The following is a 57,671-nucleotide window of genomic DNA, read 5'->3' as shown; positions in this document are numbered from 1 at the left end:
CAGCAGTTCAGCCATGGTGGCGATGGAGTGCGTGACGTAATTGCTCCACGGCCCGCCGGCGAAGGTCAGGCCCCCGGTGACGGTCAGCGGGCGGGCAGGATCGTCGGTGTCCAGGCCGAGTTCGATTGCGGCGACTTGGACAGCGGAGGGAAAGCACGAATACAGGTCGACGTATTCGATGTCATCGAGCCCCAGCCCAGCCAGTTCCAGCGCCCGGGCACCGGCGATCCGAATGGCCGTCGACCGATGCAGTCGGTGGCGGTCGGCGACGGCCGGTGTGTCGTGGGCGTCGGTGCCAGCCTGTGGATAAACCCAGCGTTCGGCCGGTATTCGCAGACGTGTCGCACGTTCGACCGACGTCAGCAGCAGCGCGGCACCCTGGTCAACCATGTTGTTGGAGTTCATAAGCTTGGTGTAGGGCCAGCTGACCATCCGGTTCTGTGGGCCGGGCTGCCAGATCTCGTCAGCCGTAACCGGGTTGCGGATCCACGCGTGCGGGTTGTCAGCAGCTACGGCACTGAACCGCGCCCACAGCTCGCCGATCCGCTTTCGGTGGTTCTCGATCGACTCGCCGTAGGCGATGCGCAGCGCCTGCTCGAATATCGGGTACACGTAGGCCGGCCGGTCCAGGTTGATCCGCAGCTCAGCCGCACCGGCCATCGGAACGTCGTCGCCGGCCATGTCCGGCAGCGGAACGGATTCGTCCTGCACAGTCCACTCCAGTTTGCTGCCCTTGGCGCGCAGGCCCGTTCGGGTGCGCCAGGTTTCGGCGCCAGCCAGCAGCACCACGCCGGCCCGCCCGCGCTGGATGTCCAGGCATGCCCGGTTGACCAGGGATTGCGGCATGTTGCCGCCCACCCCGCTGTAACCGGTGGTGAAGGTCCTCGCCTTGATTCGTTCGCCGAGGAGCTGCCCGGGATTCCGGTAATGCGCCGACAGCATGTGCACCACACGGATCGAATCCACCGCCTCGAGCACCGTCGAATCCGCGGCTTTCCGGGCCGCGGCGGCCATCAGGTCGACGGGTTCGATGGACTGCTTCTCGGCGTCGATGTCGCCTCGGTGGTTGACCTGTCCATAGCCGATCAGCACTGGCGTCCTGGGGTCTACCGGCATGGCTTGAACCTAGCCCGGCGACGATGCGGGTCGTGGAACGGCCCGAGGAGGAGCCGGGCAATTGGGCCTAGCGCGGCGACCCCGAACCGATCGAGCAGACCGGGCAGCGGAACGAGGAGGGGCACCGCCGGCTTGCGGGTCGAAAAGCTTTAGCTGCCCGAATGCGTCACCCCGATGCGCCCAGATCGGGGCTTCGCAGATAAAGCACGAACAGGCGGGCAAAACGTCGATCTCGGAGCCGGAAGGGCAATCAGCCGACCGTCGACGAACGACACCGGCGAGACCACTTAGGCAGTGACGGCCGGCCCGAACATTACGCGCTCGTTGATTAGGCGTTCGGTCTCGTCCGCGGTCATGCCGAGCAGCTTGCGGCAGATCTGAACGCTGTCCTGTCCGGGCAGCGGCGCCGGGCGTTGGGGTGCCTGCGGAATGTGACGAAACGGAGCCGGACCCGTCTCGGCGGGCAGCGGACGGGCGATCAGCGGATGCACCATGTCGCGGAACAGGTTTCGCTCGATCAGCTGGGGATCCTCGAGGATATCCGACGGGCGATTCATCGGGCCGGCCGCAACTCCGGCCGCCTGCAGCGCGCCGGCCGCTTGCACCGGGGTACGGGTGCTGGTCCAGGCCGACACTGCGGCCACCAACTCCGAACGGTTGGCCACGCGTGACCGGCTTGCCCCGAAGCGTGGGTCGTTCGCCAATTCAGGCTGGCCGAAAACAGATGTCGCGCGACGCCATTCATCGTCGGAGCGGATTGAGATGACGCACCATTCGTCGTCGCCAGCACAAGGGTAGACCGCATGCACACTGGTGTCCGGGTGGATCTCGGCAACGTCGGTCGCTCGGGCGGCCTCGGCAACGAACATGGTGTCTAGCTGATTGACGACGACTTCGGCCTGGGAGATGTGGACGTGGGCTCCGCCGCCAGTTCGATCGCGGTGGATCAGGGCCGCCAGCGCGAGCAGGGCACCGACCCGCCCGACAACGTGGTCGGGGAAGATCGTCGTCGCGTCGTAGAAGGGATGCCGAGAGTTGTCCGGCTGCGCCTCATCGGATGTCCAAACACGGGTGACCCCGGTGGCGGCGCGCACCAGTGGCCCGTAGCCCATCCGGGTGCTCCACGGCCCTCGGTTCCCGAATGCACTACTCCCGGCGAGCACGATCCGGGGGTTGAAGGCGTGCAGTACATCGTAGGAAAACCCAAGTGAGGTAAGGGTTCCCGGTTTGAAGTTGGCGAACACCGCGTCGGATTCAGCGACCAGGCGACCGAAGATCGCTTTGCCCTCGCTGTTGCGCAGGTCCAGGCCCAGCGCGAGGTGATTGCGATGGGTCCACGCGAATGATTCACTCATCGCATCCCCGACTCGGGTCTGCCGCAACCCGTCGGGGTGGTCGGCACTTTCGACCTTGATGACCTCGGCGCCCAAGTCGCCGAACAGCCGGCTGAGCTCGCCGCCGGCCACGATGATGCCCAGATCAAGAATCCGCAGACCTTCGAATGGATAGCCGCCGACCCGGCCTGAGGGTGGGGGCACCGGCGCTGGATCCGCGAGCCAGCGCGGTTCGTCCTGCCCCGCGGCGGGGGCCGGAGTACGGAAACCGGCGCGCTTCCCGTCGACAACGAAGTATCCGGTAGGCACCCCGGTGCGCACCCCCGGAACGAGCTCGGCATCGGTGATCGCACCCACCGCCTGGAAGTGTTCGGAGGCCAGGATTCTCGACGGTGTCAGCACCGCGGTAATGGGAACCCCGAGCGCTTGGCCGGCTGCCACCAACTCCTTCATGGTCTTCTCGGCGCACAACTTCGCGACCAACACGCTGATCTGCGGCCATGCGGCCAAACGTGCGCCGATCACGTCGTACTTGGGGTCCTGAAAATCTTCGGGCTCCCCCAACCAGCGGCGCAGCCCGCGCCACTGCCGCGGCGCCATCACGCAGAACCGTACGTAGCCGTCCCGGCACGGATAAATCGGGTAAGCGTCCTGGTTCTTGGGCCGTCCCCGCCATCGCCCGGTGCTGCGGATGCCGGCTGCGACCTGCCCGTGCGCCCCGAAGGGGGGATCCAACGCCATAACGACGGCGTCAAACCGGGAGAAGTCGATGTAATCCCCAGTACCACAACGTAATCGGTTGAAATAGGCGACCAGTACGGCCCAGGCTGCCTGCACCGCTGCGGTTGCCGAAGCGATACCGTCCGGCGGCAGTACCGGCGTGCCGGCGGTAGGGCCCGACCGCGAGAGAGCACCACTCATCGCGTACAGCACCGGATCGGTCGCGCGCCATGACGACCGCGGACCGGCAGCGCCAAAGTCGGTGATCGACAGCGCCACCAGGTGTCGGTAGCGATCGGCCAACTCGGCACACGATGCCCCGTACGCGGCGGCCTGTCCCGGAAGACCACAGTCGACGACGATGTCGGCGCTGGCGGCGAGGTCCAAGAACCGCCGACGGTCGCTCTCGTCGAGCGGGTTGAGCACTGCGCTGCGTTTGTTCGCGTTGTGCATGGCGAACCCGATGCTGGTGCCGGCCAGCGTGGGCCGCACGTGGCGTCCTGGGCTGCCGCCGGGGGGTTCCACCTTGAGAACGTCTGCGCCCAGGTCGGCGAGCAGTCGTGTCACCATATCGGTGCCTCCAGCAGAACAGCCGTCGGACAAGTCGAGCACACGCACGGCATCGAGCAATCGTTCGGGCACGTGCACACCGTAGCTGTTTCATCGGCGTTCGCGGCTACCGTGACTACACGGGCGCGACCGCATTGGACGGCGGCTAAGGCCCGCCGAGCGAAGGGACGACAGTGCCAGGCAGGACATCCATCGGCGTCAAGATCCGGGACAAGGTCCAGGACAAAGTAATCGCCATCACCGGCGGCGCCCGGGGGATCGGATTGGCCACAGCGGCCGCGCTGCACAACTTGGGAGCCAAGGTCGCTATCGGCGACATCGATGAGGCGATGGCGAAAGAGTCGGGTGCCGATCTCGACCTCGACATGTACGGCAAACTCGATGTCACCGACCCGGATTCGTTTTCGGGATTCCTCGACGCCGTCGAGCGCCAACTCGGCCCGATCGACGTGCTGGTCAACAACGCCGGCATCATGCCCGTGGGGCGGATTGTCGACGAACCAGACCCGGTAACCCGCCGAATCCTGGACATCAACGTCTACGGGGTGATCTTGGGTAGCAAGCTGGCGGCGCAGCGGATGGTCCCGCGCGGGCGGGGACACGTTATCAATGTCGCCTCGCTTGCCGGGGAAATCTACGCCGTAGGCGTGGCCACTTACTGTGCCAGCAAGCACGCGGTGGTCGCGTTCACCGATTCGGCCAGGCTTGAATACCGTTCGGCCGGCGTGAAGTTCTCGATGGTGTTGCCGTCGTTTGTCAACACCGAGCTCATTGCGGGCACCGGTGGGATCAAAGGATTCAAGAACGCCGAGCCGGCCGATATCGCCGACGCGATCGTCGGGCTGATTGTTCATCCCAAACCGCGGGTGCGGGTCACGAAAGCGGCTGGCTCGATGATCGTGGCACAGCGGTTCATGCCGCGCCAGGTTTCCGAGGGCTTGAACCGACTCCTCGGCGGCGAGCATGTCTTCACCGACGATGTCGACATGGAGAAGCGCAGGACCTACGAGGCTCGGGCTCGCGGCGAGGAGTGACCGTTGCGCCGCGCCGGCTGGCGTGGACCAACGCGCGTCAGAGCTACCCTGTGCGGGTGGCGCATGTGTTGTCGGTCAACCTGGCTCGTGTTCGGGCGAACCCTGATCCGCGCGCGCAGTCGAAGTTGACCGGAATCGACAAAGTGGCGGCATCTGAGGCGGTCATGGTGCGGGCACCCGGGTCGATGCATGCGGGTGTCGGCAGCGGCCTGGTTGGCGACACCGTCGGCAACCCGAAGCTCCATGGCGGTGATGATCAGGCCGTCTATGCGTATGCGCGAGAAGACCTCGACGCGTGGGAAACCCAGCTTCACCGCACCCTTCACAACGGAATGTTCGGCGAGAATCTGACCACCTCGGGCGTCGACGTGACGTACGCGCGGATTGGTGAACGCTGGCGCATCGGCTCCGACGGATTGGTGTTGGAAGTCTCGGCGCCCCGGATCCCGTGCCGGACCTTCGCGGCCTTCCTGGATTTGCGTTATTGGATCAAGACCTTCACCCGGGCCGCCAAACCAGGCGCCTACCTACGGGTGATCGCTCCCGGAACAGTGCGCGCCGGCGACACAATCACCGTCGATTACCGCCCTGAGCACAACGTGACCGTCGGGCTCGTGTTTCGCGCCCGAACCTCTGAATCGGAGCTGCTTCCCCAGCTGTTGGCGGCAGACGCGCTCGCAGCCGAGCTCAAGGCCTACGCGCGAGAGCGGACACCGAGCCCTCCGCCGGTAGACTCTGCTGACGATGTCTGACCACTTGACTGCTTGCGCAGCCGTTCATCCAGGTCCACTGGTGTCGCACCTCTCGGTGATGCACCGGTTCCGGATATATGTCGACATCGCCGTCGTCGTCCTGGTGCTGGTACTGACGAACCTGATCGCGCATTTCACCACACCGTGGGCGAGCATCGCCACCGTCCCGGCCGCCGCGGTCGGACTGGTGATCTTGGTGCGGAGTAGAGGCCTGGGCTGGGCTGAACTCGGACTGAGCCGCCAACACTGGAAATCCGGGCTCGTCTATGCGCTAGCGGCCGTTGCCCTGGTGGTGGCGGTGATCTCGGTAGGTGTCCTGCTGCCGATAACCCGGCCGATGTTCATGAACCATCACTACGCGACGATCTCCGGCGCGGTGATCGCCTCGATGGTCATGATCCCGCTGCAAACCGTCATCCCCGAAGAGCTGGCCTTCCGCGGTGTGTTGCATGGGGCGCTGAATCGGGCTTGGGGATTCCGGGGTGTCGCGGTGGCGGGTTCGGTGCTGTTCGGTCTGTGGCATATTGCGACGTCGCTGGGGATCACGAGCAGCAATGTCGGCTTCACTCGACTGTTCGGTGGCGGGATCATCGGGCTGGTGGCCGGTGTCATGCTGGCGGTGTTGGCCACCGGAGTGGCCGGATTCGTGTTCAGCTGGCTGCGACGGCGCAGCGGCAGCCTGATCGCACCGATCGCACTGCATTGGTCGCTGAACGGGATGGGTGCCCTGGCCGCTGCCCTGGTCTGGCACCTGTCGACCTGAGCTCGGTCAGATCAGCAGCACGGCGGCACCGGCGATGCGGCCGGCGCTCAGGTCGCCCAGCGCACGATCGGCTTGGCCAAGCGGGTACTCCGGCGTGGTGACCTCGATGTGATGCTGGGCGGCGAAGTCGAAGAACGCGCGCGCATCGGCGCGGGTGTTCGACGTGACCGACCGGATCTGACGCTCCTGGAACAAGTGCTGCTGGTAGTTCAGGTCCGGAATATCGGTCAGGTGGATCCCGGCGATCGCCAAGATGCCGCCACGGTCCAGCGCTTCCAGCGCGGGCAGCACCAGATCCCCGACCGGGGCGAATAAGATCGCGGCGTCCAGCGGCACGGGTGGCCGGTCGGCGGCGTCCTGAGCCGATGCAGCGCCAAGTTGCAGCGCCAGCTTGCGCGCGCGGGCCCCGCGTGTCATCACATGTATTTCGGCGCCTTGCGCCAACGCGACCTGGGCGGTGATGTGGGCACTGCCGCCGAATCCGTAGAGACCCAGCCGGCCACCGGGTGGTAGCTCGGTGCGCAGCAGCGATCGATATCCGATGATGCCGGCGCACAACAACGGCGCCAGCTCGCTGTCGCTATAGCCGCTCGGCAGATGGTGCGCGAAAGCCGCAGGAACCGTCGTGAATTCGGCGTATCCCCCGTCGGCGTCCCAGCCGGTGTAGCGGGATTGCGGGCAGAGGTTCTCGCTGCCGCGCCGGCAGTACTTGCAGACCCCGCAAGTGTGACGCAGCCAGGCGATACCCACCCGGTCTCCTCGGTCGAATTCGCCACCGGCAGCCGCGCCCACCGCTGAGCCCACCTCAATGACCTCTCCCACTACCTCGTGGCCGGGAATCACCCGTTCGCGGTGCACGGGCAGGTCACCTTCGGTCACGTGGAGATCGGTGCGGCACACCCCGCATGCGTGCACGGCCACCAGCAACTCCGATGGCGCCGGGCGCGGCACCCGGGTGGTCACTCGTTCGAGCGGGCCGGTGTCCATCGGGCCGGGCCGACGCACCTGCCACGCACTCATCGTCGCCGTGGTCGCCGGTGAGACCATCACTCCATCATGCCGCTACCCGTCGCCGGCCGCCGCAGTCACACTCAATTTGCATGGCCGACAACAGTTTGGCGCTAGGTCTTGCGCACCATGCCGACGATCCACAGCAGGACGACAGCCCCGCCCAGGGCGACGAAGAAGGTGAACCAGTACCCGCCATGGTTGACGTCGACGCCCAGCGCGTTAAGGACCAAGCCGGCGCCGAATGCCCCGACGACGCCGATCACAACGTTCATCAGGATGCCCGAGCCGCCCCCCTTAACGATCTTGCTGGCGAGCCAGCCGGCGATACCGCCGATGACGATGTAGCCGAGCCAACCTATACCCGTCTTGCCGTCGAGGTTCATGGCGGAAAATTCGGTTGTTGCCGTGATGTCCATGCGGTTCTCCTTGCAGACGCTGGCTTAGCCCAGCACAGGGCCGTGATATCGGTATACCGCTTCTGCGTAACGATTTGAGGGTAGTGACGGTGTCGGTGGGTTGTGGCGTGATCAAACGTGTGTGGCGCCCCACGGTGTTTTCGTGGGCGCTTTTCTGCTGTTCAGCGGTGCTTTCAGGTGGAGTTCAACGGTGTCGGCGTTTCGCACGGTGCACTGAAAGACGCGCACACGACCCGCTGCCCGTCCCCGGCGCGACCTATGGAGAACCGGAAGCGGTACAAGTCGCCAACCACGACCCACCACCGGTTGGCACCTGAACAACGTTCGCGCCGGCGCCAAGAACGCCGCGTTGGCCGGCGGCGCTCCATGGACGCCGCTGCGCCGGCTCAAGAGCGCCCGGCCGCGCTGACACCCCGCCCAGGGGTATCACTTGGGGTGCGGCCGGATCCGGTCAGGCCGGTAAGGTCCGCTGCGGTGTCGGTGTCGTCGGGGTAGGAGCGACTTCCCCGGCCGGCGCCGGCGCCGGAGCGGGCTCTGCAGGAGCCGGTGCCGGCGCCGGCGGCGGGGCGACCAAAGGCCGGATCGATTCGGCCAGCGCCTTGGCCGCGCCCTTGTCCACCGGGTTGTTGGCGGTCCCGAGCCATACCACAAACCAGCGCTGAGGGGGCCCGGCGTCCGGTGCGTTCGCCGCGGGCGAGCCGATTACGCCCGTCCAGATCTGGCCGTTCGGCTTACTCGGATCGCTGAACTTGACTTCGTAATACGACGCGCTTCCAGACACCCCGTTGGCGTCGAGCGAGACGGTTTCCTGGTTGATCCGGGTGCCCGGGTAGGGCATATAGAACTCACCCATGTCCGAGCCCAACCGGGCCGCGGCCTTGGAGTCGGTGGCTTCGGCGCTGGCGTAAAGCTTTTGGTCTAGCCGGCCGAGCACGATACGGGTGTCATTGGCCACCGGCGGCGGCTGTCCGGGAAATGGCGGGTCCCCGGTGGTTTTGCTGAGGAGTGCTGAACCGTAGTCGAGGTGGGCGGCGTCAGACTCCACCCAGCCAGCAGGCAGCGCGAAGCTGAATCCTCCAACCGGGTTGTCGATCCGGACAGGTTGGGGTGCGTTTGGGGCAATGACAGGTGGCGGCGGTGCGTTCGGGTCGGCCGGCGGAGGTGCTGCGTTGGGATCGCCCGGCTGGGCATTCGGCGTGTTGGCGGCGGCCGGTGGTGGGGGGGCAACAGGTGTCGCCGGTGCGGGTGGCGCTGCAGCGGTCGACGGCGGCGAGGCGGCCGTTGTGGGTACCGGGGGCGCTGGCTCCGGATCGGCGTTGGCGGTCGCGGGCACCGCAACGGTCACCAGGCTGGCGCTGGCCATCGCCGCGATAGCCAGTGCCGCCAATCGTCCCTTGCGACGTGTCAAGTTGGGGTCCACCTGATGCATGGCGAAGAACCTACCGTGTTAACGGCGCGACGCAAGGACGGCGCGGGTCGGCTCATGAACTGGCGTGTTGGTGGGGTGCCGGGTGCAGGGCCACTTCCTGCGCCTTGACGCTGAACCACACGCGCGATCCGGGCGCCACACGCAGTTCGGTGGCGGCATCGACGGTGATGCATGCGGCAAGGCCAGGCGCGCCACCAGGCTGATCATGCCCGCGCACCAGGACCGTGGGTCCGCGGGTATCCACCTCCGCCACCGTCAGCCCGACGATATTGCGCGGGCTTCCGTGCGGCGGTTCCGGATACACCGCCACCGCCGTCGGCGGGAACACCGCGATTGCCTCATGCCCAGTAGGCAAATCCTGGACCGGGGTGCCGTACCAGTGGGCGCCGGACTGGGTGCGCAGCGAGCCGTCCGGACCAATGGTCCCATTGACCAGGTTGACTCCGGCGATACGGGCTCCGAAACGACTGCGAGGTGCGGTAAGCACATCGGCAACCGGGCCGATCTCGGCGATCGTGCCGGACTCGAGCACCAATACCCGGTCGGCCAGCGTGAACACGTCCAGCAGGTCATGGGTCGTCAGGACTACCGCGCAACCGCTCCTCGCGACGACACTACGCAACACCGAACGGATACCCGCGGCCGCGGCCACATCGAGTCCGGTCAGCGGCTCGTCGAGCAGCAACACATCCGGTTCGGCCGCCAACGCTCGCGCGATGGCGACGCGCTGGGCTTGGCCCCCGGATAGCTGACGAGGCTTACGGTCGGCGAACTGCTCGGCGTTCACCTCGCGCAGCCATCGCAGTGCCGACGCCCTTGTCCTAGCGCGCCCGGACCCAAACATCCCGCGACGGCATTGTGGTCCGAAGGCCACGTTTTTGGCCACGCTCAGGTGTGGAAACAACAACGGGTCTTGCAACAGCAGCCCGACTCGACGGTCGTGGGTCGCCACATTCACCCCGGCCTCGGTGTCGGTCAACACCCGGTCCCCCAAACGTACCAAGCCCGCGTCGGGGCGAAGCAGCCCCGCGATAACATGCAGGGCGGTGGACTTGCCCGCACCGTTGGGCCCGAGCACTGCAAGCACCTCGCCCGCGGACACCGAGAATTCGACGTCCAAACGCCGGTCGGCGACGACCGCGCGCAGCTGCAGCTTGCTCATGACCGGCTACCTGGTATCGGTCCCGATCGGCGTACGAGCACCCACACCCAGCACCACCAGTGCCGCTACCACAACGAGCAGCAGTGACAATGCCACCGCCGCGTCCGGATCGGTCACCCGCTGCAGGTAAATCTCCAGCGGAAGGGTACGGGTGACCCCTTGCCGGGAACCGGCAAAGGTTAGGGTCGCGCCAAACTCTCCGAGCGAGCGGGCAAACGCCAGTACTGATCCGGACACCACGCCCGGGAGCAGCAACGGCAGGGTCACGCGCCACCAGACAGTGCCGGGCCGCGCCCCAAGTGTCGCCGCCACCACCTCGTAGTCGGCTCCGGCGGTGCGGGCTGCACCCTCTAGGGAAATCACCAGATACGGCAGCGAGACAAAGGTCTGCGCCAGCACCACAGCCGCGGTACTGAATGCGATGCTGATGCCGGCCGCCTCCAGGTAGCGCCCGATCAGGCCGAGCCGGCCGAACGCGTAGAGCAACGCGATACCCCCGACTACCGGCGGCAGCACCAGCGGTAACAGGATCAGCGGTCGTAACGACCGCACCAGTCGTCCGCGGCTGCGGGCCAGCACCAGCGCCATCGGGACGCCCAGCAGTACGCACAGCACCGTGCTGGCCGCGGCGGTCTTCACGCTCAACAGCAGGGCCGTTTGAGAAGACGGAGTAGTGATCAGCGCCCAGAAACGCGGCCAATCGACCCGGATGGCGATCGCGACCAGCGGCATTGCCACGAACACGATCCCCGCGATCGCCGGGAGATATACCCAACGAGGCAGATCCGTAGGCGGGTGCATCGTCAGGGCTTGGCGAAACCCGACTGATCCAGGATCCGCCGACCTGCCGCAGCGGTCACCATGGCCACGAACTGCCGGGCCAGAGCGGGCTGGGAGGTCCGCTTTAGCACCGCGATGGCGTAGACATTGACCACACCCGCGGCTTCGGGAAATCTGACACACGTCACTTTGGTGGCAACGCTGAGCGCGTCACTGACATAGACCAGCCCGGCATCGGCTTGCCCGGTGATGACCTTGTTCAGAACGTCGGTCACGCTAAGTTCCTCACTGACCGGGTTGAGATGAATCCCGGTTGCATCTTCGATGCGCCGGGTCGCCGATCCGCATGGCACCGACGGCTGGCAGACCACCACGTTGAGCCCCGGCCGCGTGAGGTCGGCAAAAGATCGGATCTTCTTGGGATTGCCTGCGGCGGCAACGATGACCATCGTGTTGGTGGCGAAGTTTGTCGGATGACCGGCCAGCAACCCCGCCTTGGCCACACTGTCCATTTGCGCGGTGTCCGCAGATGCAAAGACGTCGGCGGTCGCGCCCTGGGTCAGCTGGGTGGCCAACTCAGAAGAACCAGCGAAAGCGAAGTTGACGTTAACCCCTGGGTTGCCGGCTTTGAACTGCTCACCGATCTGAGTGAACGCAGACTGCAGCGAGGCAGCCGCGAACACCACGATCGACCGGGCACCCTGCGTCGGCCCGGCTGGCGACGATGCGGGTGAATTCGATCCACATGCCACCAGGCCCGCGACCAGCATCGATGACACTAGGCCAGTTGACAGTCCGATCCAACGCACTGGCCAAACCTAATGGTTACCAAGATCGTCTGCGCGTCGTGGCGGTGCGGAGTTTCCCCGAATAGCTACTGTCCAGTAACATCTACCGGAGCTTACGCCATCACGATGCGATTCCAGGCAACGGTCCAGGGTCTGGGTTCAGCGTTGAACACGAGGAGGTCATGGCAGTGGAGGTGCTGGTCACCGGCGGGGATACCGATCTCGGACGCACAATGGCTGAAGGCTTTCGCAACGACGGCCACAAGGTCACCCTGGTGGGTGCCCGCCGCGGCGACCTCGAGGTCGCCGCGAAGGAACTCGACGTGGACGCCGTTGTGTGCGACACCACCGACCCGACCAGCCTCACCGAGGCACGGGGACTGTTCCCCCGTCACCTGGACACCATCGTCAACGTGCCAGCGCCGTCCTGGGATGCCGGTGACCCGCGCGCCTACTCGGTGTCCGACACGGCCAACGCCTGGCGCAATGCGCTCGACGCGACGGTGCTCTCGGTGGTGCTGACGGTGCAATCCGTGGGCGATCACCTGCGCTCCGGCGGCTCGATTGTCAGCGTGGTGGCGGAGAACCCGCCTGCCGGTGGCGCCGAGTCCGCGATCAAAGCGGCCCTCTCGAATTGGATCGCGGGCCAGGCCGCCGTTTTCGGCACGCGCGGGATCACCATCAATACAGTCGCTTGCGGCCGCAGCGTGCAGACCGGTTACGAAGGGCTTTCGCGCACACCCGCGCCCGTCGCGGCCGAGATTGCGCGGCTGGCGCTGTTCCTTACCACCCCTGCGGCTCGCCACATCACCGGCCAGACGCTGCACGTCAGCCACGGCGCGCTGGCTCACTTCGGCTGAACCTTTCGCTTCACCGGCCGATCGCTACGGTAGGTAGTGTGACTATTCGGCTGGGTCTACAGATCCCCAACTTCTCCTACGGCACAGGGGTGGAGAAGCTTTTCCCGTCCGTCATCGCTCAAGCGCGTGAGGCCGAAGCGGCTGGTTACGACTCCCTGTTTGTGATGGACCACTTCTACCAACTGCCCATGTTGGGGACGCCCGACCAGCCGATGCTGGAGGCCTACACGGCCCTTGGTGCGCTGGCCACGGCGACCGAGCGGCTGCAACTGGGCGCGTTGGTGACCGGCAATACCTACCGCAGCCCGACCCTGCTGGCAAAGATCATCACCACGCTCGACGTGGTTAGCGCCGGTCGAGCGATCCTCGGCATTGGAGCCGGTTGGTTTGAGCTGGAACACCGCCAGCTCGGCTTCGAGTTCGGCACTTTCAGTGACCGGTTCAACCGGCTCGAAGAGGCGCTACAGATCCTCGAGCCAATGGTCAAGGGTGAGCGCCCAACGTTTTTCGGCGATTGGTACACCACCGAATCGGCGATGGCCGAGCCGCGGTATCGCGACCGCATCCCAATCTTGATCGGCGGCGGTGGTGAGAAAAAGACATTCGCGATCGCCGCCCGCTTTGCCGACCATCTCAACATCGTGGCGGCGGTCGACGAGCTGCCGCGCAAGATGCGGGCGCTGGCCGCGCGGTGCGACGAGGCCGGCCGGGACCGGTCGACGCTTCAGACCAGCCTGCTGTTGACGGTGATGATCGACGAGACACTCTCGCCAGATGCGATTCCCGCGGAGATGAGCGGTCGCGTGGTGGTGGGCAGCCCGGCACAGATCGCCGACCAAATTCAGGCCAAGGTGCTCGATGCCGGTGTCGACGGATTAATCATCAACTTGGCTCCGCACGGCTATCTGCCCGGGGTCATCACCACCGCCGCTGAAGCGCTGCGCCCGCTGCTGGGTGTGTAGCCACCGGGGGCCGGTGACGCAGGCACGCTGTGGTGTGGCTGATGACACATGTCCTCAACTGGGCCTGCAGCGGTCGGGTTGACTACCGTAGTAGCTAACTGAACTCGCTCATCGAGGTGACCCCGTCAGGAGCAGCGGAACATGAGTCCCCAGCAAGAACCCACAGCGCAACCACCTCGTAGGCATCGAGTTGTGATCATCGGATCTGGGTTCGGCGGGCTAAACGCGGCAAAGAAGCTCAAGCGGGCCGACGTTGACATCAAGCTGATCGCGCGCACCACCCATCACCTGTTCCAGCCGCTGCTGTACCAAGTGGCCACCGGGATTATCTCCGAGGGAGAAATCGCTCCGCCGACCCGGGTCGTGCTGCGTAAGCAGCGCAATGTCCAGGTACTGTTGGGCAACGTCACCCACATCGACCTGGCCGGGCAGTGCGTCGTCTCGGAATTGCTCGGTCACACCTACCAAACCCCCTACGACAGCCTGATCGTCGCCGCGGGTGCTGGCCAGTCTTATTTCGGCAACGACCATTTCGCCGAATTCGCACCCGGCATGAAGTCCATCGACGACGCGTTGGAGTTGCGTGGCCGCATATTGAGCGCTTTCGAGCAAGCCGAACGGTCCAGCGATCCGGAACGGCGGGCCAAGCTACTGACATTCACCGTTGTCGGGGCTGGCCCCACCGGTGTTGAAATGGCCGGACAGATCGCCGAGCTGGCCGAGCACACGTTGAAGGGCGCATTCCGGCACATCGACTCGACCAAGGCGCGGGTGATTCTGCTTGACGCCGCCCCGGCGGTGCTGCCACCGATGGGCGCAAAGCTCGGTCAGCGGGCGGCTGCCCGGTTGCAGAAGCTGGGCGTGGAAATCCAGCTGGGTGCGATGGTCACCGACGTCGACCGCAACGGCATCACCGTCAAGGACTCCGACGGCACCGTCCGGCGCATCGAGTCGGCCTGCAAGGTCTGGTCGGCCGGGGTTTCGGCCAGTCGGTTGGGCAGGGACCTTGCCGAGCAATCACGGGTTGAGCTCGACCGGGCCGGCCGGGTCCAAGTGCTGCCCGACCTGTCCATTCCCGGGTACCCGAACGTGTTCGTGGTGGGCGATATGGCCGCTGTGGAGGGTGTGCCGGGTGTGGCGCAGGGCGCCATCCAGGGGGCGAAATACGTCGCCAGCACGATCAAGGCCGAACTGGCCGGCGCCAACCCGGCGGAGCGTGAGCCATTCCAGTACTTCGACAAGGGATCGATGGCCACGGTTTCGAGGTTTTCGGCGGTGGCCAAGATCGGTCCCGTTGAGTTCAGCGGCTTTATCGCCTGGCTGATTTGGCTGGTGCTGCACCTGGCGTACCTGATCGGGTTCAAGACCAAGATCACCACTCTGCTGTCGTGGACGGTGACTTTCCTCAGTACTCGCCGCGGCCAGCTGACCATCACCGACCAGCAGGCATTTGCGCGAACGCGGCTCGAACAGCTGGCCGAGCTGGCCGCCGAGGCGCAGGGCTCAGCGGCAAGCGCTAAGGTGGCCAGCTAGCGTTAGCCAGGCAACCGGTCAGCCTGCCAGGTACTCAGTGTTCCGCCACCCGCCAACGCCAAAACGGTCGACCGTGCGTCGATGGCGTCGGTGAATGCCGTCGCCGGATAGCGCAGCTCGCTGATAGTGGCGCGCGGCGCCGCAATGACGTCGTCGGCCAAAGACCCGGCACCCAGTTCCACCCGGTGCCGCAGCAGGGGACGACCATGCCGATCGGCCTGCAGCGATGACGACCAAAATCCTTCGCGCTCATTGCATCTGCCAATCTGCACGCGCTCGCGCAAGCGGACCCGACCGTCGTCGTGCAGGCGCAAGGTGGCATGCGACAGATGCCGGGCTGAGGCGGCGACGACCGTCGGCTCCAGGTCCACATCCAGGGTGCCGGTCACGTCGATCTCCCAGTGAGCATGCGACGTCAGGGTATCCACGCCGGGCAAGGCCACCGTCGCGGCGGCACTACGCAGCCGTAGCTGGGCACCCCGTTCCACGATCACCCGGATTCTCATGGTGTCACCGCCCAGCGGGGTCGCGGCCGCCGACACCAGGTGCACCGTGTCGGGCGCGGTTCGGCGTGCCTGGACACCGCCCCGACAGTCGATGCGCGGCAACCGATTCGGCGACGCGACCACCAGAACACTAGACTCCATCGGCGGCCAGTTGACTACGAACCCAGGCCACGACATCGCTGGCAGCTGGGTCCTCGGTCAACGATTGCAGCACCGTCGGGCGGCCGTCGCGCACCGCGTCCGCATCGCGGGCCATCACCGCCAGGTCGGCGCCCACCAATGCAGCCAGGTCAGTCTTGTTGACTACCAACAAATCCGAATAGGTCACCCCCGGCCCGCCCTTGCGCGGCACCTTGTCGCCGCCGGCAACGTCAATGACGAAGATCTGCGCATCCACCAGCCCCGAAGAGAAGGTGGCCGTGAGGTTATCGCCGCCGGATTCGACCAGGATCAGGTCCAACGCGTCGTGGGCGGCCATCAACTCGTCGATCGCATCCAGGTTGGCGGTGATGTCGTCGCGGATCGCGGTGTGCGGGCAGCCGCCGGTCTGCACGGCCGCGATCCGGTCGTCTGGCAGCACCGCATGTGTGCGCAAGAAGTCGGCGTCTTCGGTGGTGTAGATGTCGTTGGTCAGCACCGCCAGCGACAGCTCTCCCCGCAATTGCCGGCACAGCGCCGCCACCAGTGCGGTCTTGCCGGAGCCGACCGGGCCGCCGACGCCGATGCGCAGTGGCTCGCCCGGTTTGCGGACCCGCCTTGGCCGAGCGGGCACGGTGTGCGAGTGGGGATGGGAATGCGTTGCCATGCCTTACCTTTCAGGAAACGAACAGGGGACGCACGCGCTCGTCATGCCGCTGGGCGAGCGTGTCCAGCAGCGGATCAGACAAGTCTGCCAGTCCGGCTGTGGCCTCCTGCGCGATCTGCTCGCACAGTTCGGACAGCTGGAAGGTCACCACGGTCACTTCGGCGGGATCTAGCGCCAGCAGTCGCTGGGCGGCGATGGCCGAGCCGGTCATTGTGATGTAGACGAGGTGCAAGGCGTTGTGCTCGGGCGCCAGCCCGCTCAGCGCGCCGACCCGTCCGGCCACAACCGCCAGATGCGGCCTCGGGCCCAGTTCCTCCCAGCCGGAATCGGGCCACACCCGCCGTGCCAGCCTGATCAGCCCGCGGCCCTGGCTGCGTGAGGCGTGTCTGGCCGCGGGAGCCGGTGTGCGCGCGTCGGTTTCCCGGTCGGCGTCGTCGACGGCCAGCTCGCCCCGGTGCACCGCGGCCGCGATGGACGCCGTCAGCAGGCCGTGGGTGCGGACCCGCCGTTTCAGGAACGCTTCCAGGGTGGCCAGGCCGGTCACCATGCCGGCGGCGATGGCTTCTTCGATGCCGCCCGAGTGCACGTGCGCACCCGTGGGCAGCCGCGAGTCGGCGAGGGTGAGCAGCACGGCCAGCGAGGTCATTAGAACAGGAAATACCGTTGTGTCATAGGTAGTTCGGCGGCCGGCTGCGGTTGCCACACCTGGCCGTCGATTCGCACGGTGAAGGTGTCGGGATCGACCTCGATGCTCGGTAGGGCATCATTGAGCGGCAGGTCGGTCTTGCCCACTGCGCGCACGTCGGCCACCGGCGCTAGTCCCCGATTGACCGCGAGCCGGTCCGCCAGGCGCGCGTCGATGGATTGCGGCGCGACGAAGTGCACCGAGGTCGCCGCCGCGGTTGCCGCGGCCGCGCCGAACATCGGTCGCGGGAGCACCGGTTGCGGGGTCGGGATTGACGCGTTCGCATCGCCCATCGCTGCCCAGGCGATCGCCCCACCTTTGAGCACGACGTGCGGGCGAACCCCGAAAAACGCCGGCTCCCACAACACCAGGTCGGCCAACTTTCCCACCTCCACCGAACCGATCAGGTGATCCATGCCGTGTGCGATGGCCGGGCAGATGGTGTATTTGGCGATGTAGCGGCGGACCCGGTTGTTGTCGGCGGCTTGGCTACCAGACGGGTCACCTTCCAGTGCCCCGCGGCGGGCTTTCATCACGTGCGCGGTCTGCCAGGTGCGCAGCACCACCTCGCCGACACGGCCCATCGCCTGGGAATCGCTGCCAATCATCGAGATTGCCCCCATATCGTGCAACACATCTTCTGCCGCAATGGTGGACGGTCGGATCCGGCTTTCGGCAAACGCGAGGTCCTCCGGGATCCGGGGGTTGAGGTGGTGGCACACCATCAGCATGTCGAGATGCTCGTCAAGGGTGTTCACCGTATGCGGGCGGGTCGGATTGGTCGAGCTGGGCAGTACATTCGGTTGCGCCGCGACGGTAATGATGTCCGGTGCGTGCCCGCCGCCGGCGCCCTCGGTGTGGTAGGCGTGAATCGAACGTCCGGCGATCGCGCCGATGGTGTCCTCGACGAATCCGGTCTCATTGAGAGTGTCGGAGTGCAGCGCAACCTGCACCCCGGCCACGTCGGCGACCGCCAAGCAGGTGTCGATGGCCGCCGGGGTCGATCCCCAGTCTTCGTGGAGTTTGAAACCCGATGCGCCACCGCGCAACTGTTCCCACAGTGCGTCGGGATTCACGGTGTTTCCCTTGCCGAGCAGCGCGAAGTTCACCGGCCAACCGTCCAGTGACTCCAGCATCCGGGCCAGGTGCCACTCGCCGGGAGTGACTGTGGTGGCCTTGGTGCCCTCGGCGGGTCCGGTGCCACCGCCGATGATCGTGGTGGTGCCCGCGGCCAAGGCTTCGACGATGATCTGCGGACAGATCAAGTGCACGTGACAGTCGACGGTGCCTGCGGTGACGATTCGACGGTTGCCGCTGATGATTTCGGTGGACGGCCCGACGACGAGATCCCGATGCACACCTGTCATGATGTCGGGATTGCCGGCCTTTCCGATCCCGACGATGCGGCCATCGCGAATCCCGATGTCGGCCTTGATGATTCCCCAGTAGTCGATGATCACCGCACCGGTGATCACGGTGTCGGGGGCACCGTCGGCCCGGCTCGCACGGCCCTGGCCCATGGACTCGCGCAGCACCTTGCCGCCGCCGAACACCGCCTCGTCACCGGCCAGTCCCGGTCCCCCACACCGGTCTTCGGTGACCTCAACCAGCAGGTTGGTGTCGGCCAGCCGTATCCGGTCGCCGGTGGTAGGTCCGTACAGCTGTGCGTAGCGCTCCCTTGACAGTCGCGCCATCAGCGGTCCAACCGTCCGGGCGGATTTAGCGTCAGACCGGGTACCTCGCGCCGTCCGCCCAACGGAACCAACCCGACGATTTGGGGAATGCCCGGCTCGAAGCGCACCGCTGTCGCCGCCGGGATGTCCAGACGGTAGCCGTGGGCCGTCGCACGGTCGAATGACAGCGCCCGATTGGCCTGCGGGAGATGGACGTGGCTACCGACCTGCACCGGACGATCGCCGGCGTTGATGATCCGCATCTGCAGGCGGGAGAGTGCCGCGGCGTTCATCTCGATATCACCACTGCCGTAAAAGATTTCTCCGGGAATCATGCGATCGGCTGATGCACGGTGACCAACTTGGTGCCGTCCGGAAACGTCGCCTCCACCTGTACCTCGGCGAGCATCTCCGGCACTCCCTCCATCACATCGTCACGGCCGAGCACCTCACGCCCGGATGCCATCAACTCTGCGACGGTGCGGCCGTCACGCGCGCCTTCCAGGATGTGGTCGGCGATCACCGCGATGGCTTCCGGATGATTGAGGCGCAGGCCGCGGGCCCGACGCCGGCGGGCCAACTCGGCGGCGTAGGACAACAGCAAACGCTCCTGTTCGTGCGGCGTCAGGCGCATGCTCTGCGATCCTGCCACGCCGCGGCAGGTTCAACGGTTTCGAGCGGGTTAAGGCCGCGCCTCGAGGTTCTGCAGCCGCACTTGGCCGCGGGCGACCACCCGGTCGGTGTCGTCGGTGATGGTGACCAGCCACAGCTGTTGCCGCCGACCCCGATGCAGCGGTTCGGCGGTGCCATACACCATCCCTGAGCTGATGGAGCGCAGGAAATCCGTATTATTGTTAACGCCGACCACACTCCCGCCTTCGCCGTGCGAATTGAGCCAGGCAAAGGCTGCCATGCTGGCGATGCTCTCGATCATCGCGCAGTAGACACCGCCGTGCACGACGCCCGTCAGCTGCAACAACTTGGGCCGGACGTCGAGCTGCGCTCGGGCCCCGTCGGGACCCAGTTCGGTGAATTGCAAACCCAACTCGCTGTCGAACGGCACGGTGACATTCAGCGGAGCGGGTGAGTCCGGCGATGGCTGCACGTCCTTGTGTCTACACCAACGGGCGAGCCCCGTGCACCAAGGCACGGGGCTCGCCGATCGAGTCGACCGGGGGTCACTGCAGCCCTCAGGACTCGGCCGCGGTCGTTGTGGCTCGACGAAGTAATGATAGGCAAGGCTGCCCTAATTTAGCAAGCGTTAGCGTGTAATGTTTGCGAGCCGGGTGCATAGGCCCGGTACGGCCGCCCGCCGGTTTGGATACGACAGCGAGTAGTAAGCCGGAGTACGCTGGTTTCAACCCGCAGGAGATGAACGAACAATGGCCAAGCTGACACGGTTGGGGGATTTGGAACGCGCGGTCATGGACCATTTGTGGTCCAGGACGGAACCCCAAACCGTTCGCCAAGTCCACGAAGCGTTGTCGGCGCGCCGCGACCTTGCCTACACGACGGTGATGACCGTGCTGCAACGGTTGGCAAAGAAGAACCGCGTGCTGCAGATCCGCGACGATCGAGCCCACCGCTACGCTCCCGTGCACGGCCGCGACGAATTGGTCGCCGGGCTGATGGTCGATGCATTGGCTCAGGCCGAGGACTCCGGCAGCAGGCAAGCCGCGCTGGTGCACTTCGTCGAGCGAGTCGGTGCCGACGAGGCGGATGCGCTACGACGTGCGCTCGCCGAATTGGAAGCCGGTCATGGCAATCGGCCACCGGCTGGCGCGGCAACGGAGACCTGAGGGAGACTAACGGCGTGTCCGCGCTGGCCTTCACCATCCTCGCGGTGCTGCTGGCTGGCCCGACCCCAGCCCTGCTAGCCCGGGCAACATGGCCACTGCGCGCACCGCGCGCCGCCATGGTGCTGTGGCAGGCGATTGCCCTGGCCGCGGTGCTGTCGTCGTTCAGCGCCGGAATCGCGATCGCTAGCAGGCTGCTCATGCCCGGTCCCGACGGACGCCCTACGACCAGCTTCGTCGGCGCGGCCGGCCGCCTCGGCTGGCCGCTGTGGGCGGCCTACATCACCGTCTTTGCGTTGACTGTGCTGGTCGGTGCCCGGCTGGCGGTCGCCGTGGTGCGCGTCGCCACCGCCACGCGACGACGACGGGCACACCACCGCATGGTGGTCGATCTCGTCGGGGTCGGACACAATGGCGCGCTTGCCCAGCCGTGCGCGCGGGCCCGCGACCTTCGGGTCTTGGACGTCGCGCAGCCCCTTGCCTACTGTCTGCCCGGTGTGCGTAGCCGGGTTGTGGTCAGCGAAGGCACACTGACCGCGCTCGCCGACGCCGAGGTCGCGGCGATCCTTACCCATGAGCGGGCTCATCTACGCGCCCGCCACGATCTTGTCCTGGAGGCGTTTACCGCGGTGCACGCGGCTTTCCCGCGGTTGGTCCGCAGCGCCAATGCGCTGGGGGCGGTGCAGCTACTCGTCGAGCTCCTGGCCGATGACGCCGCGGTGCGCGCCGCCGGGCGCACTCCCCTGGCTCGGGCATTGGTCGCCTGTGCGTCCGGGCGGGCGCCGTCGGGTGCGTTGGCCGTCGGAGGTCCCAGCACGGTGCTCCGCGTGCGCCGGCTGTCGGGGCGTGGAAATAGCGCGGTTCTGTCCGCGGCCGCATATCTAGCTGCGGCCGCCGTCCTGGTGGTGCCCACCGTCGCGCTGGCCGTACCGTGGCTCACGCAGCTGCAGCGGCTGTTCATCGCCTAGCGAAGCCGGGCCCAACTGAAAGGCAGGACATGAGTTCGTCGGAATCGCCAGCCGGCATCGCGCAGATCGGCGTCACTGGCCTGGCCGTGATGGGTTCCAACATCGCCCGAAACTTCGCCCGGCACGGCTACACCGTGGCAGTGCACAATCGGTCGGTCGCCAAGACCGACGCGCTGCTTAAGGAGCACAGCTCAGACGGCAAGTTCGTGCGCAGTGAAACGATCCCCGAATTTCTTGCCGCACTGGAAAAACCGCGTCGGGTGCTGATCATGGTCAAGGCCGGAGAGGCCACTGACGCTGTCATCAACGAACTTGCTGACGCCATGGAACCCGGCGACATCATCATCGACGGCGGCAATGCGTTGTACACCGACACCATGCGCCGCGAGAAAGCGATGCGTGAGCGGGGCTTGCACTTCGTCGGGGCCGGGATCTCCGGCGGCGAAGAGGGCGCGTTGAACGGGCCGTCGATCATGCCCGGCGGACCCGCCGAGTCATACCAATCGCTGGGTCCGCTGCTCGAGGAGATCTCCGCGCATGTCGACGGCGTGCCGTGCTGCACCCACATTGGCCCGGACGGCTCCGGGCACTTCGTCAAGATGGTCCACAACGGCATCGAGTACTCCGACATGCAGCTCATCGGTGAGGCCTACCAGCTGATGCGCGACGGGCTAGGTCTGACCGCGCCGGCGATCGCCGATGTGTTCACCGAGTGGAACAATGGCGATCTGGACAGCTACCTGGTCGAGATCACCGCCGAGGTGCTGCGGCAGACCGATGCCAAGACCGGCAAACCGCTCGTCGACGTCATCGTGGACCGGGCCGAGCAGAAAGGCACCGGCCGTTGGACCGTCAAGTCCGCGCTGGACCTGGGTGTGCCGGTGACCGGCATCGCCGAAGCGGTGTTTGCCCGCGCTCTCTCGGGATCCGTGGGGCAACGCTCGGCCGCCAGCGGTCTGGCTTCGGGCAAGCTCGGCGAGCAGCCCGCCGACCCCGCCACGTTCACCGAAGACGTCCGCCAGGCGTTGTACGCCTCCAAGATCGTGGCCTACGCTCAGGGCTTCAACCAGATCCAGGCCGGCAGCGCCGAATTCGGCTGGGACATCACGCCGGGCGACCTGGCCACCATCTGGCGTGGCGGCTGCATCATCCGGGCGAAGTTCCTCAACCACATCAAGGAAGCCTTTGACGCCAGCCCGAACCTGGCCAGTCTGATTGTGGCCCCGTATTTCCGCGGCGCCGTCGAATCGGCGATCGACAGTTGGCGGCGTGTGGTGTCGACGGCGGCCCAACTGGGTATCCCGACCCCGGGATTCTCGTCGGCCCTGTCGTATTACGACGCGCTGCGCACCGCGCGGCTGCCCGCTGCACTCACCCAGGCCCAGCGCGACTTCTTCGGCGCACACACCTACGGCCGGATCGACGAACCAGGCAAGTTCCACACACTATGGAGTTCAGACCGCACCGAAGTACCGGTGTAGCGGGCTAGAACTAAAGGGGGGTAAAGGGGTAAGTGATGAGATTTCTAGACGGGCACCCACCCGGGTACGACCTGACATACAACGACGTGTTCATCGTTCCGAACCGATCCGAGGTCGCGTCGCGCTTCGACGTCGATTTGTCCACCGCCGACGGCTCGGGCACCACCATTCCGGTAGTGGTCGCCAATATGACCGCGGTAGCCGGGCGGCGGATGGCCGAGACGGTCGCCCGCCGCGGTGGCATCGTAATCCTGCCGCAGGATCTGCCGATCCCGGCGGTAAAGCAGACGGTGGCGTTCGTCAAAAGCCGGGACCTGGTGCTCGACACCCCAGTGACGCTGGCACCCGACGATTCGGTGTCCGACGCCATGGCGCTCATCCACAAGCGCGCACATGGCGTCGCGGTGGTCATCCTCGAGGGTCGCCCGATCGGATTGGTGCGCGAATCGTCCTGCCTGGGCGTGGATCGCTTCACCCGGGTGCGCGATATCGCCGTGACGGACTATGTGACCGCTCCAGCGGGAACCGAGCCACGCAAGATCTTCGACCTGCTGGAGCACGCCCCGGTCGACGTTGCGGTGCTGACCGACGCCGACGGCACGTTGGCGGGAGTGCTAAGCCGCACCGGGGCTATCCGCGCCGGTATCTACACCCCGGCCACCGATAGCGCGGGCCGGCTGCGGATCGGCGCGGCCGTCGGCATCAACGGCGACGTGGGCGCTAAGGCCCGAGCGCTCGCCGAAGCCGGCGTCGACGTGCTAGTCATCGACACCGCACACGGACACCAGGTCAAGACCTTGGACGCGATCAAGGCGGTCTCGGCACTGGACTTGGGTTTGCCGCTGGCGGCGGGAAACGTGGTGTCGGCGGAGGGCACCCGGGATCTGCTGAAAGCCGGGGCGAACGTCGTCAAGGTCGGTGTCGGCCCCGGCGCCATGTGCACCACCCGAATGATGACCGGTGTCGGCCGCCCGCAGTTCTCCGCTGTGCTCGAATGCGCTTCTGCGGCAAGGCAGCTCGGTGGTCATATCTGGGCCGACGGCGGGATCCGGCATCCACGCGACGTGGCTCTGGCGCTGGCCGCCGGCGCCTCGAACGTGATGATCGGATCGTGGTTCGCCGGCACCTACGAATCCCCCGGAGACCTGATGCGTGACCGCGACGATCAGCCGTACAAGGAGAGCTACGGCATGGCATCCAAGCGGGCGGTGGTGGCCCGGACCGGCGCGGACAACCCGTTCGACCGAGCTCGTAAGGCGTTGTTCGAGGAAGGCATCTCGACGTCGCGGATGGGCCTTGACCCCGACCGCGGAGGTGTGGAGGACCTAATTGACCACATAACTTCTGGCGTGCGCAGCACCTGCACCTATGTGGGTGCCTCGAACCTGGCGGAGCTGCATGAGCGGGCCGTGGTGGGCGTGCAGTCGGGAGCGGGCTTTGCCGAGGGCCATCCGCTGCCCGCCGGCTGGTGAAGCTGGCGCCACGAGCTATCTCGCTACGATGTGTACTTCAAACCCGCAGTATCGCGCTGCGCGGTTGCGAGCGAAAGGGATGACGTGCCGCGGGCACCCGTCCACACCGTCGGTTTTCCAGGCGAGCGGCCGGTACTGGCTCGGCCCGATATAGCGCGACGACCGAGCCGCCCGTGAACCTCACCGATACCGTCGCCACCATCCTGGCGATCTTGGCGCTCACCGCAGGCACGGGGGTGTTCGTCGCGGCCGAATTCTCGCTGACCGCGCTGGACCGCAGCACCGTGGAGGCCAACGCCCGCGGCGGCACCAGTCGGGACCGCTTCATCCAGCGCGCACACCACCGGCTGTCGTTCCAGCTTTCGGGTGCTCAGTTGGGTATCTCGATCACCACCTTGGCTACCGGCTACCTGACCGAACCGCTGGTGGCCGAGCTACCGCATCCTGGGCTGGTCGCAGTCGGAATGTCTGATCGGGTGGCCGACGGTCTTATCACGTTTTTTGCCCTGGTGATCGTGACATCGCTGTCGATGGTCTTCGGCGAGCTGGTCCCCAAGTATCTCGCGGTGGCGCGCCCGCTGCGCACCGCGCGCTCAGTCGTGGCCGGCCAGGTGCTGTTCTCACTGCTGCTCACCCCGGCCATCCGTCTCACGAACGGAGCGGCGAACTGGATCGTGCGTCGACTTGGCATCGAGCCGGCCGAGGAGCTGCGCTCAGCTCGCACACCGCAGGAGCTGGTGTCGTTGGTGCGTAGTTCCGCGCGCAGCGGCGCACTCGATGACGCCACGGCGTGGCTGATGCGCCGCTCGCTGCAGTTCGGCGCCCTGACGGCCGAGGAGCTGATGACGCCACGGTCGAAGATCGTGGCGCTGCAGACCGATGACACCATCGCCGACCTGGTTGCGGCCGCGGCCGCATCGGGATTCTCGCGCTTCCCGGTGGTCGAGGGAGATCTCGATGCGACCGTCGGCATCGTGCACGTCAAGCAGGTGTTCGAGGTTCCGCCCGGCGATCGCGCGCACACGCTGCTAACGACGGTCGCCGAGCCGGTCGCGGTGGTGCCCTCGACGCTCGACGGCGATGCGGTGATGGCGCAGGTCCGCGCCAGTGCGCTACAGACCGCCATGGTTGTGGACGAGTACGGCGGCACCGCGGGCATGGTAACCCTGGAGGACTTGATCGAAGAGATCGTGGGCGACGTCCGCGACGAACACGACGATGCGACACCGGATGTGGTGGCAGCCGGCAACGGATGGCGGGTCTCGGGTCTGCTACGCATCGACGAGGTGGCCAGCGCCACCGGCTATCGAGCCCCCGACGGTCCGTACGAGACGATCGGCGGGTTGGTGCTTCGAGAGCTCGGCCACATCCCGGTGGCCGGCGAAACGGTCGAGCTGACTGCCTTGGACCAGGACGGACTTCCCGACGACTCGATGCGGTGGTTAGCCACCGTGATCCAGATGGACGGGCGCCGGATCGACTTGTTGGAGTTGATCAAAATGGGCGGCCATGCCGACCCCGGGTCGGGGCGGGGCCGCTGATGGATGTGCTGTCCGCGGTGTTGCTGGCGCTTTTGCTGATCGGCGCCAACGCGTTCTTCGTGGGCGCGGAATTCGCGTTGATCTCGGCGCGTCGTGACCGCCTCGAAGCGCTGGCCGAGCAGGGCAAGGCCACTGCCGTCACCGTGATCCGGGCGGGCGAACAGCTCCCGGCGATGCTGACCGGCGCACAGCTGGGGGTTACGGTGTCCTCGATCCTGCTTGGCCGGGTCGGCGAACCGGCAGTCGTCAAGCTGCTACAGCTGTCGTTCGGGCTGAGCGGTGTACCGCCGGCGCTGCTGCACACCTTGTCGTTGGCGGTGGCGTTGGCGATCGTGGTGGCGCTGCATGTCCTGCTCGGTGAGATGGTGCCGAAGAACATCGCTTTGGCTGGTCCGGAGCGAACAGCGATGTTGCTGGTCCCGCTGTACCTGGTCTACGTGCGCCTCGCCCGGCCGTTCATCGCGTTCTACAACAACTGCGCCAACGCGATACTGCGGCTGGTTGGGGTGCAGCCGAAGGATGAACTCGACATCGCCGTCTCCACTGCGGAACTGTCCGAGATGATCGCCGAATCGCTATCCGAAGGCCTGCTGGATCACGAGGAGCACACGCGGCTAACCCGAGCCCTTCGGATTCGAACTCGCCTGGTTGCCGATGTCGCGGTGCCGCTGGTCAACATTCGGGCAGTGCAGGTGTCGGCGGTAGGGTCCGGGCCCACCATCGGCGGGGTCGAACAGGCCTTGGCGCAAACCGGCTACTCCCGCTTTCCGGTGGTGGATCGCGGTGGAAGGTTCATCGGATATCTGCACATCAAGGACGTGCTGACCCTCGGTGACAATCCGCAAACCGTGATCGATCTGGCCGTTGTGCGCCCGCTGCCGCGGGTTCCCCAATCGTTGCCGCTGGCCGACGCCCTGTCGCGGATGCGGCGCATCAACAGCCATCTGGCCTTGGTAACCGCCGACAACGGTTCTGTCGTGGGGATGGTGGCGCTGGAGGACGTGGTGGAGGACCTGGTTGGCACCATGCGCGACGGGACGCATCGTTGACTGACGCAGGGATCGGTGTCTGACGGGACACCGAGCGTAATCGGGGGCTGCTGCCGCTGACAATCGTTTCGGATCAGTTGGCCCGAACGCCGGACGTGGTGGCGGGACGTCAATACGCTGTAACCGCTGGGACTGCGCACCCGGTCCCGTGAGGAGCGCGTCATGTCGTTTGTGGTGGCGGCCCCAGAAGTGGTGGTGGCGGCGGCGTCGGATTTGGCCGGCATCGGGTCGGCGATCGGCGCGGCGAATGCGGCTGCGGCCGTGCCCACGATGGGGGTGCTGGCCGCGGGCGCCGATGAGGTGTCGGCGGCTGTTGCGGATTTGTTCGGCGCGCACGCCCAGGCCTATCAGGCATTGAGTGCGCAGGCGGCGCTGTTTCACGAGCAGTTTGTGCATGCCATGACCGCCGGCGCGGGGGCCTATGCCGGTGCCGAGGCGGCGGACGCCGCCGCGCTGGACGTGCTCAACGGGCCGTTTCAGGCGTTGTTCGGCCGCCCGTTGATCGGTGATGGCGCCAATGGCGCGCCGGGACAGCCCGGCGGGCCCGGCGGGTTGCTGTACGGCAACGGCGGCAACGGCGGCAACGGCGGGATCGGCCAGCCCGGCGGCGCCGGTGGGGATGCAGGGTTGATCGGCAACGGCGGCAACGGTGGCATCGGCGGGCCCGGGGCGACCGGCCTTGCCGGTGGTGCCGGCGGGGTCGGCGGACTGCTCTTCGGCGACGGCGGCAACGGCGGTGCCGGCGGACTCGGTACCGGACCCGTCGGCGCTACCGGTGGGATCGGCGGGCCCGGTGGAGCCGCCGTCGGGCTGTTCGGCCATGGCGGGGCCGGCGGGGCCGGCGGGCTCGGCAAGGCCGGCTTCGCGGGCGGGGCCGGCGGCACCGGCGGCACCGGCGGACTGCTGTACGGCAACGGCGGCAACGGCGGCAATGTCCCATCGGGAGCCGCCGACGGCGGAGCGGGCGGTGACGCCCGGCTGATCGGCAACGGGGGCGACGGCGGCTCCGTCGGTGCCGCCCCCACCGGCATCGGCAACGGCGGCAACGGCGGCAACGGCGGGTGGCTGTACGGCGACGGCGGTTCCGGAGGCAGCACCCTGCAAGGTTTCAGCGACGGTGGTACCGGCGGTAACGCCGGGATGTTCGGCGACGGCGGTAACGGCGGGTTCAGCTTCTTCGATGGCAACGGCGGCGACGGCGGCACCGGCGGGACGCTGATCGGCAACGGCGGCGACGGCGGCAACAGCGTGCAAACCGACGGCTTTCTCCGAGGCCACGGCGGCGACGGCGGCAACGCCGTCGGGCTGATCGGCAACGGTGGCGCCGGAGGCGCCGGGTCCGCCGGTACCGGCGTCTTCGCCCCCGGCGGTGGCAGTGGCGGGAACGGAGGCAACGGCGCGCTGCTGGTCGGCAACGGTGGCGCCGGCGGCTCCGGTGGGCCAACCCAGATTCCCTCAGTCGCGGTACCCGTCACCGGCGCCGGCGGCACCGGGGGTAACGGCGGCACGGCCGGGTTGATCGGCAACGGTGGCAATGGCGGCGCCGCCGGCGTCAGCGGGGACGGCACCCCCGGCACCGGCGGTAACGGCGGCTACGCCCAGTTGATCGGCGACGGCGGCGACGGTGGGCCCGGCGACTCTGGCGGGCCGGGCGGCAGCGGCGGTACGGGCGGAACGCTGGCCGGCCAGAACGGGTCCCCCGGGGGATAGCTCCCGCGCGCAGGCGAGCTGGATTCATACACCCGTATGAGCTGTATACACTCATGCTATGAGTAAGCGCCTGCAGGTTCTGCTGGACCCCGACGAGTGGGAAGAACTCCGAGAGATTGCACGCCGGCACCGCACGACAGTGTCCGAGTGGGTCCGCCGGACGCTGCGGGAGGCGCGGGAGCGAGAACCGCGCGGCGATCTAGACATGAAGCTGCGATCTGTCCGTGCCGCCGCACGCCATGAGTTCCCGACAGCCGACGTCGAGCAGATGCTCGAGGAAATCGAACGCGGACGCGGTGCGGAGCGCGAAGGATCACGGTGATCCTCGTTGACTCCAACATTCCCATGTATCTGGTGGGTGCCTCGCACCCGCATAAGCTGGACGCGCAACGTCTGCTGGAGTCGGCGCTGTCGGGCGGTGAACGCCTAGTCACCGACGCCGAGGTGCTGCAGGAGATATGCCACCGGTATGTGGCAATCAAACGCCGTGAGGCGATTCAGCCGGCTTTCGATGCAATTATCGGCGTGGTCGACGAAGTGCTGCCGATCGAGCGCACCGATGTCGAACACGCGAGGGATGCCCTGTTGCGCTATCAAACGTTGTCGGCCAGGGATGCACTACACATCGCCGTCATGGCTCACCACGACATTACCCGGCTGATGAGCTTCGACCGTGGGTTCGACTCCTATCCGGGGATCAAGCGTCTGGCCTGATTCGGAATCACACCGCCGCAATGAGCGGCACCGACGTGGCCGGAGCCGCTCCCGGCGGGATGCTGTCCGGCCAGAACGGATCCAACGGGATTGTAGTAGGCAGACCGCCCCACCCGTATGATCGCTGCGGCCACTGCGTCGCGTTGCCAGCCAGCGAGCATGCCGGGTGCCGAGGTGCTGACAGAGCTTGACGTGACCTGCGGTTGCGGGTCGCCGGATGTAGTAGTCGTCTTGTCGGCCGGTAGGCTGAGCAATTGCCAGTAAGGGAGGAAGCAATGACAGATCGCGTGTCGGTGGGCAACTTGCGCATCGCTCGGGTGCTCTACGACTTCGTGAACAATGAAGCCCTGCCTGGCACCGATATCGACCCGGACAGCTTCTGGGCGGGCGTCGACAAGGTCGTCGCCGACCTGACCCCGCAGAACCAAGCTCTGTTGAACGCCCGCGACGAGCTGCAGGCGCAGATCGACAAGTGGCACCGGCGTCGGGTGATCGAGCCCATCGACATGGATGCCTACCGCCAGTTCCTCACCGAGATCGGCTACCTGCTTCCCGAACCTGATGACTTCACCATCACCACGTCCGGTGTCGACGCTGAGATCACCACGACCGCCGGCCCCCAGCTGGTGGTGCCGGTGCTCAACGCGCGGTTTGCTCTGAACGCGGCCAACGCTCGCTGGGGCTCCCTCTACGACGCCTTGTATGGCACCGATGTCATCCCCGAGACCGACGGCGCCGAAAAAGGCCCCACGTACAACAAGGTTCGTGGCGACAAGGTGATCGCGTATGCCCGCAAGTTCCTCGACGACAGTGTTCCGCTGTCGTCGGGTTCCTTTGGCGACGCCACCGGTTTCACAGTGCAGGATGGCCAGCTCGTGGTTGCCTTGCCGGATAAGTCCACCGGCCTGGCCAACCCCGGCCAGTTCGCCGGCTACACCGGCGCAGCCGAGTCGCCGACATCGGTGCTGCTAATCAATCACGGTTTGCACATCGAGATCCTGATCGATCCGGAGTCGCAGGTCGGCACCACCGACCGGGCCGGCGTCAAGGACGTGATCCTGGAATCCGCGATCACCACGATCATGGACTTCGAGGACTCGGTGGCCGCCGTGGACGCCGCCGACAAGGTGCTGGGTTATCGGAACTGGCTCGGCCTGAACAAGGGCGACCTGGCAGCAGCGGTAGACAAGGACGGCACCGCTTTCCTGCGGGTGCTCAATAGGGACCGGAACTACACCGCACCCGGCGGTGGCCAGTTCACGCTGCCTGGACGCAGCCTCATGTTCGTCCGCAACGTCGGTCACTTGATGACGAATGACGCCATCGTCGACACTGACGGCAGCGAGGTGTTCGAAGGCATCATGGATGCCCTATTCACCGGCCTGATCGCCATCCACGGGCTAAAGGCCAGCGACGTCAACGGGCCGCTGATCAACAGCCGCACCGGCTCCATCTACATCGTCAAGCCGAAGATGCACGGTCCGGCCGAGGTGGCGTTTACCTGCGAACTGTTCAGCCGGGTTGAAGATGTGCTGGGGTTGCCGCAAAACACCATGAAGATCGGCATCATGGACGAGGAACGCCGGACCACGGTCAACCTCAAGGCGTGCATCAAAGCTGCCGCGGACCGCGTGGTGTTCATCAACACCGGGTTCCTGGACCGCACCGGCGATGAAATCCACACCTCGATGGAGGCCGGCCCGATGGTGCGCAAGGGCACCATGAAGAGCCAGCCGTGGATCTTGGCCTACGAGGACCACAACGTCGATGCCGGCCTGGCCGCCGGGTTCAGCGGCCGAGCCCAGGTCGGCAAGGGCATGTGGACAATGACCGAGCTGATGGCCGACATGGTCGAGACAAAAATCGCCCAGCCGCGCGCCGGGGCCAGCACCGCCTGGGTTCCCTCTCCCACTGCGGCCACCCTGCATGCGCTGCACTACCACCAGGTCGACGTCGCCGCGGTGCAACAAGGACTGGCGGGGAAGCGTCGCGCCACCATCGAACAATTGCTGACCATTCCGCTGGCCAAGGAATTGGCCTGGGCTCCCGACGAGATCCGCGAAGAGGTCGACAACAACTGTCAATCCATCCTCGGCTACGTGGTTCGCTGGGTTGATCAAGGTGTCGGCTGCTCGAAGGTGCCCGACATCCACGACGTCGCGCTCATGGAGGACCGGGCCACGCTGCGAATCTCCAGCCAATTGTTGGCCAACTGGCTGCGCCACGGTGTGATCACCAGCGCGGATGTGCGGGCCAGCTTGGAGCGGATGGCGCCGTTGGTCGATCGACAAAACGCGGGCGACGTGGCATACCGACCGATGGCACCCAACTTCGACGACAGTATCGCCTTCCTGGCCGCGCAGGAGCTGATCTTGTCCGGGGCCCAGCAGCCCAACGGCTACACCGAGCCGATCCTGCACCGACGTCGTCGGGAGTTTAAGGCCCGGGCCGCTGAGAAGCCGGCCCCATCGGACAGGGCCGGTGACGATGCGGCCCGCTAGCGGGCCGCTGTGGGGGCACCGCCCGCTTGCGGGAGAGAGCCGGCCCCATCGGGCAGAGCCGGTGCGTAGCTCGTGCTTGACAGGCGCCGGCCTTCGACGGAGAGGACGCAGACGCCGGTATGGGTAGGCACAGCAAGCCCGACCCCGAGGATTCCGTTGACGACCTGTCCGACGGGCATGCGGCGGAACAACAGCACTGGGAGGACATATCGGGTAGCTACGACTATCCCGGTGTAGATCAGCCCGATGACGGCCCGTTATCCAGCGAGGGCCACTACTCCGCCGTCGGCGGCTACTCGGCTAGCGGCTCAGAAGACTACCCTGACATTCCACCCCGCCCCGACTGGGAGCCAACGGGTGCCGAGCCCATAGCGGCCGCCCCGCCGCCGCTGTTTCGCTTCGGACATCGGGGGCCCGGCGACTGGCAGGCCGGGCACCGTAGCGCGGACGGGCGGCGGGGAGTCAGTATCGGCGTGATCGTGGCCCTTGTCGCAGTGGTGGTAATGGTGGCCGGGGTGATCTTGTGGCGCTTCTTCGGTGACGCGTTGTCCAACCGCTCGCATACGGCTGCCGCCCGCTGCGTGGGCGGCAAGGACACCGTCGCTGTTATAGCCGACCCATCAATCGCCGATCAGGTAAAGGAGTCAGCCGACAGCTACAACGCGTCGGCGGGCCCGGTCGGCGACCGTTGTGTGGCAGTGGCTGTCACCTCGGCCGGCTCCGATGCCGTCATCAATGGTTTCATCGGCAAATGGCCGACCGAACTGGGCGGCCAGCCGGGATTGTGGATTCCGAGTAGCTCCATCTCGGCGGCGCGGCTTACCGGGGCCGCGGGCAGCCAAGCCATTAGCGATAGCCGCTCACTGGTGATATCGCCGGTGTTGCTCGCCGTGCGGCCCGAATTGCAGCAGGCCCTCGCCAACCAGAACTGGGCGGCGTTGCCCGGCCTGCAAACCAATCCGAACTCGTTGTCCGGCTTGGACTTGCCTGCCTGGGGATCACTGCGGCTGGCAATGCCGAGCAGTGGCAACGGCGATGCCGCGTATTTGGCCGGCGAGGCGGTGGCTGCCGCGTCAGCACCTGCTGGCGCGCCAGCAACAGCGGGTATCGGCGCGGTGCGCACCCTGATGGGCGCACGACCTAAGGTCGCCGACGACTCCTTGACCGCGGCGATGGACACGCTGCTCAAGCCCGGCGATGTCGCCACGGCACCCGTGCACGCGGTGGTCACCACCGAACAACAGTTGTTCCAGCGCGGCCAGTCACTTTCAGATGCCGAGAACACCTTGGGTTCCTGGCTGCCGCCGGGGCCGGCTGCGGTCGCTGACTATCCGACGGTGCTGCTCAGTGGTGCATGGCTATCGCAGGAGCAAACGTCGGCGGCCAGCGCGTTTGCCAGGTATTTGCACAAGCCCGAGCAACTGGCCAAACTGGCCAGAGCTGGTTTCCGAGTCAGCGACGTCAAACCGCCGAGCAGCCCCGTCACCAGTTTCCCAGCGCTGCCTTCGACTTTGTCGGTGGGTGACGACTCCATGCGCGCGACCCTGGCGGACACCATGGTCACCGCGTCGGCCGGAGTGGCCGCGACCATCATGCTCGACCAATCGATGCCCAATGATGAAGGCGGCAATGGCCGGCTTAGCAATGTCGTTGCGGCGCTTGAGAACCGGATCAAGGCGATGCCGCCCAGTTCGGTCGTCGGACTGTGGACATTCGACGGCCGCGAGGGCCGAACAGAGGTGCCGGCCGGGCCATTGGCCGACCCGGTCAACGGCCAGCCCCGCCCCGCGGCCTTGACGGCCGCGTTGGGCAAGCAATACTCCTCGGGCGGTGGCGCGGTGTCGTTCACCACTCTGCGCTTGATCTATCAGGAGATGCTAGCCAATTACCGTGTTGGCCAGGCTAATTCTGTGCTGGTTATTACCGCGGGGCCGCATACGGACCAAACCCTCGACGGGCCGGGCCTGCAGGATTTCATCCGCAAGAGCGCAGACCCGGCCAAGCCGATCGCGGTCAACATCATCGACTTCGGTGCTGATCCCGATCGGGCAACCTGGGAAGCCGTCGCACAGCTCAGCGGCGGCAGCTACCAAAACCTGGAGACATCGGCATCCCCCGACCTGGCAACCGCGGTCAACATCTTCTTGAGCTGATCGCCTGGCTACCCGATGACCAGACGCGGCGGCTCGGATGCGGCCTGGTACTCCGCGCCGGACCAACGATCCGCCTACCCGAGATATCGTGGGATGCGCTACTCCTCGTGCTATGTGACGATGCGCGACGGGGTGCGCATCGCCATCGACCTCTACCTGCCCGCGGGCCTGACGAGTGCCGCAAGGCTGCCCGCGATCCTGCATCAGACCCGCTACTACCGGTCGCTGCAGTTGCGCTGGCCGTTGCGGATGTTGCTCGGGGGCAAGCCCCTCCAGCACATCGCCGCAGATAAGCGTCGTCGGAGACGTTTCGTCGCCAGCGGCTACGCCTGGGTCGATGTGGATGTGCGCGGATCGGGCGCGTCGTTCGGCGCCCGCGTGTGCGAATGGTCCTCCGACGAGATCCGGGACGGCGCCGAGATCGTCGACTGGATCGTGCGCCAGCCTTGGTGCAACGGAACGGTCGCTGCGCTGGGAAATTCGTACGACGGCACGTCGGCCGAGTTACTGCTGGTCAACCAGCATCCCGCGGTGCGGGTGATCGCCCCGTGCTTCTCGCTGTTCGACGTCTACACCGACATCGCGTTCCCCGGCGGCATCCACGCCGCCTGGTTCACCGACACCTGGGGACGCTACAACGAGGCGCTCGACCGCAACGCCCTGCACGAAGTGGTCGGGTGGTGGGCGAAGCTCCCGGTGACCGGCATGCAGCCGGTGCAGGAGGACCGTGATCGCTCGCTGCGGGACGGGGCCATCGCCGCGCATCGCGGCAACTACGACGTTCACCAGATCGCGGGGTCATTGACGTTCCGGGACGACGTATCCGCCTCGGATCCCTATCGTGGCCAACCTGACGCCCGGCTCGAGCCGATCGGTACACCGATCGAGTCGGGCAGCATCAACCTGATCAGCCCGCACAATTATTGGCGTGACGTGCAGGCGTCGGGAGCGGCCATCTACAGCTACAGCGGCTGGTTCGACGGCGGGTATGCGCATGCCGCAATCAAACGTTTTCTGACCGTCTCCACCCCGGGCAGCCACTTGATCCTCGGTCCATGGAACCACACCGGCGGCTGGCGCGTCGACCCACTGCGCGGGCTCAGCAGACCCGACTTCGATCACGACGGCGAGCTGTTGAGGTTCATCGACCATCACGTCAAGGGGGCCGATACGGGCATCGGCTCCGAGCCGCCGGTGCACTACTTCACCATGGTCGAGAACCGCTGGAAGTCGGCCGACACCTGGCCGCCGCCCGCCACCACGCAGAGCTACTACCTGTCCGCAGACCGACAGCTGCGCCCGGACGCACCCGATTGCGACAGCGGTGCAGACGAATACGTGGTGGATCAGACGGCCGGAACGGGCGAGCGCTCACGCTGGCGCTCGCAAGTGGGCATCGGTGGACACGTTTGCTACCCGGACCGCAAGGCCCAGGATGCCAAGCTGCTGACCTATACCTCCGCACCGCTCGACCATCCCCTGGAGGTGACCGGTCATGTGGTGGTCACGCTGTTTATCACGTCGACGTCGAGCGACGGCACCTTCTTCGTCTATCTGGAAGACGTCGATCCGCGCGGCCGTGTCGCCTACATCACCGAGGGCCAGCTACGCGCCATCCACCGCCGGCTCAGCGACGGGCCGCCGCCGTACCGCCAGGTGGTCCCCTACCGAACGTTCGCGAGCGGGGACGCGTGGCCCCTAGTCCCGGGCGAGATTGCCCGGCTGACATTCGACCTGCTGCCGACGTCGTATCTGTTCCAACCGGGGCACCGCATCCGCATCGCCATCGCCGGCGCGGACGCAAGCCACTTCGCCATCCTTCCCGGTTGCGCACCGACCGTGCGCGTCTACCGTAGCCGGATGCATGCCTCTCGCATCGATCTGCCCGTGATACAGCCGTAGCCGGCTAGTCGACGAGCAGCGATAGCGCGGCCTCGGCATATGCTTTGGGAGCCTCGACCTGCGGGTAGTGGCCCAACCCTGGCAGTTCCACGACGGCGGCGCTGGGGCGCAATTCCCGTAGTCCATTGAGCACGTTGGTTGTTGCCACCGGATCGTCGAGTCCCCACACGAACCCAAGCGGTTTGGGCCAATCGCGGACCGCGCCATGCCAGCGCTGCGCGTGCCGTATCCGCTCGTCGAGGTAGCTGATCAGCAGGTGCGGGATCCGGTTGCCGTCGTTGTAGCACAGCAACTCCCACTGGGCTTGGGCCTCCTGCGCCGACAGCGGGTGCGCTGGGGAGAAGATCCGGCCAAACCCTCGTGTGAAGCCACCGCGGCTGACCAGCCGGGCAGCGACCGGACCAAGCGGGCTGCGCAGTACTTTCTGGATCGGACGCAGGCTGGCCCGCTCCAAGATCACACTGCCGTTGCTCAGCACCGCACGTCGGAGATCGAACGGCAACCGGCCGTCCAAATCACGGGCTAGCAGCTCGGTGGTCACCGACGTGCCCATGTCGTGGGCCAGCACGACGACCGCGCCGGTCACGGTGTGGGCGACCACCGTTTCCACCAGGTGGGCCTGCTCCAGCAGGCTGTACCGGTGCGGGCGCGGCTTGTCGGACAAGCCAAAGCCCAGAAAATCCATCGTTACCCAAGCCTGGCCGGTCAGGTGTGGAATCACCGCCCGGAAGTCGAACGAACTGGACGGATAGCCATGCAGCAGGAGCATTGTTGGCGTGTCGCCCGGCCCCGACCGGACGAACACCTTTCCGACAGCCGTCGGCAGCCAGCGGCCACCGTCACGCCACTCCCGGACACTCGGTGATGTCACCCTTCGGGCATACCATCATGAGCGCGATCGGAGGAGGGTAATGAGCATCGATTTCACGCCGGATCCGCAGCTGTACCCGTTCGAGTCGCGCTGGTTCGACAGCTCGCGTGGACGCATCCACTACGTCGACGAGGGCACGGGTCCGCCGATCCTGTTGTGTCACGGCAACCCGACGTGGAGTTTCCTGTATCGGGACATCATCGTCGCACTGCGGGACCGTTTCCGTTGTGTGGCTCCGGATTATCTGGGTTTCGGGTTATCGGAGCGTCCCTCGGGATTCGGGTACCAGATCGACGAGCACGCGCGGGTGATCGGCGAATTCGTCGATCACCTGGGCCTGGACCGCTACCTGAGCATGGGTCAGGACTGGGGTGGCCCGATCAGCATGGCGGTCGCTGTCGAGCGTGCCGACCGGGTCCGCGGCGTCGTGTTGGGCAACACGTGGTTCTGGCCGGCGGACACGCTGGCGATGAAGGCCTTCAGCAGGGTGATGTCCAGCCCGCCAGTGCAGTACGCGATCTTACGGCGCAACTTCTTTGTCGAGCGCTTGATACCCGCGGGAACCGAGCACCGGCCGAGTAGCGCGGTGATGGCGCACTACCGGGCGGTGCAGCCCAACGCCGCGGCACGCCGAGGCGTAGCCGAGATGCCCAAACAGATCCTGGCCGCCCGTCCCCTGCTGGCACGGCTCGCCCGGGAGGTGCCAGCCACGCTGGGCACCAAGCCCACCCTGTTGATTTGGGGGATGAAGGATGTCGCATTCAGGCCGAAAACGATTATCCCCAGACTGAGTGCGACATTTCCCGACCACGTCCTGGTGGAGCTGCCCAACGCCAAACACTTCATCCAGGAGGACGCCCCCGACCGGATCGCCGCCGCGATCATTGAGCGCTTCGGCTGAACCTTTGTCGCTGAGCACCCCGCAACAGCTGGCATTGTTGGAGCGCGGGTGGCGACACCGAATAGCTCCCCACCCCACCTCCGACCACGGTCAACCCCGCACCAACACCTGCCGCCACCCCGAAAAACTCCGCAACCCCGACAACGACCCATAGCAGCCGACACGTCAGCTACCCACCCAGTAGCACCCGGGCCTCGAGCTCGACCGGGGGCCGGTCGACGAGCGTTTAGGCAAAAGCCTCTACCGGCGGGCATGAGCAGACCAGGTTGCGATCCCCGTAGGCGCCGTCGATGCGACGTACCGCGGGCCAAACCTTGGGTCGGAATGCGGTGCCGAGCGGGTAGGCGGCCTGTTCCCGCGTATACGGGTGGTCCCAATCAGACGCCAGCAGGCACTGCGCGGTGTGCGGTGCGCCGCGCAGCGGATTGTCGTCGACAGGCCACTCCCCGGCCCCGACTTTGTCGATCTCGGCGCGGATGCCGATCATGGCCTCGCAGAAGGCGTCCACTTCGGCCAGGCTCTCGCTCTCGGTGGGCTCCACCATGAGCGTACCGGCCACCGGAAAACTCATCGTTGGTGCGTGAAAACCATAGTCTGCCAGCCGTTTTGCGACATCGTCGACGGTGATACCGGTCAACTTAGTGATACCGCGCAAGTCCAGGATGCACTCGTGGGCGACCATGCCGTTCTCGCCGGTGTACAGCACCGGGTAATACTCGTCAAGGCGGCGCGCAATGTAGTTAGCCGACGTGATCGCTGTCAGCGATGCCGCCCGCAGTCCCTCAGCCCCCATCATCCGGATGTATGCCCAGGTGATCGGAAGAATCGAAGCCGACCCATATGGTGCCGACGACACCGGATAGCCCTTGGGCAGCTCGGGGGCGAAGGGGTGACCTGGCAGAAACGGTGCCAGGTGCGCCCGCACCGCCACCGGGCCGACGCCTGGGCCACCGCCGCCGTGCGGAATGCAGAATGTCTTGTGTAGGTTGAGGTGACTGACGTCACCGCCGAACTTGCCCGGCCGGGCCAGGCCGACCAGGGCGTTGAGGTTGGCTCCGTCGACGTATACCTGGCCGCCCGCGTCGTGCACGGCAGCGCAGATCTCGGCGATGTCGTGTTCGTACACGCCGTGAGTGGACGGGTAGGTGATCATTAGCGCCGACAACCGCTCGGCATGCTCCCCGACCTTAGCGCGCAGGTCATCGAGGTCGACGTCGCCGTTGTCGTGGCAGTCCACCACCACCACGCGCATGCCGGCCAAGGCGGCTGACGCGGCATTGGTGCCGTGCGCGCTGGACGGGATCAGGCAGATGTCGCGATGCGGTTCACCCCGGCTGGCGTGGTACTCGTGGATCGCCAATAGGCCCGCATACTCGCCTTGCGAGCCCGCGTTAGGTTGCAGCGACACCGCGTCATAACCGGTGATCAGCACCAGCCAACTCTGTAGGTCGGCAACAAGTTGACGCAGCCCAGCGGTATCAGATGCCGGGGCAAATGGATGCTGACGCCCGAATTCAGGCCAGGTAATCGACTCCATCTCGGCGGCGGCGTTGAGTTTCATCGTGCACGAGCCGAGCGGAATCATGCTGCGGTCGAGGGCAATATCCTTATCCGCCAGCGCACGCAAGTACCGCATCATCGACGTCTCGGTGCGGTATTGCGTGAACGCTGGATGCGTCAGGAACTCCGATGTGCGCGTTGCGATGTCCGTATGGGCGGGTGCGGCGGCCGCTACACCGAACGCGTCCAGAACGACCGCCACGTGGGTGTCAGTGGTGGCTTCGTCGCAGGCTACCGACACATGGTCGGCGTCGACACGCCACAGGTTGATGCCGTTGGCCTTGGCCCTGGCCAGCACCTCGTCGGCACGACCGGGCACCCGGGCCAACACCGTGTCGAAGTACTTGTCGTGCACCAACGCATCGCCCAGTGCACCGGCGATAGCCTCGGCGTGGGCATGCACCCGGCGTGCGATGGCGGTCAGCCCGCCCGCGCCGTGGTAGCTCGCGTACATCGCGGCAAGCACCGCCAACAGCACTTGTGCGGTGCAGATGTTGCTGGTGGCCTTGTCGCGGCGGATGTGTTGCTCGCGAGTCTGCAGCGCCAACCGATAGGCCGGCGTGCCGTCACTGTCGACGGACACACCGACCAGCCGGCCGGGCAGCTGACGCGCATGCTTGGCGTGCACCGCAAGGTACCCGGCATGCGGGCCGCCAAACCCCATCGGCACTCCGAACCGTTGTGTGGTGCCAAAGGCGACGTCAGCGCCGATCTCTCCGGGCGGCGCGATCAGCGTCAGCGCCAACAAGTCGGCGCCGACGGCCACCAGTGCGCCACGGTCGTGGGCCTGTTGCACCAGGGCAGACCAGTCGGTGATCCGGCCGCTGGCCCCGGGCAGCTGGGCGATGACGCCGAAAAATTCGCCGTCGGGCAGACCGGCGCGCAGGTCGGCCGTGACGATCTCGATACCCAGCGGCTTGGCGCGGGTGGCCAGCACCGCCGCGGTCTGGGTGAACACGTCGGCGTCCACGACCACCCTCTTCACCGGCCCGCGGGCCGCGCGGTGCATCAAAGTCATGGCCTCGGCCGCCGCGGTGCCCTCGTCGAGCATCGACGCGTTCGCGATCTCGAGGCCGGTCAGATCGGTGACCAGGGTCTGGAAGTTCAGCAAGGCTTCCAGCCGACCCTGACTAATCTCGGGCTGGTACGGCGTGTAGGCGGTATACCAGGCCGGGTTCTCGATGATGTTGCGCAACAGCACCGGGGGGGTGTGTGTGTCGTAGTAGCCTTGCCCGATCATCGACACGGCGACGGTGTTAGCGTCGGCCAGCGCTCGCAGCTCGGCCAGCGCCTCGGCTTCGCTGGCAGCCGGTGGCAGACTGTCCAAACCCGGTGCGGCTCCGGTGTCGGTGAGTGTGTCTAGGATGCCCGCCGGGACCGCCTTGACTGCCAGGTCATCGAGCGAATCCACCCCGATCACGGCGAGCATGGTCGCGACGGCCTGGCTGTCCAGACCGATGTGCCGGTCTGCGAACGTCGAATGGTCGGACACGGTGAACTCCTGACAAAGCAGAGGACTAGCGGCCCTCTCCCTCTGTCTTCACCTGCACGCCAGGCGCCTGAGAGATTCGGCGACTCTGTCCACCGTCAGGTGAATCGCCTTTCCCCATCGGCGGGTGAGGACCGCCAGGGGTCGCCACCGCTTTCCAGAGGCATCGTAGTCTCGCGCGGTCCGGGTGCCTGAGAGGTTGACGGAGAGGTATTGCTCCTTCGGCGTCCGTAGCTGGCAGCCACAGAACTCTCCCGCACTAGAGCGATGCGTTGTCCAGTCTACTGCCGAGCAGACACACAATCGCATCCGAGGAGCCTGCCGCGTGCGATTCTGTGTCTGTTCGCGGGGGAACTCTCGGCTAGCCGATCTTGCGGTCGCGATGCTTGCGTCGGGAGGCCAGTTCATCTTCGGGGGCAGCAATCGACTCCCCGCCGTCGGCGCGCTCACCGTGGAAGTCGGCGATAACACCCGTCAGCTCCCGCATCGCGCCCGAGACGGCGATGCCGAACACACCCTGGCCGCCCTGCAGGAGGTCGACGACCTCCTCGGCCGACGTGCACTCGTACACGGTGGTCCCATCGGAGAACAAGGTGATGTTGGCCAGATCCTGGACGCCACGCTGGCGCAGATGGTCAACTGCAACCCGGATGTTGTGCAGCGAGATACCGGTGTCGAGCAACCGTTTGACGATCTTGAGAACCAAGATGTCCTTGAACGAGTACAGCCGCTGGCTGCCGGATCCTGCCGCACTACGGATCGACGGCACAACCAACGATGTGCGCGCCCAATAGTCGAGCTGGCGGTAGGTGATCCCAGCGATCTGGCAGGCGCTCGGTCCGCGATAACCTACCAACTCGTCAGGAACGGAATCGTCGGGGAACAGGCCGGGCTGCACGGGTCCGCTGGCCGCAGCGGCGCCGTCGTTACCATCACCAGCAGTGCCCGTGTGGTCAGCAAAGTCGAGCTGGTCTTGACGTGGCTGCTCGCCCAAGGTGCTTCCTCTCGCCGATCGCGCTCTTGTCACTAGCTGCGTCACTGGCTCCCCCGACAGCCATTACTGAGGGCCCGAGTGTTAGAGAGCATACGCTGTTCGATGGGCGCGATGCTCCCGGTTAACTATCAAGTCGTGATCAAAGTATCGCGGTCGCCGGGCGCATTAGGCACTAACCGCTAGGCGTGTCGACAATTGCAGCCAGAGATGAGACGCAGCCGTGACGTTGCTGGCCGGCAAATAATGGATGCTCGCCGTCGCGGCGCGCATCGTCGCCGCGCTCGGCCTTATCGCGCGCCTCCTCAGCCCGCCGTCCCGGCGCGCATCGTCGCCGCGCTCGGCCTTATCGCGCGCCTCCTCAGCCCGCCGTCCCGGCGCGCATCGTCGCCGCGCTAGGTGGCCTTGAAATCGTCAGGTGACACACTGTCGAGAAACTCTTTGAATTTCTCCACCTCGTCCTCGCGAACAGCGGTGGTGGCCTCCTCGTCACTTTCGTCGGGAATCAGCAGACCGGCCTGGGCTAGTACGGCCTCCTCGACGTAGATCGGAACACCCACTCGCAATGCGATTGCCACCGAGTCCGAGGGACGGGCGGACACCTTGATATTGCGGTCGAAGATCAGATCAGCGTAGAAAGTTCCTTCCTGCAGGTCTACAATGCGCACCTCTTTGAGCGAATGCCCCAGCGCAGCAATGAGATCCCTGATCAGATCATGGGTCAGCGGACGTGGCGGCTCGACGCCTTGCTGCTCCAGCGCGATAGCGGCAGCCTCCGACTGGCCGATCCAGATCGGCAGGTATCGATCACCGTTGGCCTCGCGCAATAACAGCACCGGCTGGTTCTGCGGCTGCTCGACGCGAATGCCGACAACACGAACTTCACCCATCTGCGTCTGCCCTCCGCACATGCAACCGGTGTCCGACTCACGCTCGGTGCGACGACGCGGTGGGCGCCACGTCTCTACCGTGACGTCGAACACCAAGCTGTCGAACGAAGTCTAGTCCTCAGCGGTGAAGAACGTCGCGAACCGCAGACTTGATCAGCGACGTGTGCAAAGTTATAGCAAGCGCGGCCACCTCACGGGCCAAGTCGTCGGCCCGGTCGCGGGCACCGGCCTTGCCGGCCTTGACGAGCGGGCCGGCAATCTGGGCAATCAGGTCGGACTGCCGGTCGGCCGCGGAGCGGAAGGCGCGTAGATGCCGCGGCTCGACGCCGTATTCGGCCAGCGCTCGTGCGCATTGCAGGATCACGACGGCGTGTTCGTCGAAGAAGCCGCCCGGCCCGGTGGTGATCACACCGGCTTTGAGCAGGGCCGTCAGTAGCTCGTCGGCCACTTCCGATCGTTCCAGGAGGTCTTCCCGACTGAGCCGGATACCCGTGAGCGACACGGACGCGGTGTCCGACCCGACGCCGCCAGCACTGTCGCCGGCTACGGGCACCAATCGCGGTAGAACGTAAGGAGATCCGAATGGTGGCAACTCACCGTCGGGCTGGGCGTCCAGCTGGGCCCTGATCACCTTCAGCGGCAGGTAATGGTCCCTCTGGGCAGTGAGAATGAATCGCAGCCGTGCGCAGTCGTATGCGGTGAACCGCCGATACCCCGATGAGGCCCGCCGGGGCGTCACCAGACCCTCAGCCTCCAAGAATCGAATCTTGGAGATGGTGACATCAGGAAAATCCGGTCGTAGCAGGTCGAGGACCGCCCCGATCGACATCCCGGCCAGCGCGGGGCTATCGGGTGCGCTCACGGGCCCCCGGTACTCCCGTCATCCTCGCCTTGCTTGGGTCCGGTCAAGAACACCAACCGGAACTTGCCGATCTGGACCTCGTCGCCGTTCGCCAGCACCGCCGAATCCACGGGCTCGCGGTTGACGTAGGTGCCGTTGAGACTCCCGACATCGACGACATTGAATTCGTTGTTTTCCAACCGGAATTCAGCATGGCGACGGCTCACGGTCACGTCGTCGAGAAATATGTCGCTGTCGGGATGCCGACCAGCCGACGTGATGGCTTGGTCGAGTAGGAACCGGGACCCGGCGTTGGGGCCTCGTTTGACTACCAGCAACGCCGAGCCCGGCGGGAGCCCTTCCACCCCGGAGACCGCGCTCTCCGTACCCGCTTGCGCAGGAGCGTCCAGCTCGCTGAGGAAGTCTGCGCGGAAGACGGAGGTCGTCTCTACCGTGACTTCATCGGAGGTCTGGTCCTTCTCAATATCCGGGTTCATGTCCGTCACCCGCTGCTCCTCACTGGCCGCTGTGGCGTTGTCTGACCGAGTCGTTCGGCCGGCTTCCCGCTACTCTTTACCGCCTATTATCGCCCTTACTACTTTCTCGTGCCGCTGTCTCGACCGTACCGCGCACGGGTCCGCGATGTGCGCACCCCAGCGGATCCCAGGCTCGATTGCCCTGCCCGGCCCGGATCCGTGCAGACCCGCGACCTCCCACGTGACGCTGGCAGGGACCTTAGCAATCGTCACTCGGTCAGTGTGCCGCGGTAGGCCTCAGCGTCGAGCAGTGTCGTCAAAGCTGACTCCAGGGCAGCGACATCCGAGCTGTCGACCTGGATGTCCAGCAGCCAGCCGGCTCCGTAGGGGTCGGAATTCACCAATTGCGGAGTGCCGTCCAGATCGCTGTTGACCGCAGACACCTTACCCGAAATGGGCGCATAGAGATCCGACACAGATTTCGTCGATTCCACTTCGCCGAAGGTCTCGCCGGCGGTGACCGCGGTGCCGATAACGGGTAGCTGAACGAAAACGACGTCGCCAAGCGCCGACTGTGCATAGTCGGTGATCCCCACCCGGACGGTGTCGTCGCCACTGCGGCGAATCCACTCGTGTTCGGCGGTGTAGTGCAGATCGGACGGGATATCGCTCACGGTAATCCTATTCTGGTCGGCTCGGAGTTGGGCTAGTTCACTTGACGGGCTGAGCGTATTGGTGCTGTTTTGGTTGCCGCAAGGCGGTCACGTCCACACGGTCGGCCTGCTGCACAACCATCCGCCCGCCGACGCGTTTGACACCGTCCTGTGCACCACCAGGAATGTTCATCGCCGCGGCCAGCGTTGGAGGATCACCAATCGCCAGAATCGAATACGGCGGGGACAGGACCTTGGTGTCGACTGTCAGTGAGCCGGGCACACCGACAACCCAGGTGTCAACCCCGACCCGCACCGACCGGTGTGCATCGTTGATCTGGATCGCCTCGGCTCCAGCGGCACGCAGTTCGTTGATCACGTCGATCATCACCTCAGGCGCTACTCCGGGTCCCGGATCGTCGATCGTTATCATGACGCCCGGCCCGGTGGCACCCACGGCGCCGACCAGGATGGACAACGCGGCCAATCTAGCCTGGGCGCTTTCTAACGCTGCCTGATCGGTGTTGCCGGATGCCTGCAACGCGTTCAGCGTGTTCTGAAGGTCGATCACTTCGGCGTTCAACGTGGCCTCGCGTTGCCGCAACGAATCCAACAACACCAATAGGTCTGCAGGACGGGCTGTTTCCAATGAATCACCGGAGTCGGTCTGACGGACCTGAGTGACTATGGCAACCCCCAGAACCAAGCACAACAAGATCGCAAGCGTCCCGAACACCAGACGCGAGCGACCACCCCGCAGTATTTCGGTCAATCTTGTCCGCCGCAGCGGTCCGACCTTGGAGCGCGGATGGTCGGCTGGTAGTTCGTGACGACCACGTCGCACGGCGTCGTGAGCGCCCGCGTCGGCTTGGGAGTGACGCGCAGTTGTGGCGGCGGAAGTCTCGGCTGCCACGGGTTCTGGGCGATTCTCACTCACGGTGATCTCATCTCCGTCACGCTCCGAACAACCGCCGCCGCAAGGCCGCGGTGTTGCCGAAGATGCGGATGCCCAGCACGACGATGATCGCGGTGGACAACTGTGTGCCGACGCCCAGTTGGTCACCGACATAGACGATTAGGGCAGCCACCAAAACGTTGAACACGAACGAAACCACGAAGACCTTCGGGTCAAAGATCCGCTCGAGATAGGCGCGCAAGCCACCGAACACCGCGTCGAGCGCGGCGACCACCGCGATCGGCAGATACGGCTGGATGACCTCTGGCACGCCGGGATGGAAAACCAAACCCAGCACGATTCCAACGGCGAGCGCCGCGATCCCGATCATGCGCGCCGGACTCCAGGCCGTATCGCTCCCCATGGTTTCCTATTCACCAGGACTTCTCTCACTAGGGCCCAATCTGTTTGGCGAACTTGACATCCCGGGTCGCACCGGCAGGCAATGCCAGACCGTCGCCGACGTTCACACTGACGCCGACACCGTAGGAGGTCTCCAGCAGCCGCAGGCGGTACAGCCCGGCGCTGCGATCGAAGACGTCCTGCATGGCATGTGGCGGCCCGACCGCCAAGATGGTGTAGGGACTACTCGTGGGATTATTGTCGACCAAGATTGCTCCGCCGGCTTGCCGGATCGTGACGTTCGGCCCGATCCGGACGCCATCGATCGAGATGGCCTCGGCGCCACTTTCCCACAGTGAGTTGACGACGAGCTGCAAATCGCGGTCGAGGATGATTTGCTGGCTACCGCTGACCCGCTGCTTGGACACGTCGGAAAGATTAGGGCTCGCACCGGGATCGGTCACGGTCACCGTCAGACCAGGCCCGACAACCGGTGCGCTGGCCGCGGCCAGGCTAAGCACGTCGAGACGGGCCAGCAGCCGCTGTCCCTCGGCGTCGTCTGCGAGTACGATCCGCCGCACGTCGTCGACTTTCGCCGAGAGTGTGCTGCGCCGTTGAGCCAACGTGGTCGCGGCGGCCTGGGTTGATCGCACACTCGCAACGAGCAACTGTTGGGCGGCGCGCACGCCGGGTGCCACCGAGCGCGCCTGCGCTACCGCGGCAGCGAACACGGCGGCGACTAGGGTCGCGGCCAATGCCTGCCACATCCAGCTGACGGCGCGGGCTTGCCAACACCGTGGTGCCGCAGCACGCTCGCGCTCGGCGGCAACCGCCGCGTATCCAGCATCCAGATGCTCTGATAGCAGCGCGCGCAGCAACGACGGAACCGGGATGCGTTGTGGCTGCGCCCCTGCGTGGGCGCTGTAGCCGGCGTTGGGGTCGTAGCCGCCGAGCAGCCGGTCAGACTCAGCCACGTTCACCAGCGTTCTGGGCCGCCGGCCGATGAGCCCTGCCCTTGAGCTTAGGCATCTGCCGCACCACCATCGTCATCTGCACTGCATACAGCACGAAGGCCCACAAGTAGGCATACATACCCCAGATCAAGAATGCCCAACCACAGGCCAGCAGCACATGGCTCCACAATGGATCGCATTGCCCCAACAGAATGGTCGGAAAGCCAACCATGAAGCCGAAAGTCGCTGCCTTACCGATGTAGGTCACCGGTAGCGCTGACAGTCCACGGCTCCATAGCAGCGGCAGCGTCCCAGCCAGCAGCGCATCGCGGGTCAGCAACGTAAGGACAAACCACCACGGCACGATGCCGCTCAGGCCAAACACGATAGGAACAGTGACCATGTAGAGGCGATCAACGGCCGGGTCCAGCAGCGCGCCCAGCCGCGATGACTGGTTTAGTAGCCGTGCAATCTTGCCATCAGCCCAGTCCGAAACGCCACTGAACACCAGGATCGCTACCCCCCAGCCATTGGCGTGCGCGCTGAGCACGACGTAGACGAATGCTGGGATGAGCGCGAGGCGAATAACGCTCAACATGTTGGGGACAGTCAGCACCCGATTCTGCGTGAGCACCGGCTCCATGAGCCGTGACCTTAGCCTGGCGACGATGCGCGCCGAAACGGCGGGCTGAGGAGCCGGGCAATCGGATCTAGCCTGGCGACGATGCGCGCCGAAACGGCGGGCTGTGGGGGCACCCCTAGCCGCGAGCGTAACGCCACTGCGATTTTCTGCCCGAAATTTCGCAGTGGCGTTACGCTCGGCGCTTACGCTGGGCAGCTCAGCGGAACACCCCGGGCAGACTGAGGGCAGAAAGCGTGTCATCGGACAGTGGGTTGTCATTGACCATGTAGGTCCATGTCGACGTCGGCCGGGCCAGTTTGGACAGGTCCAGCCCCGGCTCGTGGTCAAGGACGTTCGCGGTTTCGAACGTCTGTTGAGCCGCCTCGATGGCGTCGGCGGCCAGCGACGCGAACGCGTCCACAGCCATCCGGTGAAACTCGTCGAGTGGGTTCTGCCGGCCCAGCGCGCGTAGATGGATGCTCTCCCGGATGTCGGCCAGATACGCCAGGTGATCGGCCCAGCCACGGTCGAGGTGATACAGCATGATCTGCCGACAAATCGTCTCGAGGCGTTCCTCGGATACTTTGTCGGACAGCTCCTCGTACCGCTTAGGCGCCAGTTCGGCGAGTTCCTCACGCGCGGTTACGGTGCGCAACAACGTGTTACGCCGTTCGACGATGATGGCGCGCTGCTGGGCGATCAGCTGGTTGTAGCGCCACGTGTTGGCGTGCACATCCAATAACCGGCTCTCGGCAACGCGCTGGGCATGGTCGAGCAGACTACCCGTCCTCGGGCTGACAATCCGGCCATTTTCGTCGGTTGCCATCGGCAGCTTGTTGTGGTCGAGGTTGGCCGCAACGACATCGTCTTCCCAGCTTGAGAAAAACACCGACGACCCGGGATCTCCCTGGCGCCCGGCCCGACCGCGCAGCTGGTTGTCTAGCCGCTCGGTGTGGTGACGGCCAGTGCCGACCACGTGCAGGCCGCCCAATTCCGCGACCCTGTCGTGGTCAGCTTCGTCGGACCCGCCGAGCCTGATGTCGGTGCCGCGCCCGGCCATTTGAGTTGACACCGTGACCGCGCCGTATTTGCCGGCCTCGGCGATGACCCGGGCCTCCTCGGCGTCGTTCTTCGCGTTGAGCACCACGGCGGGCACACCGCGGCGCACCAGGCGTTCGTGCAGTTCCTCGGATTCGGCCACGTCGCGGGTACCGACCAGCACAGGCTGCCCCCTCTGGTGCACCTCGGTGATGTGCTCGACGATCCCGTCGTTCTTGGCTGCAGTGGTGATGTAGACCCGGTCGGCCTCGTCCTCGCGGATGTTTGGCTTGTTCGGTGGTATCGGTGAGACACCGAGCTGGTAGAACTGCCGTAGCTGCTCACCGGCGGCCAGCGCGGTTCCCGTCATTCCGCACACAGTCGCATACCGGTTGATCAGGGCCTGCACCGTGATGGTGTCGAGCACTTCCCCAGTTTCCGTGGTCTCGATACCTTCCTTGGCCTCGACCGCAGCTTGCAACCCGTCCGGCCAGCGCTGCAGTTGCGCGATACGGCCACGCGACGCGTTGATCAGGTGCACCGCGTCGTCGCGGACGATGTAGTGCACGTCGCGTTGCAGGAGCACATGCGCGTGCAGCGCGACATTGACCTCAGTCAGTGTGGTGCCGACGTGCTCCTCGGAGTACAGGTCGATGCCACCGAGCGCTTTCTCGACTTTGCGTGCCCCGTGCTCGGTCAAGTGGACATTGCGGTTATCGGAATCGGTGGCAAAGTACTCGTCGGCGTCCTTGTCGCCAACAAGCTCAGCGACCAGCCGGATGATCTCCAGCCGCGGCGTCTCACGATGTGTGGTTCCGGCCAGCACCAGGGGCACCAGCGCCTCGTCGACCAGCACGGAGTCGGCTTCGTCGATGAGAGCCACGTCTGGATTGGGCGATACCAGGTCATTGACATCAGTCACCAACTGATCGCGCAGTACATCGAAGCCAATCTCGTTGACCGAGGCATAGGTGACATCACGGTCATATGCGGTCCGGCGCTCGTCAGGGGTCGAGTCCGCGGTGATCCAGCCGACCGTCAGGCCCATCGCGTCCAGCAGCGGGCCCATCCACTCCGCATCGCGGCGGGCCAGGTAATCGTTAATCGTCACGACGTGCACGTGCCGGCCGGCCAGCGCATAACCGGCGGCCGCGATCGCCCCGGCAAGGGTTTTGCCCTCACCGGTGGCCATCTCGATCACGTCTCCGGCGAGCATGCGCAACGCGCCAAGCAACTGCACATCAAATGGTCGCAGCCCGGTCCTCCGCTCGGCGGCTTCCCGGGCAATCGCGAGAAACTGCGGGATATCGGCGGACTCCGCGAGGTCGTCGAGGTTGAGCAGGCCTGCCGCCTTACGCAGCTTCTCGTCGGACAGATCGGCAGCTTCCTTGTCGTATTCTGCCGAAGCGGTTACATCCGCCAGGGAGCGGCTCCGGTTCTTTTCGGTGCTGGCGCCGAGCAATCGCCAGAATCGGCTGCTCAGCCGGCCGGGTTGAGCGCGGGTGGTCTTGGGCACAAACCAACGGTACGCGAATGCCGGCCGGCCGCGAGGGTGCGTGTCTGTACACCGACAGGCCGCAATTCGTGGACAGCCGTGCACGTTCACGGCCCGGCTGGACGTCAAGCCAGGTTGGATCGGCGTGGATAAGCCACGCTTGGGTCGGTGAGCACGTTGACCACAGCGGGCAGGCCACTGGCAAAGGCCCGTTCCAGCGCCGGCCGAAGTTCAGCGGGCACCGACACCAGCTCGCCGTGGCCGCCCAGTGCGCGCACCACCTCGTCGTAGCGGGTTCCCGGGCGCAGTTCGGCCACCACCGAATAGCCGTACAACGCTTCCATCGGGTGCTTCTCCAAACCCCAGATGCCGTTGTTGCCGATCACTGACACGACCGCCACGTTGTGCCGAACCAGCGTGTCCCATTCCATGCCGCTGAACCCGAACGCGCCGTCGCCCTGCAAGAGCACGACCTGGCGCTGCGGCCGCGCCAGTTTGGCAGCCAGGGCGTAGCCGGGACCCGACCCCAGGCAGCCAAACGGACCGCTGTCCAGCCAACAGCCTGGCAGATAGCTGTCGATCATCCGGCCGGCGTACGACCCGAAATCGCCCGCATCGATAACGACTAGAGCATCCCGCTCCAGCAGCGCGGCCAGCTCGGCGTACACCCGCATCGGATGCAATGGGATCCGGTCATCGACCAGCTCGGCCTTCTCGAGATCACGCGCCATGGTCTCGGCCGTCGCGAGCTCCTCGATCCAGCCCTGGTGGTCGGTGCCGCCAGATCCGGCCAGCGCCGAAAGGGTGGCGGTCAGATCCCCATAGAGCCCCGCCGCGACTGGTCGCGGATGTTCGCGTGCGGGTTCGACGCGGTCTGCCACGATGAGCTGCGTTGTCGACCCGAATACCCCACCGAAGCCCAGACGGAAATCCATCGGCACACCGACGATCAGCGCGACATCAGCCTCCCCCAGCGCTTTTGACCGCGCCCGTGAGAAGGCCAACCGGTGATCGGCGGGCACCACGCCGCGCGCCATCCCGTTCATCAGCACCGGAATGTGCCGTTCCTCGACAAGACGCAGCAATGCCGCCTCCGCATGGCCCCACCAGACGTTGGTACCTGCCATGATGACCGGACGCTGGGCCGTCGAAAGCAGGCCCGCCGCCCGGTCCAGGGCGTCGCCGGCTGGGGTGGGACCGGCCGGTAGCTCGGTGAGCGCGCCGGGGCGGCCATTGTCTGAGGACATGGAGAACGCGTGATCCATCGGGAAGTCGACGAATGCCACACCCGACGGCGCACTCACCGCCGCCTGCAACGCCTGATCGACCAGCAGGCCCGCGTTCTCGGCTGACTGCGCTGTAGCGGCGAAGCGGGCCACCGGCGCCACAAACGGCACGTGATCGATCTCCTGCAGGGAGCCCATACCCCAGCGCAGCGCCGGCGCCCGGCCGCCGAGCACCACCAGTGGTGACTGGTTCTGCTGGGCCGCCGCCATCGCGCTCATCCCGTTGGTGATCCCCGGCCCCGCGGTGAGCGCGGCCACGCCCGGCACCCTGGTCACCTTCGACCAGCCTTCGGCGGCAAAGGCGGCGGTTTGTTCGTGGCGGGTGTCGATCAGGCGGATGCCCTCCTCACGGCAGCCGTCGTAGATGGAAAACAGGTGGCCGCCCGACAACGTGAAGACCGTGTCGATACCACTGGCTTTAAGTCGGCGCGCGATAAGCCGGCCAGCATGCATGGTCTGGGCCGGGGCGGTGTCGGTGCTCATATCGGCAGCCTATCGACAACCTTCGGGTACCTTCGCCCGAAGGATTTCTGTTTGTGAGGAGACGTCGACCTTGGGCCCGAAATTGTTTAAGCCGTCCATCGATTGGTCTAGAGCATTCCCGGATTCCGTGTATTGGGTCGGCAAAGCCTGGACGATCAGTGCCATCTGTGTGCTCGCGATATTGGTTCTGCTCAGGTATTTGACGCCCTGGGGCCGGCAGTTCTGGCGGATCACCCGCGCATACTTCGTTGGCCCCAACAGCGTTCGCGTGTGGCTGATGCTCGGCGTGTTGTTGCTTTCGGTAGTGCTGGCAGTGCGCCTGAATGTGCTATTCAGCTACCAAGGCAACGACATGTACACGGCCTTGCAGAAGGCCTTCGAGGGCATCGCCTCTGGCGATGGCACGGTCAAACGCTCAGGCGTGCGAGGATTTTGGATGTCGATCGGGGTTTTCAGCGTGATGGCCGTGCTGCACGTGACCCGGGTCATGGCCGACATCTACTTGACGCAGCGCTTCATCATCGCCTGGAGGGTCTGGCTAACCCACCACCTCACACAAGACTGGCTCGACGGCAGGGCCTACTACCGAGACCTGTTCATCGACGAAACGATCGACAACCCCGACCAGCGCATTCAGCAAGACGTCGATATCTTCACCGCCGGGGCAGGCGGCACTCCGAATGCTCCCTCCAACGGGACGGCCAGCACGCTGCTTTTCGGGGCCGTGCAGTCGATCATTTCGGTGATTTCTTTCACAGCGATCCTGTGGAATCTCTCGGGCACCCTGAATATCTTCGGCGTGTCCATCCCGCGCGCAATGTTCTGGACCGTGCTGGTCTATGTGTTCGTGGCCACGGTCATCTCGTTCATCATCGGGCGGCCCCTGATCTGGCTCAGCTTCCGCAATGAAAAGCTCAATGCCGCTTTCCGTTACGCGCTGGTTCGGCTACGCGACGCCGCCGAGGCGGTGGGTTTCTACCGCGGCGAGCGGGTGGAAGGTACCCAGCTACAGCGGCGGTTCACGCCGGTGATCGACAATTACCGTCGCTACGTTCGGCGCAGCATCGCATTCAATGGATGGAATCTGTCGGTGAGCCAGACAATTGTTCCGTTGCCGTGGGTCATCCAGGCGCCTCGATTATTCGCCGGGCAGATCGACTTCGGCGATGTCGGGCAGACGGCGACTTCCTTCGGCAACATTCACGACTCGTTGTCGTTCTTCCGCAACAACTACGACGCGTTTGCGTCCTTCCGCGCAGCAATCATCCGATTGCATGGGCTGGTCGACGCCAACGAGAAAGGCCGCGCCCTGCCCGCGGTCCTGACCCGACCGAGCGACGACGAGTCCGTCGAGCTCAACGACATCGAGGTGCGTACGCCTGCCGGCGATCGGTTGATCGACCCGCTCGATGTGCGGCTGGACCGCGGAGGCTCGCTGGTGATCACCGGGCGTTCTGGGGCCGGCAAGACCACGCTGCTGCGCAGTCTGGCGGAACTGTGGCCCTACGCATCGGGGACCCTGCACCGGCCGGGCGGCGAGAACGAGACGATGTTCTTGTCGCAGTTGCCGTATGTGCCGCTGGGGACGCTGCGTGACGTGGTGTGCTACCCCAACTCTGCGGCCGCCATCCCCGACGCCACCCTGCGGGACACGCTGACCAAGGTGGCGCTGGCCCCACTGTGTGACCGGCTGGACGAGGAACGCGACTGGGCCAAGGTGCTCTCCCCCGGTGAGCAGCAACGTGTTGCCTTTGCTCGCATCCTGCTCACCAAACCCAAGGCGGTCTTCCTCGACGAAAGTACCTCGGCGCTGGACACCGGGCTGGAGTTTGCGCTCTACCAATTGCTGCGCAGCGAGCTGCCGGACTGCATCGTGGTCAGCGTCAGCCATCGCCCCGCCCTCGAGCGGCTGCACGAAAACCAGCTCGAACTACTCGGTGGCGGCCAATGGCGGCTGGCCCCAGTCGAGGCGGCGCCCGCCGAAGTGTAAGCCGGGACGAGCTTCCCAAATCGGCGTGGCCGCTTCCGTGATCGCGATACGCTGAATCCGTCGATCTCTGGGGAGTGACCAGGCGATCGGTAGCGGCCCCGCGCCGGGGCCACAGGGTGTTGACGAGGTGCCAGATGTCATTTGTGGTCACGATCCCGGAGGCGCTAGCGGCGGTGGCGACCGATTTGGCGGGTATCGGGTCGACGATCGGCACCGCCAACGCGGCCGCCGCGGTCCCGACCACGACGGTGTTGGCCGCCGCCGCCGATGAGGTGTCGGCGGCGATGGCGGCATTGTTCTCCGGACACGCCCAGGCCTATCAGGCGCTGAGCGCCCAGGCGGCGCTGTTTCACGAGCAGTTCGTGCGGGCGCTCACCGCCGGGGCGGGCTCGTATGCGGCCGCCGAGGCCGCCAGCGCGGCCCCGCTAGAGGGTGTGCTCGACGTGATCAACGCCCCCGCCCTGGCGCTGTTGGGGCGCCCACTGATCGGTAACGGAGCCAACGGGGCCCCGGGGACCGGGGCAAACGGCGGCGACGGCGGAATCTTGATCGGCAACGGCGGGGCCGGCGGCTCCGGCGCGGCCGGCATGCCCGGGGGCAACGGCGGAGCCGCTGGCCTGTTCGGCAACGGCGGGGCCGGCGGCGCCGGGGGGAACGTAGCGTCCGGCACCGCAGGGTTCGGCGGGGCCGGCGGGGCCGGCGGGCTGCTCTACGGCGCCGGCGGGGCCGGCGGCGCCGGCGGACGCGCCGGTGGTGGGGTGGGCGGTATTGGTGGGGCCGGCGGGGCCGGCGGCAATGGCGGGCTGCTGTTCGGCGCCGGCGGGGCCGGCGGCGTCGGCGGACTCGCGGCCGACGCCGGTGACGGCGGGGCCGGCGGAGACGGCGGGTTGTTCTTCGGCGTGGGCGGTGCCGGCGGGGCCGGCGGCACCGGCACTAATGTCACCGGCGGTGCCGGCGGGGCCGGCGGCAATGGCGGGCTCCTGTTCGGCGCCGGCGGGGTGGGCGGTGTTGGCGGTGACGGTGTGGCATTCCTGGGCACCGCCCCCGGCGGGCCCGGTGGTGCCGGCGGGGCCGGTGGGCTGTTCGGCGTCGGTGGGGCCGGCGGCGCCGGCGGAATCGGATTGGTCGGGAACGGCGGTGCCGGGGGTCCGGCGGGTCCGCCCTGCTCTGGGGCGACGGCGGTGCCGGCGGCGCGGGTGGGGTCGGGTCCACTACCGGCGGTGCCGGCGGGGCGGGCGGCAACGCCGGCCTGCTGGTAGGCGCCGGCGGGGCCGGCGGCGCCGGCGCACTCGGCGGTGGCGCTACCGGGGTGGGCGGCGCCGGCGGAAACGGCGGCACTGCGGGCCTGCTGTTTGGTGCCGGCGGCGCCGGCGGCGCCGGCGGATTCGGCTTCGGCGGTGCCGGGGGCGCCGGTGGGCTCGGCGGCAAAGCCGGGCTGATCGGCGACGGCGGTGACGGCGGCGCCGGAGGAAACGGCACCGGTGCCAAGGGCGGTGACGGCGGCGCTGGCGGCGGTGCCATCCTGGTCGGCAACGGCGGCAACGGCGGCAACGCCGGGAGTGGCACACCTAACGGCAGCGCGGGCACCGGCGGTGCCGGCGGGCTGTTGGGTAAGAACGGGATGAACGGGTTACCGTAGCCGGGAGGCCGGCTACCGCGCTCCCGGCGTCTTACCTGAAGCCGCGCTGCGACTGTGAATCTCACGACGCCTTGTCGGCGTGTCGCGTCGCAGGATTCCCAGTCGCGGCGCGAGGAGGCTTACATGCCCTGCGCTCGGGCTGCCGCATGCGCTCCGGCGCGACGCCCGAAAAACGACCCCTCACCCAGCTGGGTCCCGCTGGCATATCCCTTGCCGTCCTGGGCGATATTGGACGCGCATGCCCCGACCGCGTACAGGCCGGCCACCACCGCGCCGTCGTCGCGCAGTACTTGACCGTCCACCGACGTGGCCAGCCCGCCCAGAGTGAATCCGGCATACATCGCCTTGCCCAGCGACATGTCGAACGCCCCCCACGGCCCGTTGTCTTGTGCTGCAAGGAATTCCGGCTGCTTGTGGAAATCGGGATCTGCGCCGCGCGCGGCGTAGGCGTTGTAGCGGTCCAGCGTCGCCGCCAGGTTGCCCGGTGGAATGCCAAGCGCGGCTTCCATTTCCACAACCGTTTCCCAGCCGTCGATCAACGGGACTAGCGGCATCTTGGGGTGCTCCAGGTGGGCTTCGTCGACGATCAAATACGCCGCGCTGTCTGGCTGTTCCATGATGAACCCAGCGGTCCTGGAATGGTAGGAGTCCTCGGCGACGAACCGCTGTCCGAGTTTGTTGACGATGATGCCGGTGAGCAAGATCGACGGCGGGTACGGCGGAGCCGTGATGAACATCTGGTCCATGTGTTGGGTGGCGCCGCCGGCTGATACACCCAGCCGGATGCCCAACCCGTCGTCGTAGGTGTTGCCCAGCACGAACGGCTTCTCGGCCAGTTTCGGAGTGTATTTGGCCACCATGTCCGGGTTCATCACGAATCCGCCGGCCGCGATGATTACCGACTTCGCTTTGATTGCACCGGTTTCGGAGAACCGCTTCCACATCACCCCGGTTACCTTGCCGGTCCCGTCCACGATGAGCTCGGTGGCGCCCGTCTCGTAGCGGATCTGTATCCCCAGGCTTGCGGCTCGCTTGAGCAGCAGGTCGATCACCATGGCGGCACCGCCGGTGTCGCCCGGCACGGGTACCTTGTGCCCGCGCGGTGCCGGCACCGCCAACTCCAGGAATGGCCACACCTTCTCATTTCCGGTGAACATCAAGCCCTCGGTGTTGGGTTGAATCACAGCCTTGCCGGGAAAGTAACTACGCTCGAACTGAAAACCCAGGCCCTCCAACCAGTTGAAATGCTCGACGCTGCCGTCGCAATAGGCGCGAATCTTGTCGTGATCGGGCTCTCGGGAGACCGCGACCAGGTACTTGTACATCTCCTCGGGTGAATCGGGATGACCGGTCGCCAGCTGCACCGTGGTTCCGCCCCCCAGGTAGAAGTGCCCCCCGGCAAGCGCGGTGGTGCCGCCCGCCGCGGCGGCACGTTCGAGCACCAGTACCCGGGCGCCGGCGGCGGCCGCGCTGACCGCCGCGCAACCGCCGGCGATGCCGAAACCAATCACCGTTACATCGACGTCATCCGACCAGGACGTCACGGTCTCCGCACTAACGGTGGCGGGTATGTCGGTGCTCATTGGCGCCGCTCCTCGTCATCGCTTCGTCCCCCGCAAGCGGGCGGTACCCCCACTGCATCGTCGCCGGCGCGGCTCATTGGCGCCGCTCCTCGTCATCGCTTCGTCCCCCGCAAGCGGGCGGTACCCCCACTGCATCGTCGCCGGCGCGGCTCATTGGCGCCGCTCATGTCGGCACTTGCACCTCCGCTTGCTTCGGCCAATGCGGCTTCGAGCCCCTGGTGTAGACCCGGCCCACAGTCCCGCAAAAGTCACTATAGATATTCTCTACACGAACCGACGATACTAACTCGAAGGGCATCTCTCCGAGATAGCTCAACGAGATACTCGCGACGACATCGCGGGCTTGCCCAGACTGCTACAGGTGTCGTGCGCAAAGCGGACATCGCGCATCCGAATCCGCTTCCGGACGCCTAACAAGCCGGTGAGA

Annotated in this window: 50 protein-coding genes, 3 pseudogenes and 2 riboswitches (2 of these 55 cut by a window edge); of the genes and pseudogenes, 22 read left to right on the top strand and 31 right to left on the bottom strand. The window is 66.1% G+C overall.

From position 1 onward, the window contains the following. Both FF952_RS09865 and FF952_RS09860 read right to left on the bottom strand, forming a co-directional pair. Positions 1-1,116: the 5' portion of an acetyl-CoA acetyltransferase gene (locus FF952_RS09865; RefSeq protein ID WP_003409362.1), read on the bottom strand. It extends 369 nt beyond the left edge of the window; only the first 1,116 of its 1,485 coding nucleotides appear in the window; the start codon lies at positions 1,114-1,116; its stop codon lies off the left edge, out of view. Positions 1,117-1,403: 287 nt separating this feature from the next. Beyond that, a complete protein-coding gene (locus FF952_RS09860) occupies positions 1,404-3,818 on the bottom strand; it encodes a CaiB/BaiF CoA-transferase family protein (RefSeq protein WP_003900424.1) in 2,415 nt (804 codons plus the stop codon). A 95-nt stretch (positions 3,819-3,913) separates the two neighbouring features. On the opposite strand from FF952_RS09860, the gene FF952_RS09855 reads away from it, so the two are divergent. The 3 genes from FF952_RS09855 to FF952_RS09845 all read left to right on the top strand — a co-directional run bounded on the left by FF952_RS09855 (position 3,914) and on the right by FF952_RS09845 (position 6,289). Continuing rightward, positions 3,914-4,774 carry an SDR family oxidoreductase gene (locus FF952_RS09855; protein ID WP_003409355.1) on the top strand — a complete coding sequence of 287 codons (861 nt, stop codon included), beginning with the start codon at positions 3,914-3,916 and terminating at the stop codon, positions 4,772-4,774. Positions 4,775-4,839: 65 nt separating this feature from the next. Continuing rightward, positions 4,840-5,526 carry an MOSC domain-containing protein gene (locus tag FF952_RS09850; RefSeq protein ID WP_003911693.1) on the top strand — a complete coding sequence of 229 codons (687 nt, stop codon included), beginning with the start codon at positions 4,840-4,842 and terminating at the stop codon, positions 5,524-5,526. Beyond that, positions 5,519-6,289, top strand: coding sequence for a CPBP family intramembrane glutamic endopeptidase (locus FF952_RS09845; protein WP_003904717.1), 771 nt, complete (start codon positions 5,519-5,521; stop codon positions 6,287-6,289). The genes FF952_RS09850 and FF952_RS09845 overlap by 8 nt, the downstream gene beginning before the upstream one ends. A gap of 6 nt (positions 6,290-6,295) precedes the next feature. Here FF952_RS09845 and FF952_RS09840 read toward each other — a convergent pair whose 3' ends face one another. The 6 genes from FF952_RS09840 to modA all read right to left on the bottom strand — a co-directional run bounded on the left by FF952_RS09840 (position 6,296) and on the right by modA (position 11,896). Further along, positions 6,296-7,336: a zinc-binding alcohol dehydrogenase family protein gene (locus tag FF952_RS09840; protein ID WP_003409345.1), complete on the bottom strand. Its 1,041-nt coding sequence runs from the start codon at positions 7,334-7,336 to the stop codon at positions 6,296-6,298. A 74-nt stretch (positions 7,337-7,410) separates the two neighbouring features. Then, positions 7,411-7,716, bottom strand: coding sequence for a GlsB/YeaQ/YmgE family stress response membrane protein (locus tag FF952_RS09835; RefSeq protein WP_003409339.1), 306 nt, complete (start codon positions 7,714-7,716; stop codon positions 7,411-7,413). A 451-nt stretch (positions 7,717-8,167) separates the two neighbouring features. Next, positions 8,168-9,145, bottom strand: coding sequence for an adhesin Apa (apa, locus tag FF952_RS09830; protein WP_003409337.1), 978 nt, complete (start codon positions 9,143-9,145; stop codon positions 8,168-8,170). A gap of 52 nt (positions 9,146-9,197) precedes the next feature. Then, entirely contained in the window at positions 9,198-10,307 is a 1,110-nt protein-coding gene (locus FF952_RS09825; RefSeq protein WP_003899051.1) for a sulfate/molybdate ABC transporter ATP-binding protein, read from the bottom strand. A gap of 6 nt (positions 10,308-10,313) precedes the next feature. Further along, entirely contained in the window at positions 10,314-11,108 is a 795-nt protein-coding gene (locus FF952_RS09820) for an ABC transporter permease (protein ID WP_003409329.1), read from the bottom strand. Positions 11,109-11,110: 2 nt separating this feature from the next. After that, entirely contained in the window at positions 11,111-11,896 is a 786-nt protein-coding gene (modA, locus tag FF952_RS09815) for a molybdate ABC transporter substrate-binding protein (RefSeq protein WP_003904715.1), read from the bottom strand. A 161-nt stretch (positions 11,897-12,057) separates the two neighbouring features. On the opposite strand from modA, the gene FF952_RS09810 reads away from it, so the two are divergent. The 3 genes from FF952_RS09810 to FF952_RS09800 all read left to right on the top strand — a co-directional run bounded on the left by FF952_RS09810 (position 12,058) and on the right by FF952_RS09800 (position 15,230). Next, positions 12,058-12,735 (top strand): SDR family oxidoreductase, encoded by a 678-nt coding sequence (locus FF952_RS09810; protein WP_003409323.1) that lies wholly within the window; start codon positions 12,058-12,060, stop codon positions 12,733-12,735. Between the two features lie 38 nt (positions 12,736-12,773). Further along, positions 12,774-13,697, top strand: a complete 924-nt coding sequence (locus FF952_RS09805; protein WP_003409319.1) for an LLM class F420-dependent oxidoreductase — start codon at positions 12,774-12,776, stop codon at positions 13,695-13,697. A gap of 141 nt (positions 13,698-13,838) precedes the next feature. After that, positions 13,839-15,230 (top strand): NAD(P)/FAD-dependent oxidoreductase, encoded by a 1,392-nt coding sequence (locus FF952_RS09800; protein WP_003409317.1) that lies wholly within the window; start codon positions 13,839-13,841, stop codon positions 15,228-15,230. Positions 15,231-15,232: 2 nt separating this feature from the next. Here the strand turns inward: FF952_RS09800 and FF952_RS09795 are convergent, their stop codons facing one another. Genes FF952_RS09795 through FF952_RS09765 form a run of 7 tightly spaced genes read right to left on the bottom strand, consistent with a single transcriptional unit; the run spans position 15,233 to position 20,004 of the window. After that, a complete protein-coding gene (locus FF952_RS09795; protein WP_003900422.1) occupies positions 15,233-15,877 on the bottom strand; it encodes an urease accessory protein UreD in 645 nt (214 codons plus the stop codon). After that, positions 15,867-16,541 (bottom strand): urease accessory protein UreG, encoded by a 675-nt coding sequence (gene ureG / locus FF952_RS09790; RefSeq protein ID WP_003409313.1) that lies wholly within the window; start codon positions 16,539-16,541, stop codon positions 15,867-15,869. Before ureG ends, FF952_RS09795 begins: the two co-directional genes overlap by 11 nt. A 10-nt stretch (positions 16,542-16,551) precedes the next feature. Further along, positions 16,552-17,187, bottom strand: coding sequence for an urease accessory protein UreF (locus tag FF952_RS09785; protein WP_003899050.1), 636 nt, complete (start codon positions 17,185-17,187; stop codon positions 16,552-16,554). Continuing rightward, a complete protein-coding gene (locus FF952_RS09780; protein WP_003899049.1) occupies positions 17,187-18,920 on the bottom strand; it encodes an urease subunit alpha in 1,734 nt (577 codons plus the stop codon). The genes FF952_RS09785 and FF952_RS09780 overlap by 1 nt, the downstream gene beginning before the upstream one ends. Beyond that, positions 18,920-19,234, bottom strand: coding sequence for an urease subunit beta (locus tag FF952_RS09775; protein WP_003409308.1), 315 nt, complete (start codon positions 19,232-19,234; stop codon positions 18,920-18,922). Before FF952_RS09775 ends, FF952_RS09780 begins: the two co-directional genes overlap by 1 nt. Further along, positions 19,231-19,533, bottom strand: a complete 303-nt coding sequence (locus tag FF952_RS09770) for an urease subunit gamma (protein WP_003409305.1) — start codon at positions 19,531-19,533, stop codon at positions 19,231-19,233. The genes FF952_RS09775 and FF952_RS09770 overlap by 4 nt, the downstream gene beginning before the upstream one ends. Positions 19,534-19,581: 48 nt before the next feature. Next, positions 19,582-20,004, bottom strand: coding sequence for a PaaI family thioesterase (locus FF952_RS09765; RefSeq protein WP_003903650.1), 423 nt, complete (start codon positions 20,002-20,004; stop codon positions 19,582-19,584). A 277-nt stretch (positions 20,005-20,281) separates the two neighbouring features. On the opposite strand from FF952_RS09765, the gene blaI reads away from it, so the two are divergent. The 12 genes from blaI to FF952_RS09705 all read left to right on the top strand — a co-directional run bounded on the left by blaI (position 20,282) and on the right by FF952_RS09705 (position 36,186). Next, positions 20,282-20,698 (top strand): transcriptional repressor BlaI, encoded by a 417-nt coding sequence (gene blaI / locus FF952_RS09760; RefSeq protein ID WP_003903649.1) that lies wholly within the window; start codon positions 20,282-20,284, stop codon positions 20,696-20,698. Positions 20,699-20,712: 14 nt separating this feature from the next. After that, the gene (locus FF952_RS09755) at positions 20,713-21,663 is read left to right on the top strand and encodes a M56 family metallopeptidase (RefSeq protein WP_003409298.1); all 951 of its coding nucleotides are present in this window, start codon (positions 20,713-20,715) and stop codon (positions 21,661-21,663) included. Positions 21,664-21,692: 29 nt separating this feature from the next. Next, positions 21,693-23,144: an NADP-dependent phosphogluconate dehydrogenase gene (gnd, locus tag FF952_RS09750; protein WP_003409284.1), complete on the top strand. Its 1,452-nt coding sequence runs from the start codon at positions 21,693-21,695 to the stop codon at positions 23,142-23,144. 32 nt (positions 23,145-23,176) lie between these two features. After that, positions 23,177-24,616: a GuaB1 family IMP dehydrogenase-related protein gene (locus tag FF952_RS09745; RefSeq protein WP_003902189.1), complete on the top strand. Its 1,440-nt coding sequence runs from the start codon at positions 23,177-23,179 to the stop codon at positions 24,614-24,616. 173 nt (positions 24,617-24,789) lie between these two features. Further along, positions 24,790-26,157 carry a hemolysin family protein gene (locus tag FF952_RS09740; RefSeq protein ID WP_003899046.1) on the top strand — a complete coding sequence of 456 codons (1,368 nt, stop codon included), beginning with the start codon at positions 24,790-24,792 and terminating at the stop codon, positions 26,155-26,157. Next, positions 26,157-27,206 carry a hemolysin family protein gene (locus FF952_RS09735; RefSeq protein ID WP_003907794.1) on the top strand — a complete coding sequence of 350 codons (1,050 nt, stop codon included), beginning with the start codon at positions 26,157-26,159 and terminating at the stop codon, positions 27,204-27,206. Before FF952_RS09740 ends, FF952_RS09735 begins: the two co-directional genes overlap by 1 nt. 162 nt (positions 27,207-27,368) lie before the next feature. Next, positions 27,369-28,916: a PE family protein gene (locus FF952_RS09730; protein ID WP_003904712.1), complete on the top strand. Its 1,548-nt coding sequence runs from the start codon at positions 27,369-27,371 to the stop codon at positions 28,914-28,916. 58 nt (positions 28,917-28,974) lie between these two features. Further along, positions 28,975-29,238, top strand: coding sequence for an antitoxin (locus FF952_RS09725; protein ID WP_003409276.1), 264 nt, complete (start codon positions 28,975-28,977; stop codon positions 29,236-29,238). Continuing rightward, positions 29,235-29,630 carry a type II toxin-antitoxin system VapC family toxin gene (locus tag FF952_RS09720; RefSeq protein ID WP_003409273.1) on the top strand — a complete coding sequence of 132 codons (396 nt, stop codon included), beginning with the start codon at positions 29,235-29,237 and terminating at the stop codon, positions 29,628-29,630. The genes FF952_RS09725 and FF952_RS09720 overlap by 4 nt, the downstream gene beginning before the upstream one ends. Positions 29,631-29,905: 275 nt before the next feature. Further along, a complete protein-coding gene (locus FF952_RS09715) occupies positions 29,906-32,131 on the top strand; it encodes a malate synthase G (protein ID WP_003409271.1) in 2,226 nt (741 codons plus the stop codon). Between the two features lie 119 nt (positions 32,132-32,250). After that, positions 32,251-34,284 (top strand): substrate-binding domain-containing protein, encoded by a 2,034-nt coding sequence (locus tag FF952_RS09710; RefSeq protein WP_003904710.1) that lies wholly within the window; start codon positions 32,251-32,253, stop codon positions 34,282-34,284. A 15-nt stretch (positions 34,285-34,299) separates the two neighbouring features. Next, entirely contained in the window at positions 34,300-36,186 is a 1,887-nt protein-coding gene (locus tag FF952_RS09705) for a CocE/NonD family hydrolase (RefSeq protein WP_003409258.1), read from the top strand. A gap of 4 nt (positions 36,187-36,190) precedes the next feature. Here the strand turns inward: FF952_RS09705 and FF952_RS09700 are convergent, their stop codons facing one another. Continuing rightward, positions 36,191-37,057, bottom strand: coding sequence for an alpha/beta fold hydrolase (locus FF952_RS09700; protein WP_003409255.1), 867 nt, complete (start codon positions 37,055-37,057; stop codon positions 36,191-36,193). Positions 37,058-37,097: 40 nt separating this feature from the next. Between FF952_RS09700 and FF952_RS09695 the strand changes: the two genes are divergently transcribed. Then, the gene (locus FF952_RS09695; protein ID WP_003409254.1) at positions 37,098-37,958 is read left to right on the top strand and encodes a haloalkane dehalogenase; all 861 of its coding nucleotides are present in this window, start codon (positions 37,098-37,100) and stop codon (positions 37,956-37,958) included. A 226-nt stretch (positions 37,959-38,184) separates the two neighbouring features. Here FF952_RS09695 and gcvP read toward each other — a convergent pair whose 3' ends face one another. The 12 genes from gcvP to FF952_RS09635 form a co-directional block, all read right to left on the bottom strand. After that, positions 38,185-41,010 (bottom strand): aminomethyl-transferring glycine dehydrogenase, encoded by a 2,826-nt coding sequence (gene gcvP, locus FF952_RS09690; protein ID WP_003900418.1) that lies wholly within the window; start codon positions 41,008-41,010, stop codon positions 38,185-38,187. Between the two features lie 32 nt (positions 41,011-41,042). Next, a riboswitch (glycine riboswitch) is annotated at positions 41,043-41,176 on the bottom strand. Continuing rightward, a riboswitch (glycine riboswitch) is annotated at positions 41,177-41,274 on the bottom strand. 94 nt (positions 41,275-41,368) lie between these two features. Then, on the bottom strand, positions 41,369-42,001 hold the full coding sequence (locus FF952_RS09685) for a MerR family transcriptional regulator (RefSeq protein ID WP_003911669.1): 633 nt from the start codon (positions 41,999-42,001) through the stop codon (positions 41,369-41,371). Between the two features lie 392 nt (positions 42,002-42,393). Beyond that, the gene (locus FF952_RS09680; protein ID WP_003409242.1) at positions 42,394-42,888 is read right to left on the bottom strand and encodes a bifunctional nuclease family protein; all 495 of its coding nucleotides are present in this window, start codon (positions 42,886-42,888) and stop codon (positions 42,394-42,396) included. A gap of 118 nt (positions 42,889-43,006) precedes the next feature. After that, on the bottom strand, positions 43,007-43,750 hold the full coding sequence (gene ftsR, locus FF952_RS09675; RefSeq protein ID WP_003409239.1) for a transcriptional regulator FtsR: 744 nt from the start codon (positions 43,748-43,750) through the stop codon (positions 43,007-43,009). Continuing rightward, positions 43,747-44,235 (bottom strand): glycogen accumulation regulator GarA, encoded by a 489-nt coding sequence (garA, locus tag FF952_RS09670; protein WP_003899041.1) that lies wholly within the window; start codon positions 44,233-44,235, stop codon positions 43,747-43,749. The genes ftsR and garA overlap by 4 nt, the downstream gene beginning before the upstream one ends. Before the next feature lie 239 nt (positions 44,236-44,474). Then, on the bottom strand, positions 44,475-44,879 hold the full coding sequence (gene gcvH, locus FF952_RS09665) for a glycine cleavage system protein GcvH (protein ID WP_003409234.1): 405 nt from the start codon (positions 44,877-44,879) through the stop codon (positions 44,475-44,477). 37 nt (positions 44,880-44,916) lie between these two features. After that, positions 44,917-45,795, bottom strand: coding sequence for a DUF881 domain-containing protein (locus FF952_RS09660; protein WP_003899038.1), 879 nt, complete (start codon positions 45,793-45,795; stop codon positions 44,917-44,919). A 16-nt stretch (positions 45,796-45,811) separates the two neighbouring features. Further along, complete coding sequence (locus FF952_RS09655; RefSeq protein WP_003899037.1) at positions 45,812-46,177, bottom strand: small basic family protein; 366 nt, start codon at positions 46,175-46,177, stop codon at positions 45,812-45,814. Between the two features lie 28 nt (positions 46,178-46,205). Then, a complete protein-coding gene (locus FF952_RS09650) occupies positions 46,206-47,129 on the bottom strand; it encodes a DUF881 domain-containing protein (protein WP_003901262.1) in 924 nt (307 codons plus the stop codon). Beyond that, entirely contained in the window at positions 47,122-47,751 is a 630-nt protein-coding gene (locus tag FF952_RS09645) for a CDP-alcohol phosphatidyltransferase family protein (protein ID WP_015631360.1), read from the bottom strand. Before FF952_RS09645 ends, FF952_RS09650 begins: the two co-directional genes overlap by 8 nt. Positions 47,752-47,947: 196 nt before the next feature. Beyond that, positions 47,948-50,284 (bottom strand): accessory Sec system translocase SecA2, encoded by a 2,337-nt coding sequence (gene secA2, locus FF952_RS09640; RefSeq protein WP_031653861.1) that lies wholly within the window; start codon positions 50,282-50,284, stop codon positions 47,948-47,950. 104 nt (positions 50,285-50,388) lie between these two features. Beyond that, positions 50,389-52,032, bottom strand: coding sequence for an acetolactate synthase (locus tag FF952_RS09635; protein ID WP_003409218.1), 1,644 nt, complete (start codon positions 52,030-52,032; stop codon positions 50,389-50,391). A 70-nt stretch (positions 52,033-52,102) separates the two neighbouring features. On the opposite strand from FF952_RS09635, the gene bacA reads away from it, so the two are divergent. The 3 genes and pseudogenes from bacA (at position 52,103) to FF952_RS09620 (ending at position 55,661) form a co-directional block, all read left to right on the top strand. Next, positions 52,103-54,022 carry a vitamin B12 ABC transporter pemease/ATP-binding protein BacA gene (bacA, locus tag FF952_RS09630; protein ID WP_003903636.1) on the top strand — a complete coding sequence of 640 codons (1,920 nt, stop codon included), beginning with the start codon at positions 52,103-52,105 and terminating at the stop codon, positions 54,020-54,022. Positions 54,023-54,156: 134 nt separating this feature from the next. Beyond that, positions 54,157-54,678 (top strand): annotated as a pseudogene (locus tag FF952_RS09625) (PE family protein); the annotation flags it as partial. A 653-nt stretch (positions 54,679-55,331) separates the two neighbouring features. Then, a complete protein-coding gene (locus FF952_RS09620; RefSeq protein ID WP_003907785.1) occupies positions 55,332-55,661 on the top strand; it encodes a hypothetical protein in 330 nt (109 codons plus the stop codon). Between the two features lie 119 nt (positions 55,662-55,780). On the opposite strand, the gene FF952_RS09615 is transcribed toward FF952_RS09620, so the two are convergent. From FF952_RS09615 to FF952_RS09605, 3 genes and pseudogenes are all read right to left on the bottom strand, one after another. Then, positions 55,781-57,244: an FAD-binding protein gene (locus tag FF952_RS09615; RefSeq protein ID WP_003409207.1), complete on the bottom strand. Its 1,464-nt coding sequence runs from the start codon at positions 57,242-57,244 to the stop codon at positions 55,781-55,783. 73 nt (positions 57,245-57,317) lie between these two features. Beyond that, positions 57,318-57,392: pseudogene (locus tag FF952_RS09610) on the bottom strand (16S rRNA (guanine(966)-N(2))-methyltransferase RsmD); the annotation flags it as partial. Positions 57,393-57,462: 70 nt separating this feature from the next. Continuing rightward, a pseudogene (locus FF952_RS09605) lies at positions 57,463-57,671 on the bottom strand (VOC family protein) (its annotated part continues 69 nt past the right edge of the window); the annotation flags it as partial.

It is taken from the genome of Mycobacterium tuberculosis complex sp. N0072, assembly GCF_030323725.1.
In the GTDB taxonomy this organism is placed as follows: Bacteria; Actinomycetota; Actinomycetes; order Mycobacteriales; family Mycobacteriaceae; genus Mycobacterium; species Mycobacterium tuberculosis.
The sequence above is the reverse complement of the archived record's forward strand: the minus strand, read 5'-3'. Positions and strand labels throughout refer to the sequence as shown.

Bases quoted from the DNA above. Each gene is read 5' to 3' on its own strand.
- ureG (WP_003409313.1), bottom strand. From the start codon at position 16,541: ATGGCAACGCATTCCCATCCCCACTCGCACACCGTGCCCGCTCGGCCA.
- FF952_RS09795 (WP_003900422.1), bottom strand. From the start codon at position 15,877: ATGGAGTCTAGTGTTCTGGTGGTCGCGTCGCCGAATCGGTTGCCGCGC.
- FF952_RS09770 (WP_003409305.1), bottom strand. From the start codon at position 19,533: ATGCGCCTGACGCCGCACGAACAGGAGCGTTTGCTGTTGTCCTACGCC.
- FF952_RS09780 (WP_003899049.1), bottom strand. From the start codon at position 18,920: ATGGCGCGACTGTCAAGGGAGCGCTACGCACAGCTGTACGGACCTACC.
- FF952_RS09820 (WP_003409329.1), bottom strand. From the start codon at position 11,108: ATGCACCCGCCTACGGATCTGCCTCGTTGGGTATATCTCCCGGCGATC.
- FF952_RS09615 (WP_003409207.1), bottom strand. From the start codon at position 57,244: ATGAGCACCGACATACCCGCCACCGTTAGTGCGGAGACCGTGACGTCC.
- FF952_RS09725 (WP_003409276.1), top strand. From the start codon at position 28,975: ATGAGTAAGCGCCTGCAGGTTCTGCTGGACCCCGACGAGTGGGAAGAA.
- FF952_RS09695 (WP_003409254.1), top strand. From the start codon at position 37,098: ATGAGCATCGATTTCACGCCGGATCCGCAGCTGTACCCGTTCGAGTCG.
- FF952_RS09735 (WP_003907794.1), top strand. From the start codon at position 26,157: ATGGATGTGCTGTCCGCGGTGTTGCTGGCGCTTTTGCTGATCGGCGCC.
- FF952_RS09845 (WP_003904717.1), top strand. From the start codon at position 5,519: ATGTCTGACCACTTGACTGCTTGCGCAGCCGTTCATCCAGGTCCACTG.
- FF952_RS09810 (WP_003409323.1), top strand. From the start codon at position 12,058: ATGGCAGTGGAGGTGCTGGTCACCGGCGGGGATACCGATCTCGGACGC.
- FF952_RS09785 (WP_003899050.1), bottom strand. From the start codon at position 17,187: ATGACCTCGCTGGCCGTGCTGCTCACCCTCGCCGACTCGCGGCTGCCC.
- FF952_RS09775 (WP_003409308.1), bottom strand. From the start codon at position 19,234: ATGATTCCCGGAGAAATCTTTTACGGCAGTGGTGATATCGAGATGAAC.
- apa (WP_003409337.1), bottom strand. From the start codon at position 9,145: ATGCATCAGGTGGACCCCAACTTGACACGTCGCAAGGGACGATTGGCG.
- FF952_RS09800 (WP_003409317.1), top strand. From the start codon at position 13,839: ATGAGTCCCCAGCAAGAACCCACAGCGCAACCACCTCGTAGGCATCGA.
- FF952_RS09705 (WP_003409258.1), top strand. From the start codon at position 34,300: ATGACCAGACGCGGCGGCTCGGATGCGGCCTGGTACTCCGCGCCGGAC.
- FF952_RS09645 (WP_015631360.1), bottom strand. From the start codon at position 47,751: ATGGAGCCGGTGCTCACGCAGAATCGGGTGCTGACTGTCCCCAACATG.
- blaI (WP_003903649.1), top strand. From the start codon at position 20,282: ATGGCCAAGCTGACACGGTTGGGGGATTTGGAACGCGCGGTCATGGAC.
- FF952_RS09840 (WP_003409345.1), bottom strand. From the start codon at position 7,336: ATGGTCTCACCGGCGACCACGGCGACGATGAGTGCGTGGCAGGTGCGT.
- FF952_RS09655 (WP_003899037.1), bottom strand. From the start codon at position 46,177: ATGGGGAGCGATACGGCCTGGAGTCCGGCGCGCATGATCGGGATCGCG.
- FF952_RS09835 (WP_003409339.1), bottom strand. From the start codon at position 7,716: ATGGACATCACGGCAACAACCGAATTTTCCGCCATGAACCTCGACGGC.
- FF952_RS09825 (WP_003899051.1), bottom strand. From the start codon at position 10,307: ATGAGCAAGCTGCAGCTGCGCGCGGTCGTCGCCGACCGGCGTTTGGAC.
- FF952_RS09730 (WP_003904712.1), top strand. From the start codon at position 27,369: ATGTCGTTTGTGGTGGCGGCCCCAGAAGTGGTGGTGGCGGCGGCGTCG.
- FF952_RS09635 (WP_003409218.1), bottom strand. From the start codon at position 52,032: ATGAGCACCGACACCGCCCCGGCCCAGACCATGCATGCTGGCCGGCTT.
- FF952_RS09715 (WP_003409271.1), top strand. From the start codon at position 29,906: ATGACAGATCGCGTGTCGGTGGGCAACTTGCGCATCGCTCGGGTGCTC.
- gnd (WP_003409284.1), top strand. From the start codon at position 21,693: ATGAGTTCGTCGGAATCGCCAGCCGGCATCGCGCAGATCGGCGTCACT.
- FF952_RS09680 (WP_003409242.1), bottom strand. From the start codon at position 42,888: ATGGGTGAAGTTCGTGTTGTCGGCATTCGCGTCGAGCAGCCGCAGAAC.
- FF952_RS09710 (WP_003904710.1), top strand. From the start codon at position 32,251: ATGGGTAGGCACAGCAAGCCCGACCCCGAGGATTCCGTTGACGACCTG.